Source organism: Streptomyces sp. SAS_281 (genome assembly GCF_052542855.1).
This window is the reverse complement of the sequence record NZ_JBMNDO010000048.1, coordinates 1-54,889: the sequence shown is the minus strand read 5'-3', so window position 1 is coordinate 54,889 and position 54,889 is coordinate 1. Positions and strand designations below refer to the sequence as shown.

At 72.0% G+C, this 54,889-nt stretch carries 53 protein-coding genes, 1 tRNA gene, 2 pseudogenes, 3 CRISPR repeat arrays and 1 riboswitch (1 of these 60 cut by a window edge); of the genes and pseudogenes, 23 read left to right on the top strand and 33 right to left on the bottom strand.

All coding sequences use genetic code 11. The features are described 5' to 3' along the window. The 3 genes from ACN6LM_RS19720 to ACN6LM_RS19710 all read right to left on the bottom strand — a co-directional run. Positions 1-61, bottom strand: partial view of an HAD-IIA family hydrolase gene (locus ACN6LM_RS19720; protein WP_445066702.1) — the beginning only. Its footprint begins 728 nt before the window's first position; only the first 61 of its 789 coding nucleotides appear in the window; the start codon lies at positions 59-61; its stop codon lies beyond the left edge, outside the window. 122 nt (positions 62-183) lie between these two features. Next, a complete protein-coding gene (locus ACN6LM_RS19715) occupies positions 184-1,242 on the bottom strand; it encodes a hypothetical protein (protein WP_445066701.1) in 1,059 nt (352 codons plus the stop codon). A 526-nt stretch (positions 1,243-1,768) separates the two neighbouring features. Continuing rightward, the gene (locus ACN6LM_RS19710; protein ID WP_445066700.1) at positions 1,769-2,887 is read right to left on the bottom strand and encodes an ROK family transcriptional regulator; all 1,119 of its coding nucleotides are present in this window, start codon (positions 2,885-2,887) and stop codon (positions 1,769-1,771) included. Positions 2,888-2,942: 55 nt separating this feature from the next. Between ACN6LM_RS19710 and ACN6LM_RS19705 the strand changes: the two genes are divergently transcribed. Next, a complete protein-coding gene (locus ACN6LM_RS19705; RefSeq protein ID WP_445066699.1) occupies positions 2,943-4,073 on the top strand; it encodes a Gfo/Idh/MocA family oxidoreductase in 1,131 nt (376 codons plus the stop codon). Further along, entirely contained in the window at positions 4,070-4,549 is a 480-nt protein-coding gene (locus ACN6LM_RS19700) for a heme-degrading domain-containing protein (RefSeq protein ID WP_445066698.1), read from the top strand. The genes ACN6LM_RS19705 and ACN6LM_RS19700 overlap by 4 nt, the downstream gene beginning before the upstream one ends. An 82-nt stretch (positions 4,550-4,631) precedes the next feature. Here ACN6LM_RS19700 and ACN6LM_RS19695 read toward each other — a convergent pair whose 3' ends face one another. The 5 genes from ACN6LM_RS19695 to ACN6LM_RS19675 form a co-directional block, all read right to left on the bottom strand. Next, on the bottom strand, positions 4,632-5,489 hold the full coding sequence (locus ACN6LM_RS19695; RefSeq protein ID WP_445066697.1) for a fumarylacetoacetate hydrolase family protein: 858 nt from the start codon (positions 5,487-5,489) through the stop codon (positions 4,632-4,634). 133 nt (positions 5,490-5,622) lie between these two features. Further along, positions 5,623-6,393, bottom strand: coding sequence for a YidC/Oxa1 family membrane protein insertase (locus tag ACN6LM_RS19690; RefSeq protein WP_445066696.1), 771 nt, complete (start codon positions 6,391-6,393; stop codon positions 5,623-5,625). Between the two features lie 91 nt (positions 6,394-6,484). Next, entirely contained in the window at positions 6,485-6,820 is a 336-nt protein-coding gene (locus tag ACN6LM_RS19685) for a DUF6412 domain-containing protein (protein ID WP_445066695.1), read from the bottom strand. A gap of 66 nt (positions 6,821-6,886) precedes the next feature. Then, entirely contained in the window at positions 6,887-8,389 is a 1,503-nt protein-coding gene (locus ACN6LM_RS19680) for a sodium:solute symporter family protein (protein WP_445066694.1), read from the bottom strand. Further along, on the bottom strand, positions 8,386-8,544 hold the full coding sequence (locus ACN6LM_RS19675) for a DUF3311 domain-containing protein (RefSeq protein WP_018105675.1): 159 nt from the start codon (positions 8,542-8,544) through the stop codon (positions 8,386-8,388). The genes ACN6LM_RS19680 and ACN6LM_RS19675 overlap by 4 nt, the downstream gene beginning before the upstream one ends. A 156-nt stretch (positions 8,545-8,700) precedes the next feature. Between ACN6LM_RS19675 and ACN6LM_RS19670 the strand changes: the two genes are divergently transcribed. Then, positions 8,701-9,705, top strand: coding sequence for a hypothetical protein (locus ACN6LM_RS19670; protein ID WP_445066693.1), 1,005 nt, complete (start codon positions 8,701-8,703; stop codon positions 9,703-9,705). A 208-nt stretch (positions 9,706-9,913) separates the two neighbouring features. Then, the gene (locus ACN6LM_RS19665) at positions 9,914-10,414 is read left to right on the top strand and encodes a GNAT family N-acetyltransferase (protein WP_445066692.1); all 501 of its coding nucleotides are present in this window, start codon (positions 9,914-9,916) and stop codon (positions 10,412-10,414) included. On the opposite strand, the gene ACN6LM_RS19660 is transcribed toward ACN6LM_RS19665, so the two are convergent. Beyond that, on the bottom strand, positions 10,411-11,340 hold the full coding sequence (locus ACN6LM_RS19660; protein WP_445066691.1) for a YDG/SRA domain-containing protein: 930 nt from the start codon (positions 11,338-11,340) through the stop codon (positions 10,411-10,413). The two genes, ACN6LM_RS19665 and ACN6LM_RS19660, sit on opposite strands and share 4 nt — an antisense overlap. 374 nt (positions 11,341-11,714) lie before the next feature. Further along, positions 11,715-11,843 carry a hypothetical protein gene (locus tag ACN6LM_RS19655; protein ID WP_445066690.1) on the bottom strand — a complete coding sequence of 43 codons (129 nt, stop codon included), beginning with the start codon at positions 11,841-11,843 and terminating at the stop codon, positions 11,715-11,717. 101 nt (positions 11,844-11,944) lie between these two features. Here ACN6LM_RS19655 and ACN6LM_RS19650 point away from each other — a divergent pair, with 101 nt between their 5' ends. Then, positions 11,945-12,493, top strand: a complete 549-nt coding sequence (locus ACN6LM_RS19650) for a hypothetical protein (RefSeq protein WP_445066689.1) — start codon at positions 11,945-11,947, stop codon at positions 12,491-12,493. 90 nt (positions 12,494-12,583) lie between these two features. After that, positions 12,584-12,802 carry a hypothetical protein gene (locus tag ACN6LM_RS19645; RefSeq protein ID WP_445066688.1) on the top strand — a complete coding sequence of 73 codons (219 nt, stop codon included), beginning with the start codon at positions 12,584-12,586 and terminating at the stop codon, positions 12,800-12,802. 760 nt (positions 12,803-13,562) lie between these two features. On the opposite strand, the gene ACN6LM_RS19640 is transcribed toward ACN6LM_RS19645, so the two are convergent. The 3 genes from ACN6LM_RS19640 to ACN6LM_RS19630 form a co-directional block, all read right to left on the bottom strand. Then, on the bottom strand, positions 13,563-14,492 hold the full coding sequence (locus tag ACN6LM_RS19640; RefSeq protein ID WP_445066687.1) for an aminoglycoside phosphotransferase family protein: 930 nt from the start codon (positions 14,490-14,492) through the stop codon (positions 13,563-13,565). A 28-nt stretch (positions 14,493-14,520) separates the two neighbouring features. Further along, positions 14,521-15,036 (bottom strand): hypothetical protein, encoded by a 516-nt coding sequence (locus ACN6LM_RS19635; protein ID WP_445066686.1) that lies wholly within the window; start codon positions 15,034-15,036, stop codon positions 14,521-14,523. 470 nt (positions 15,037-15,506) lie between these two features. Beyond that, a CRISPR array of direct repeats spans positions 15,507-16,268; the repeat unit is 29 nt; unit sequence GGGGCCATCCCCGCGCGTGCGGGGAGCAG. A 209-nt stretch (positions 16,269-16,477) separates the two neighbouring features. Beyond that, positions 16,478-17,050: a hypothetical protein gene (locus tag ACN6LM_RS19630; RefSeq protein WP_445066685.1), complete on the bottom strand. Its 573-nt coding sequence runs from the start codon at positions 17,048-17,050 to the stop codon at positions 16,478-16,480. Positions 17,051-17,275: 225 nt separating this feature from the next. Next, positions 17,276-17,976: direct repeats of the CRISPR family, unit length 29 nt; unit sequence GGGGCCATCCCCGCGCGTGCGGGGAGCAG. Between the two features lie 371 nt (positions 17,977-18,347). On the opposite strand from ACN6LM_RS19630, the gene ACN6LM_RS19625 reads away from it, so the two are divergent. Further along, entirely contained in the window at positions 18,348-19,235 is an 888-nt protein-coding gene (locus ACN6LM_RS19625; protein WP_445066684.1) for a hypothetical protein, read from the top strand. Positions 19,236-19,273: 38 nt separating this feature from the next. After that, positions 19,274-20,094: a CRISPR direct-repeat array (repeat unit 29 nt; unit sequence GGGACCATCCCCGCGTGCGCGGGGAGCGG). Between the two features lie 157 nt (positions 20,095-20,251). Here the strand turns inward: ACN6LM_RS19625 and ACN6LM_RS19620 are convergent. Next, positions 20,252-21,430, bottom strand: coding sequence for a methyltransferase domain-containing protein (locus ACN6LM_RS19620; RefSeq protein WP_445066683.1), 1,179 nt, complete (start codon positions 21,428-21,430; stop codon positions 20,252-20,254). Between the two features lie 511 nt (positions 21,431-21,941). On the opposite strand from ACN6LM_RS19620, the gene ACN6LM_RS19615 reads away from it, so the two are divergent. Continuing rightward, positions 21,942-22,781, top strand: a complete 840-nt coding sequence (locus ACN6LM_RS19615; RefSeq protein ID WP_445066682.1) for a helix-turn-helix domain-containing protein — start codon at positions 21,942-21,944, stop codon at positions 22,779-22,781. 40 nt (positions 22,782-22,821) lie between these two features. Beyond that, on the top strand, positions 22,822-23,097 hold the full coding sequence (locus ACN6LM_RS19610; protein ID WP_445066681.1) for a DUF397 domain-containing protein: 276 nt from the start codon (positions 22,822-22,824) through the stop codon (positions 23,095-23,097). On the opposite strand, the gene ACN6LM_RS19605 is transcribed toward ACN6LM_RS19610, so the two are convergent. After that, positions 23,075-23,599, bottom strand: a complete 525-nt coding sequence (locus ACN6LM_RS19605; RefSeq protein ID WP_445066680.1) for a GNAT family N-acetyltransferase — start codon at positions 23,597-23,599, stop codon at positions 23,075-23,077. The two genes, ACN6LM_RS19610 and ACN6LM_RS19605, sit on opposite strands and share 23 nt — an antisense overlap. A gap of 1,351 nt (positions 23,600-24,950) precedes the next feature. Further along, complete coding sequence (locus tag ACN6LM_RS19600; RefSeq protein WP_445066679.1) at positions 24,951-25,433, bottom strand: GNAT family N-acetyltransferase; 483 nt, start codon at positions 25,431-25,433, stop codon at positions 24,951-24,953. A gap of 70 nt (positions 25,434-25,503) precedes the next feature. On the opposite strand from ACN6LM_RS19600, the gene ACN6LM_RS19595 reads away from it, so the two are divergent. Beyond that, positions 25,504-26,418 carry a hypothetical protein gene (locus ACN6LM_RS19595; protein WP_445066678.1) on the top strand — a complete coding sequence of 305 codons (915 nt, stop codon included), beginning with the start codon at positions 25,504-25,506 and terminating at the stop codon, positions 26,416-26,418. 22 nt (positions 26,419-26,440) lie between these two features. After that, positions 26,441-27,481: an aminoglycoside phosphotransferase family protein gene (locus ACN6LM_RS19590; RefSeq protein WP_445066677.1), complete on the top strand. Its 1,041-nt coding sequence runs from the start codon at positions 26,441-26,443 to the stop codon at positions 27,479-27,481. 111 nt (positions 27,482-27,592) lie between these two features. Here the strand turns inward: ACN6LM_RS19590 and ACN6LM_RS19585 are convergent, their stop codons facing one another. The 3 genes from ACN6LM_RS19585 to ACN6LM_RS19575 are packed head-to-tail and all read right to left on the bottom strand — an operon-like array spanning position 27,593 to position 30,151. Next, complete coding sequence (locus ACN6LM_RS19585; RefSeq protein ID WP_445066676.1) at positions 27,593-28,186, bottom strand: sugar O-acetyltransferase; 594 nt, start codon at positions 28,184-28,186, stop codon at positions 27,593-27,595. After that, entirely contained in the window at positions 28,179-29,453 is a 1,275-nt protein-coding gene (locus ACN6LM_RS19580) for an RNA polymerase sigma factor (protein WP_445066675.1), read from the bottom strand. The genes ACN6LM_RS19585 and ACN6LM_RS19580 overlap by 8 nt, the downstream gene beginning before the upstream one ends. Beyond that, entirely contained in the window at positions 29,450-30,151 is a 702-nt protein-coding gene (locus tag ACN6LM_RS19575) for a YciI family protein (RefSeq protein ID WP_445066674.1), read from the bottom strand. The genes ACN6LM_RS19580 and ACN6LM_RS19575 overlap by 4 nt, the downstream gene beginning before the upstream one ends. A gap of 221 nt (positions 30,152-30,372) precedes the next feature. Between ACN6LM_RS19575 and ACN6LM_RS19570 the strand changes: the two genes are divergently transcribed. Continuing rightward, positions 30,373-32,028 (top strand): cellulase family glycosylhydrolase, encoded by a 1,656-nt coding sequence (locus ACN6LM_RS19570; RefSeq protein ID WP_445066673.1) that lies wholly within the window; start codon positions 30,373-30,375, stop codon positions 32,026-32,028. A 51-nt stretch (positions 32,029-32,079) separates the two neighbouring features. Here the strand turns inward: ACN6LM_RS19570 and ACN6LM_RS19565 are convergent, their stop codons facing one another. Then, positions 32,080-32,682 (bottom strand): dihydrofolate reductase family protein, encoded by a 603-nt coding sequence (locus ACN6LM_RS19565; protein WP_445066672.1) that lies wholly within the window; start codon positions 32,680-32,682, stop codon positions 32,080-32,082. A gap of 53 nt (positions 32,683-32,735) precedes the next feature. Then, positions 32,736-33,074 (bottom strand): annotated as a pseudogene (locus tag ACN6LM_RS19560) (acyl-CoA-like ligand-binding transcription factor); the annotation flags it as partial. On the opposite strand from ACN6LM_RS19560, the pseudogene ACN6LM_RS19555 reads away from it, so the two are divergent. Both ACN6LM_RS19555 and ACN6LM_RS19550 read left to right on the top strand, forming a co-directional pair. Continuing rightward, a pseudogene (locus ACN6LM_RS19555) lies at positions 33,074-33,318 on the top strand (short-chain dehydrogenase); the annotation flags it as partial. The pseudogenes ACN6LM_RS19560 and ACN6LM_RS19555 sit on opposite strands and share 1 nt — an antisense overlap. An 89-nt stretch (positions 33,319-33,407) precedes the next feature. Next, a complete protein-coding gene (locus ACN6LM_RS19550; protein ID WP_445066671.1) occupies positions 33,408-35,285 on the top strand; it encodes a protein kinase domain-containing protein in 1,878 nt (625 codons plus the stop codon). 65 nt (positions 35,286-35,350) lie between these two features. On the opposite strand, the gene ACN6LM_RS19545 is transcribed toward ACN6LM_RS19550, so the two are convergent. Beyond that, complete coding sequence (locus tag ACN6LM_RS19545) at positions 35,351-35,932, bottom strand: TetR/AcrR family transcriptional regulator (RefSeq protein WP_445066670.1); 582 nt, start codon at positions 35,930-35,932, stop codon at positions 35,351-35,353. After that, positions 35,929-37,440: an MFS transporter gene (locus ACN6LM_RS19540; protein ID WP_445066669.1), complete on the bottom strand. Its 1,512-nt coding sequence runs from the start codon at positions 37,438-37,440 to the stop codon at positions 35,929-35,931. The genes ACN6LM_RS19545 and ACN6LM_RS19540 overlap by 4 nt, the downstream gene beginning before the upstream one ends. Before the next feature lie 173 nt (positions 37,441-37,613). Between ACN6LM_RS19540 and ACN6LM_RS19535 the strand changes: the two genes are divergently transcribed. Beyond that, positions 37,614-37,946: a hypothetical protein gene (locus ACN6LM_RS19535; protein ID WP_445066668.1), complete on the top strand. Its 333-nt coding sequence runs from the start codon at positions 37,614-37,616 to the stop codon at positions 37,944-37,946. 93 nt (positions 37,947-38,039) lie between these two features. On the opposite strand, the gene ACN6LM_RS19530 is transcribed toward ACN6LM_RS19535, so the two are convergent. Beyond that, positions 38,040-39,389, bottom strand: coding sequence for a DUF445 domain-containing protein (locus ACN6LM_RS19530; RefSeq protein WP_445066667.1), 1,350 nt, complete (start codon positions 39,387-39,389; stop codon positions 38,040-38,042). Between the two features lie 161 nt (positions 39,390-39,550). Between ACN6LM_RS19530 and ACN6LM_RS19525 the strand changes: the two genes are divergently transcribed. Further along, positions 39,551-40,801, top strand: a complete 1,251-nt coding sequence (locus ACN6LM_RS19525) for an SGNH/GDSL hydrolase family protein (protein WP_445066666.1) — start codon at positions 39,551-39,553, stop codon at positions 40,799-40,801. A 15-nt stretch (positions 40,802-40,816) separates the two neighbouring features. Here ACN6LM_RS19525 and ACN6LM_RS19520 read toward each other — a convergent pair whose 3' ends face one another. From ACN6LM_RS19520 to ACN6LM_RS19505, 4 genes are read right to left on the bottom strand one after another with little or no spacing between them, the layout of a single operon-like run. After that, positions 40,817-41,476, bottom strand: a complete 660-nt coding sequence (locus ACN6LM_RS19520) for a DUF1707 SHOCT-like domain-containing protein (protein ID WP_445066705.1) — start codon at positions 41,474-41,476, stop codon at positions 40,817-40,819. A 48-nt stretch (positions 41,477-41,524) separates the two neighbouring features. Further along, complete coding sequence (locus tag ACN6LM_RS19515; protein WP_445066665.1) at positions 41,525-42,529, bottom strand: ABC transporter ATP-binding protein; 1,005 nt, start codon at positions 42,527-42,529, stop codon at positions 41,525-41,527. Between the two features lie 28 nt (positions 42,530-42,557). After that, entirely contained in the window at positions 42,558-43,427 is an 870-nt protein-coding gene (locus tag ACN6LM_RS19510) for an ABC transporter permease (RefSeq protein ID WP_445066664.1), read from the bottom strand. Continuing rightward, positions 43,420-44,220, bottom strand: coding sequence for an ABC transporter permease (locus tag ACN6LM_RS19505; protein WP_361024217.1), 801 nt, complete (start codon positions 44,218-44,220; stop codon positions 43,420-43,422). The genes ACN6LM_RS19510 and ACN6LM_RS19505 overlap by 8 nt, the downstream gene beginning before the upstream one ends. A gap of 172 nt (positions 44,221-44,392) precedes the next feature. Here ACN6LM_RS19505 and ACN6LM_RS19500 point away from each other — a divergent pair, with 172 nt between their 5' ends. Then, entirely contained in the window at positions 44,393-46,765 is a 2,373-nt protein-coding gene (locus ACN6LM_RS19500) for a transglycosylase domain-containing protein (RefSeq protein ID WP_445066663.1), read from the top strand. 19 nt (positions 46,766-46,784) lie between these two features. On the opposite strand, the gene ACN6LM_RS19495 is transcribed toward ACN6LM_RS19500, so the two are convergent. The 3 genes from ACN6LM_RS19495 to ACN6LM_RS19485 form a co-directional block, all read right to left on the bottom strand. Next, entirely contained in the window at positions 46,785-47,105 is a 321-nt protein-coding gene (locus ACN6LM_RS19495; RefSeq protein ID WP_018105629.1) for a DMT family transporter, read from the bottom strand. A 39-nt stretch (positions 47,106-47,144) separates the two neighbouring features. Next, positions 47,145-47,213, bottom strand: a riboswitch (guanidine-III (ykkC-III) riboswitch). 54 nt (positions 47,214-47,267) lie between these two features. Continuing rightward, entirely contained in the window at positions 47,268-47,606 is a 339-nt protein-coding gene (locus ACN6LM_RS19490; protein WP_164399948.1) for a co-chaperone GroES, read from the bottom strand. A 43-nt stretch (positions 47,607-47,649) separates the two neighbouring features. Continuing rightward, positions 47,650-47,970, bottom strand: coding sequence for a DUF3618 domain-containing protein (locus ACN6LM_RS19485; protein ID WP_164399947.1), 321 nt, complete (start codon positions 47,968-47,970; stop codon positions 47,650-47,652). A 127-nt stretch (positions 47,971-48,097) separates the two neighbouring features. Here ACN6LM_RS19485 and bcp point away from each other — a divergent pair, with 127 nt between their 5' ends. From bcp to ACN6LM_RS19460, 5 genes are all read left to right on the top strand, one after another. After that, positions 48,098-48,565 carry a thioredoxin-dependent thiol peroxidase gene (bcp, locus tag ACN6LM_RS19480; RefSeq protein WP_073863676.1) on the top strand — a complete coding sequence of 156 codons (468 nt, stop codon included), beginning with the start codon at positions 48,098-48,100 and terminating at the stop codon, positions 48,563-48,565. A 174-nt stretch (positions 48,566-48,739) separates the two neighbouring features. After that, positions 48,740-50,236 (top strand): glycine betaine/L-proline transporter ProP, encoded by a 1,497-nt coding sequence (proP, locus tag ACN6LM_RS19475; RefSeq protein WP_445066662.1) that lies wholly within the window; start codon positions 48,740-48,742, stop codon positions 50,234-50,236. A 155-nt stretch (positions 50,237-50,391) separates the two neighbouring features. After that, positions 50,392-51,051 (top strand): HNH endonuclease signature motif containing protein, encoded by a 660-nt coding sequence (locus tag ACN6LM_RS19470; protein ID WP_445066661.1) that lies wholly within the window; start codon positions 50,392-50,394, stop codon positions 51,049-51,051. Further along, positions 51,048-51,710 carry an HNH endonuclease gene (locus ACN6LM_RS19465; protein ID WP_445066660.1) on the top strand — a complete coding sequence of 221 codons (663 nt, stop codon included), beginning with the start codon at positions 51,048-51,050 and terminating at the stop codon, positions 51,708-51,710. Before ACN6LM_RS19470 ends, ACN6LM_RS19465 begins: the two co-directional genes overlap by 4 nt. A gap of 59 nt (positions 51,711-51,769) precedes the next feature. After that, positions 51,770-51,853 (top strand) — tRNA-Leu (locus tag ACN6LM_RS19460). 40 nt (positions 51,854-51,893) lie between these two features. Here ACN6LM_RS19460 and rdgB read toward each other — a convergent pair. Beyond that, the gene (gene rdgB / locus ACN6LM_RS19455) at positions 51,894-52,496 is read right to left on the bottom strand and encodes an RdgB/HAM1 family non-canonical purine NTP pyrophosphatase (protein ID WP_445066659.1); all 603 of its coding nucleotides are present in this window, start codon (positions 52,494-52,496) and stop codon (positions 51,894-51,896) included. Positions 52,497-52,521: 25 nt separating this feature from the next. Beyond that, positions 52,522-53,088: a TetR/AcrR family transcriptional regulator gene (locus tag ACN6LM_RS19450; RefSeq protein ID WP_445066658.1), complete on the bottom strand. Its 567-nt coding sequence runs from the start codon at positions 53,086-53,088 to the stop codon at positions 52,522-52,524. A 156-nt stretch (positions 53,089-53,244) separates the two neighbouring features. On the opposite strand from ACN6LM_RS19450, the gene ACN6LM_RS19445 reads away from it, so the two are divergent. After that, positions 53,245-54,831 (top strand): carboxylesterase/lipase family protein, encoded by a 1,587-nt coding sequence (locus ACN6LM_RS19445; RefSeq protein WP_445066657.1) that lies wholly within the window; start codon positions 53,245-53,247, stop codon positions 54,829-54,831. Positions 54,832-54,889 lie beyond the last annotated feature (58 nt).

Below are 54,889 nucleotides of genomic sequence, written 5' to 3'. Positions count from 1 at the left end.
CGTGGATGAGGACCCCGTCCATGTCGGTCAGCCAGGACGAGATCGGCTTGCGCTCTGCCATGTGGGACTCCAGTTGCCGTACGCCAGGTGCGGGGACGCCGGCGGCACCGCGTTGTGCAGCGCCGACGCCCCAGAGTTTAGGCCGACTGTTCGACGTGGAGGTACTGGCTGACCGTTTGGTGATCAGTGGTTCGCGCGGCGGGTCCGGCGGGTCGCGAGCACCATCGCGCCGCCGCCGATCAGGAATCCGGACACGGTGAGCGCGGGCAGGGGTACGGGGACGGAGATGCCGGTGCTGGCGAGCTGCGGGACCCCCGCCGGGTCGGTGCCGGGCGGGACGGGCCGCCGGGTGGTGCCGGTCCTGCCGGGGTCCGCGTACCCCTCGTCGCCCTTGCCCTTCACCGTGCCGCTCCCCTCTTCTTCCTCGTCCTCGCCGGTGCCGCCCACGTGCTCCCGGCCCGTCCCGTCCGCGCTCTCGCGGTCGCCGTCCGTCTCACCGGTGCGGGTGCCGTCCTCGTCGGGCTCGACCACGGAGAACGGGTAGTCCTCGGACTCGCCGACCCACTCCCCGTCGCCGCCCGTGCCGCTCCCGCCGCCCCGCCGCTGGACGACCGCGGCGTTCGCGGTGATCCGGCCGGGGCTCGTGTCGGAGGTGAAGGCCAGCCGGACCTGGACGGTGACGGTGCGTCCGGCGGGCACGGTGAACCCGGGAAAGGCGTCGCCGTCCTCGCCGCCGAAGACCCCGATGTGCTCGTCCCGGTCCGTCGTCTCCCAGGTCACACGGTGCTCGACCCCGGGGTGGGCGCGCTCCGAGAACTGCAGCTGGATCTGGTCCGAGGTCAGCACCCGCTCGTCGTCGGTGAGGACGAGCACGGGGTGGATCGCCCGGCAGGACTCGGTCGTCGTGTTCGTCAGGTCCAGGAACCAGGTGCCGTAGCCGCCGCCGGACGCGTAGGTGTCGGGGCCGCCGTGGATGCGGGTGTCGATGGGGAAGCCGGCCGACGCGGGGCCGCCGCAGGCGGGCTGCTGGTCGGCGGTGGCCGAGCCGGGCGCGGCGGCCGGGGTCAGCCGGCCGGCCGGACCCGCGACCGGGCTGCGCTGCGGGGCGGCGGTCGCGGTCGCCCCGCCGAGGACCACGGGCATCACGCTCGCGGCGGCGAGCCCGAGCGCGAGGCCGTGCCGGGTGCGGCCGGCCCCGGGGGGATCGGTGGTCTCGGTGGGCTCGGCGGGTTCGGGGGGCATGGCGGGGCGGCCTCCACTTCGTGCGGCAACGGCCGGTCGGGGCGCGGGGCGCCGCGGGCGGCGCGGCGCCGGACACCCCTCGGGGTGGCCGACCCTGCCACGCGCGCGCGAGCGCCCGGCGCAGGCGTGCCGGAGGGCCGCCCGGATGGCGGCGGGGGTCCGCGCGCACGGCGGAAGCGAGGGGGCATGCGCACGGCGGAAGCGAGGGGCGTACCCACGGCGGAAGCGAGGGAGCGTGCGCACGGTGGAAGCGAGGGAGCGTGCCCACGGCGGAAGCGAGGGAGCGTGCGCACGAATCGGCCCGAATCCGGGCGGGACGTGGCCATGAATCGGCCCGAATCCGGGCGGGACGCGCCCGCGAATCGGCCCGAATCCGGGCGGGACGCGCCCGTAAATCGGCCCGAATCCGGCGGAGCGTGCCCATGAATCGGCCGAATCCGGCGGAGCGTGCGCCCGGAACAGCAGCCCGTCCCGCGCCGAGCACGTGCGCCCCGGCCGGTCCGCCTCCGCGGGGCTCGCCCCCGGGTCAGCCCGCCGCGGGGGCCCCGTCCGCCTCTCCCACCCGTCCGAACAGCGGAGCCAGCACCAGCTGCGCCGCGCCCTCCGCGACCGGGCGGTCGCCCGCGCGGTGGGCGGTGACCGGGACCGGGGTGCCGCGCGCCCCGTCGCGGCGGGAGCGCTCGTCCAGGACCGCGCGCACTCCGCGTACGTACGTGTCGGGGTCGGCGGCGACCGTGCGGCCGCCCAGGACCACGCGGTCGATGTCGAGCAGCCCGACGAGATTGGCGGCGCCGGTCCCGAGCACCCGCGCCGCCTCGGCCGCGTCGCCCCGGCGGACGGCGGCCAGGCACAGCGCCTCCAGGCAGCCGCGTCCGCCGCAGCCGCACCGGAGGCCGTCCAGCTGCACGGTCTGGTGCCCGAACTCGCCCGCCCCCGTCCGCTCCCCCCGGTGCACCGCCCCGCCGAGGACGAGCCCCGCGCCGAGGCCGGTGCCGAGGTGGAGGTACGCGAAGTCGGCGGGGCCCTCCGCGCCGAGCGCGAGGCCGAGCGCGGCGGCGTTGGTGTCCTTGTCGAGGAGCACGGGCAGCCCGGTCCGGGCGGCGAGCGCCTCGCGCAGCGGGTAGCCGTCCCACTGCGGGAACCCCGTCACGCGGTGCAGCACCCCGCCCCGGTGGTCCAGCGGCCCCGGCGCCGCGACGCCCACCCCGAGCACCGGCAGCGCCCCGTCCCCCCGCACGGCGGCGACCGCCCGCGCGGCGGCCGTCAGCACCTCGTCCGCCGGGGCACCGAAGTCCAGCGGAGCCGTGCGGCTTTCGGCGACCGTGCCCGCGAGGTCGACCAGGACCACCGCCAGCCCGTCGCGGTCCAGGTGCAGCCCCACCGCGTGCCCGGCCTCGGGGACGAGCCGCAGCACGGTCCGGGGCTTGCCGCCCGTGGAGGCGCGGCGACCCGCCTCGGCGGCCAGGCCCTCGGCGCGCAGCCGGGCGGTGATCTTGCTGACGGCCTGCGGGGTGAGCCCGGTGCGCTCGGCGAGTTCGAGCCGGCTGATGCCGCGCTCGCCGGCCACCCGCAGCAGGTCGAGGACGAGGGCCGCGTTGTGGCTGCGCAGGGCGGGGAGGTTCGCGCCGGTGTTGCTCCTGTTCACGGAACCATTGTGGCCCGCGCTTGCACTTTGGCAACAGCGTTGCGAAAGTGGAGCCATGACCTCCTTGCGCGTCGGACTCGTCGGCTACGGCCTGGCGGGGTCCGTCTTCCACGCCCCGCTGATCACGGCCACCGAAGGACTGGTGCTCGACACGGTCGTCACCCGCGACGAGGAGCGCCGCGCCCAGGCGCGCGCCGCCCACCCCGACGTGCGGTTCGCCGAGGCGCCCGACGAGCTGTGGCAGCGGGCGGACGAGCTGGACCTGATCGTGATCGCGTCGCCGAACAGGACGCACGTACCGCTCGCGCGGGCGGCGCTGGAGGCCGGGCTCCCGGTGGTCGTGGACAAGCCGGTCGCGGGCACGGCGGCCGAGGCGCGCGAGCTGGCGGCGCTGGCCGATGAGCGCGGGCTGCTGCTCTCGGTCTTCCAGAACCGCCGCTGGGACAACGACTTCCTCACCCTGCGCGCGCTCCTCGCGGACGGCGCCCTGGGCGAGGTCCAGCGCTTCGAGTCCCGCTTCGAGCGGTGGCGCCCTCGGCTGAAGGGCGGCTGGCGCGAGTCGGGCGACCCGCGCGAGATCGGCGGGCTGCTGTACGACCTGGGCAGCCATGTGGTCGACCAGGCGCTGACCCTGTTCGGCCCGGCGGCCCAGGTGTACGCCGAGTCGGATCTGCGGCGCCCGGGCGCGGCGGCCGACGACGACACGTTCGTGGCGATCACGCACACCTCGGGCGTCCGCTCGCACCTGTACGTGAGCGTGACGACGGCCCAGCTCGGCCCGCGTTTCCGGGTGCTCGGGTCGAGCGCCGGCTTCGTGAAGTACGGCCTCGACCCCCAGGAGGCCGCTCTGCGCGAGGGCGCCCGGCCGGTCCCGGGCGAGCCGTGGGGCGAGGAGGGCGAGGAGCAGTGGGGCCGGCTCGGCGCGGGCGAGTCCCCGGTCACGGGCGGCGGCACCCCGGTCCGTACGCTCCCGGGCGACTACCCGGCGTACTACGCGGCGGTCACGGACGCGCTGCGCGGGACGGGCGACAATCCGGTGACCGCCCTTCAGGCCGCCGAGGCCCTGGACGTCCTGGAGGCGGCCCGCCGCTCGGCCCGCGAGGGGGTCACCGTGACCCTGCGGCCCGCCGGCGCCGGCACCTCCGTACCCTCGCCCGCCCACGCCCCCGAGGAGCAGCCCGTATGAACCCCACCGCTCCGACCATCTCCGAGCTGATCGCCCAGGAGCGCCGGCTGACGCTGCCGCACTTCGGCTACGACGACGCCTACGCGCTCGGCGGGCTGCTGGTCTCGCTGGCCCGGGAGCGGCACGCCCCGGTCGCGATCGACATCCGGCGCGGGGCGCAGCAGCTGTTCCACGCGGCGCTGCCCGGTTCGAGCGCGGACAACGACGCGTGGATCGACCGCAAGCGCCGGGTGGTCGAGCGGTACGGGGAGAGCTCGTACCTGGTGGGGACGCGGTTCCGGGCGAAGGGGACGACGTTCGACGAGGCGTCCCGGCTGGACCCGGACGTGTACGCGGCGCACGGCGGATCGTTCCCGATCGCGGTCGAGGGCGCGGGCGTCATCGGCTCGGTGACGGTCTCGGGGCTGCCGCAGGCGGAGGACCACGCGCTGGTGGTGGAAGCGCTGGAGCAGTTCGTGACGCGGATCGACGGCTGACGTACGCGGAGGGTGGGGTCCGTACGCGACGGACCCCACCCCTCCGATGTATCGGGGCGCTCTGGAGCGCGTTGGGAACGCCTCAGGCGTCCTTCAGCTCCTGGCGCTGCCGGCCCAGGCCCTCGATCTCCAGCTCCACGACATCGCCCGCCCGCAGGTACGGCTTGGGCTCGGGCTGCCCCATGGCGACGCCGGCCGGGGTGCCGGTGTTGATGACGTCGCCCGGGTAGAGCGTCATGAACCGGCTCAGATAGCGGACGACCTCGCCGACCGGGAAGATCTGGTCGGCGGTCGTGCCGTCCTGCTTCAGCTCGCCGTTGACCCAGAGCTTCAGCGGGAGGGCCTGCGGGTCGGCGACCTCGTCGGCGGTGACCAGCCAGGGGCCCAGCGGGTTGAACGTCTCGCAGTTCTTGCCCTTGTCCCAGGTGCCGCCGCGCTCGATCTGGAACTCGCGCTCGGAGACGTCGTGCGCGACCGCGTACCCGGCGACGTGGGCGAGCCCCTCCTCGGCCGTCTCCAGGTAGCGCGCGGTGCGCCCGATGACGACGGCGAGCTCGACCTCCCAGTCGGTCTTCACGCTGCCGCGCGGCACGAGCACGGTGTCCTCGGGTCCGACGACGGTGTCCGGGGCCTTGAAGAACAGGATCGGCTCGCCGGGGATCGACGCCCCGGTCTCCGTGGCGTGGTCGTGGTAGTTCAGCCCGATGCACACGATCTTGCCGATGCGGGCGAGCGGCGGGCCCACCCGCAGCCCCCCGGCGTCGAGCGCCGGCAGCCCGCCGGACGCGGCGGCGGCACGCACCCGGGCGAGCGCGTCCTCGTCGGCCAGCAGGGCGCCGTCGATGTCGGGGACGACGCCCGACAGGTCGCGCAGGGTTCCGTCCTCGTCCAGCAGCGCCGGTCGTTCCGCGCCCGCCGTACCCACACGAAGCAGCTTCAAGAGTCGTTCTCCTCGGTCGGGATCAGGCCCGTCGGATGGGTGGCGGCCATCGCAGGCTTGTCCGATCCTCCAAGACATCCGATCACTCCGCAAGACCCTGTTCACCAACTGGACCGGGACCGGTCCGGACCGGTTACGCGGCCGTGGCGACCGCGGCGCCCGGCGCGGTCATGTCGCGGTACAGGAAGGCCCGCTCGATCGCGGTCCAGGTGGTGCTGGTGACCACGTAGAGCGCGGCGGCCAGCGGCACGAAGGCGACGGTGAAGAGGGTGAAGAAGGACATCAGCGGCATGAGCTGGTTCATCGCCCCCATGCCGGGCACCGGCTGCCCGTCGGGGCCGGCGGGCGGGGTGACCGGGTTGGCGGCCATCTGACGCTTCGTACGCCCGTAGTTGAAGGTGGCGACGGCGGCCACGATCACGAAGAGGCCCAGGTAGACGAGGCCCTGCGCGCCGAACATCCCGCCGTTCCCGAGCGCGTCGTGCCAGCGCTCGCCGAGCGGCGCGTCGAAGAGCTGGTGGCCGAGGAGCGAGTTCGCCTCGCCGCCGATCCTCTGGCTGGAGAAGAGGTGGTAGAGCAGGAAGAACGCCGGCATCTGGAGGAGGCTCGGCAGGCAGCCGGAGAGCGGCGAGACCTTCTCCTCGCGGTGCAGCTCCATGAGCGCCTTCTGCATCCGCTCACGGTCCTTGCCGTGCTTCTTGCGCAGCTCGGCGATCTGCGGCTGGAGCCGGCGCTGGGCCTTCTGCCCGCGTGCGGCGGCCCGCGAGAGCGGGTGCACGGCGAGCCGGACGAGCGCGGTGAACAGGACGATCGCGGCGGCGGTGGACGCGCTCTGGAAGAGCGGGTGGAGCAGGTCGGCGAGGGCGCCGACCAGGCTGGCGAAAGCGGACATGAAGGCGGACATGGGTGAGCCCTCCGGGGGTCTCGTCGTGCCGGAAGTGTGGTTTCGGCGTGACGGGTCCGCGGGAGGGCTTCCTTCGGGAAGGGCGGTGCCCCTACGCGGCCGTCAGGAGGGCACGGCCCGGCGCTCGGGGGCGCCGGCGCCCCTGGGCGTCCGGGTCCCGTTGCGGAAGGAACGCGGTGCGCTTCTCCCGGTCGCGCATGGCCGTACGCACCCGGGTGCGGGGCACCGGGGCGGCGCAGCGGGCGCTGATGACCGAGCAGGCGACGAGCGCGGTGCCGGCGGCCGCGGTCGCGGCGAGCGCGACGGCGGCGGAGAGGCTGCCGCCCTCGGCGAGAAGCACCTCGGTGAGGAGGAAGAGGAGCAGCCCCGCGGGGCGCAGGACGCGGGAGAGACCGCGGCGTGCGCGGCTCATGGCGCCGGTGTCCATGGGCGGTGCCTCCCTTCCGTATCCGCTTCTGTCGGTCCATCCGTTATACACGACCGGCCGAGTGGGTCAACGTACGTTGACGACCATCCGGTCCGCCTCCAGCTCGTCCCGGGCCAGCACCTCGTCGTCCGGCCGTTCGTCGCGCTCGCGCGGCCCGGCGTACGTCACCACGAGCGCGACCGCCAGGTTGGCGGCGAGCGCGACGATGCCCGCGTTCACGCCCCACACCGGATCGTGCTCCGTGAACACGAACCCGCACACCACGCCGACCCCGACGACGAGCCCGGACAACGCCCCGAGCATCGTCAGCCGCCGCCACATCAGACCCAGCAGCACCATGGGGAGCAGCTGCGCCATCCCCTCGTACGAGATGAGCGAGAGGCGTACGAGGGTGTTCGGGGCGGTGTACGTGAGGAGCAGCGCCAGAGAGCCCGCGACCACGACGACCAGCTGCGCGGCGCCCTTCTGCCGGCGCTCCCAGCGGGGCACGAGCGAGAGCACGCTGCGGCCCCACATCGTGCCGATGACCAGCATGAACACCGCCATGGGCACGATCGAGCTGAGCGCGGCGGCCACCCCGATGACCCCGACGGACCAGGCGGGCAGCGAGTCCGTGACCAGCTTGAAGAGGGCGAGGTTGGACTCGGCGCCGACCAGCCCCGGCACCACGAACAGCGCCGCCATGCCGAGCAGCATCGGGACGAAGAGCAGGACGTTGTAGGCGGGGAGCCACATCGCGTTGCGGCGGAGCACGTCGGCGTTCTTGGCGCCGAGGTAGCCGGCGACGGTGGTCGGGAAGATCACGACGGTGAGCGAGTTCAGGAACGACGTGGTGATGAACCACGCCTGCCCGAGGCCGCTGTCCCCGTGGCCGGGGAAGGTCAGCCACTCGCTCTTCTCGCTGACGAGCCGGTCGAGGAAGGGCCCGTAGCCGTCGAAGTAGTGCACGGGCACGTAGACCGCCAGGAAGCCGAGCGTGACGATCACCAGCAGGTCCTTCAGCACGGAGACCCACGCGCTGCCGCGCAGCCCGCTGACGACGACGAACCCGGTGGTGACGGCGAAGGCGATGAAGTACGCCCAGTTCAGGCTGATGGCCCCGTACGAGATCGTCGAGACGACGACGCCCATGCCGGTGATCTGGAGCTGGATGTACGGAAGCAGGAACACGGTCGCCAGAACGGCGACGAGCGCGCCGAGCCAGGGCCGCCCGAAACGGTGCGCCACCATGTCGGTGATCCCGACGAGACCGTGCTTGCGCGCGTACGCCCACAGCATCGGCCCGACGACGTAGCCGACGGCGTAGCCGCAGGACATGTACGCGACGACGTAGAGGACGGGCGCCCCGTAGTTGTAGCCCCAGCCGGCGGCGCCGAGGTAGCTGAAACTGGTGTAGCCCTCGCCGGCCATCAGCACCCAGATGAAGACGGTGCCGAGGCTGCGCCCGCCCACCGACCACTCGGCGAGCCCGCCTCCCCCGCCGCGTCTGCCGCGTACGGCGAGCAGCCCCAGGGCGACGGTGGCGACCATGAAGACCCCGAAGACGGAGGTCGCGACGGCGGCGTTCACCGGCGGTCACCCCGCCGGGTCAGCCACACGGCGACGGGGGTCAGCAGGGTCGCCCCGAGCAGCCAGAAGAAGAGGAACGGCAGCCCGAGAACGACGGGCCGGACCCGGTTCACGAACGGCAGCGCCCCGAGGTAGAGCACGTAGGGGACCAGCAACCACAACAACTGCGGACGTCGTCTGAGCACGTGGAGACACGTTAGAGGGTCGGCGGCATGCCCGGGCCATTGCCCGGGGCGTTGCCCGGACTGGCCCGGGGCGTTGCCCGGGGAGTAGCCCCCGCCGCGCGCCCGCACAGCAGTACGGTGTGGTGCATGCGCCCCGACACCCCTGCCGACCACATCTCCGAAGCCGAGCGTCTGCTCCGCACCGCGGCGCAGTACCCCGAGGACCACGAACCGCTGCTCCTCCAGGCCGCGGCCCACCTGGAACTCGGCGGCGACCGCGCCCGCGCCGCGACGCTCTACGACGACCTGCTCGGCGACCCCCGCACCGAGCACCCGCACCTGGTGAAGGCGCTCAGCGCCGCGAACCTGTGGGAGTACGGCCACGAGGCGGAGGCCCGCGCGCTGATCGACGGCGTCCGGGTGGCGGCCCCGCAGGAGGCCGCCCCGTGGGAGATCGCGGCCGAGACGCTGGAGGCCCACGACGAGCTGGAAGCGGCGCACGACCTCTTCTCCACGGCCCTGCGCCTGCTGATCGCCCCGGGCGAGGAGGTCCCGTACGCGACCCAGTCGCTGCTGACCGGCCGCCACCGGGTGCGCCGCCTGATGGGCGTCGGGCACGACGCCTGGGACGAGCTGGCGGACACGCTGCACACGGCGGCGGTCCCGCTGGACGAGCTCCACGACCCGAAGCGCCTGTGGTCCCTGGGATCGTCGGACCCGGGTGAGCTGCGTGCCGAGATCACCCGCCTCCGCGCCGAACTGGGCACGTACCGCACGGCGTTGTCCCGCCCCTTCCCGGTGGCGGTGCTGCACTGGCCGGCGGCGGAGTTCCGCGAACTCCTCACGGCGTACCCGAGCCTGGGCAGCGAGTACGCCTCCCACCCGGACCACCTGGCCCGCCTGGAGACGGCCCTGCGCGACCTCCAGGCGGCGGGCACCCCGAACCTCGGCATCGTCCGGGGCACGGTCCCCTCCTACGAAGCCTTCGCCGCCTCCGAATCCGCCTCCCCGGCCGACCCGGACCTCCTCCCCCAGTACGCGACGACCCTGGCCGCGCGAGGCCGAGCGGTGCCGTGGCCCCCGGCGAAGAGCGCGGAGTGCTGGTGCGGGTCGGGGGAGTCCTATCGGGGATGCCACGGGGGGCGGGTGTAGGGGCGGGCACAGGAGCGGGTCCGAGGCTTCGGGGTCTCCGTGTGAGGCGGCCGGGTTGAGGCGGTGGGAATGCGGGTGCCGGAGTGAGGCGGCCGGAACGCGGCGGGCGGACTGACGCGGTGGGAATGCGGCGGCCAGGGTGACGCGGCCGGTTGAAGCGGCCGGAATGCGGGTGCCGGGGCGCGCCCCGGCTCCGTACCCTTCGCCCATGCCCGGACTCCAGCGCCTGCGCCCCGACCACGCCCCGGCCGTCCTCGCGTTCGAGAAGGCCAACCGCGCGTTCTTCGCCGCGTCGGTCCCGGACCGCGGCGACGCCTACTTCGCCGACTACCCGCCCCGCCACGAGGCTCTGCTCGCCGAACAGGCCGCGGGCATCTGCCACTTCCACGTCCTGGTGGCGGAGGACACGGGCGAGGTCCTGGGCCGCTTCAACCTGATGGACGTCTCCGCCGGCACGGCCGAACTCGGCTTCCGCCTCGCGGAGAAGGCCACGGGCAGGGGCCTGGCGACGACCGCCGTGCACGACCTCTTCGCGCTGTGCCGCACGACGTACGGCCTGACGGTGCTCAGGGCGAGGGCGGCGTCGCGGAATGCGGCGTCGCGGGCGGTGCTGAGGAGGACGGGCTTCGTGGAGACGGGCGAGGCGGTGGTGCCGGCGGGGGAACGGGGGGTGGGGTTCGTGCGGGTGCTGGGGGCGGGCTCCGCCTAGATCCCCTGCGCCCGAGCCGCCCAGCGGCTGCGGTGCTGCTGGACACAAGTGGGGTCTATGCGGTGCTCAGGCAGCACGTGCAGTTCGCCCAGCACCTTCTGAGTGAAGGCGTCGACGACCTTGAGGTCATCGGTAATGAGCCGCATGCCACTATCGAAGAGAACGTGACAGTTCGGGCAGAGACAGAGGATGTTACTGCGCACGTCCTCGCCGTTGTGCGGCCTTCCCAGCGCGTGGATATGCGCACCCTCGCTGTACCGTCCACCATCTGCGTCCACGACCAAGGGAATGCTGCACATCTGACAAACATTCCTGTACAGATTCTTGACAGCCCGAGCCTCAGCGGTGTTCCGTACACGCCGCTGAACACTCACGTATTTCGCGGCCGCCTTCTCAAGCGGCGTGACCGGTCGAATCTCTGCAGCATCGCCACTCTTCGACGGCTCCCAGGGCTCCACGGCCGACGACTTAGTCAAACGAAACTGCCACATGAGAAAGCCACGGTCGGTGCGCACGCTCCAGTAGTCCTCAACGAGGTAGAGCCCGCGGTATTCGTACCCCTTGGTCGCCTTGCGTCGCTTGATGCCCAGTCCGCGCACATACCGGATGGGCAGACCTTCCCGATAGTTGACCAGCATTCCTTCGTTAACATCTGTCAACTGCTGGTCTGCCGTGATGTGTCCGTCCTGGTCAGGCGACCCACCCTGGGCCGTGTAAATGATGACGTCGCCATAGTCCTCGTCGGCAGCGTAACCACCGCTCGCCACAATCGAGTCAACGCCCTGATGCGACGTTCCAGAGATCCCCTGCCCGCGAAACCGGTGTACATCAGCAGCGTAAAGGTCATCATGCCTGCTGAACCACGCCCCTTCCATCACGTTCGGAGGGGGGCCAAAGTAGATGGGCTTCGACTTCGAGGGCGACATGCGATCATTCTGTCCATGGCGCACACCTTCTATCAATACCTTTTGACGATCGGCGCCGACATGGCAGGTTCAGATCAACTCTTTCGGTAGGTCGCCTGCTCACCCCTCTCCGGCAGCTACCCCCATGCCACCGGCGCCTCCTCCACCATCCACACCGCCCTGCACCCCGATCCGGCTCACCCGCCATCCCTCGTCCGTACGCCGGAACCGGTCCTCATGCACCCCGCCCACCGTGAAGAGCGGGTGGGCCCCCTTGCCGCGTGAGGACGTCCGAGGAGGTGTGGAGCGTGGCGGCGACGCGGTTGACGGCCTCTCCCGTGAGGCGGATCGCGTCGGCGCCGGTTGCCACACCGACCGGGGTCGTCACGTGCAGGTCATCGGGAAGTAGGCGCCGGATCGCCCTCTTCGAAGCGGCGTTCGTTCAGCGCACGGCAGAAGCCGCTGAGGAAGGCGGCGATCTCGAAGTGGTCCCTGGGGTCCGGGGCGGTGTCGTTCTCGTTCATGGGCCCGAGCGTGCGGCCTCGACCGGACGGGGGGTCAAGAGGTCCCGCACGCGGCGGTACGCTCACGCCACGCACCGCTCGCGCGCATCCGAGGGAGTCCCATGGCGGCCCGGCCCCTTCTCTTCCTGGACGTCGACGGACCGCTGAACCCGTACGCCGCACAGCCCGAACGACGCCCCGCGGGCTACACCACCATCCGCGTGCCCCGGAGCGGCCTCGGCGCTACGGGGCACGGCCTGCTCCGCTCCTCCGCGAAGCCGTTGCGGGTGTGGCTCAACCCGGCCCACGGCGAGGCGCTGTCGGCGCTCGGGTACGAGTTGTGCTGGGCCACCACCTGGATGAACGACGCGAACACCTGGTTCGGGCCCGTCCTGGGCCTGCCCGAGCTGCCGTTCGTCGACTTCGGGGACGGTCTGTTCGGTGAGCGCCCCGACGGGGTGCACTGGAAGTGCGAGGCGTTGCTCGCGTACGCCGGCGGGCGGCCGTTCGCCTGGGTGGACGACGAACAGAGCGACGCCGACCACGCCCACGTCAGCGCCCACCACCCGGCCCCGGCGCTGCTCCACCACGTCGATCCGCGGATCGGGCTGCGGGACGACGATTTCGCCGCCCTGGCGTCCTTCGCCGCCACCCTCGCCGGACCCGCCTGAGCGGGCAGCCCGCCCGATCCGGGCGCGATCCCGCTTCCCCTCGAACGCCCAACAAGCAACGATGGGTACAAGCAGCGAGGGGCGCAGTCCGTGGCCCTTCCGTCGGAGTGGGGGGAACTCATGGTGCTGTTCATCAGTCTCGTGGTCGGTTTTGGCGTGATCGTCGCCGCGTGCCTCGTAGCCCTGCGGATGCGCGGCGGCTCCGGCGAGCGCGGGGCCCGCGAGCGGGGGGCGGCCGAGCAGGGGCAGGCGCAGGCCCTGGCGCACAGGCACGTGCAGAACCAGAACATGGGTCCGTACGGGGGCTGAGCGCGGGCCGGCGGTTCACCGACACGACGAGGTACGCGCACGCGAAGACCGCTACCAGGCACGCCCCCGGCGACCACCACCGCGGCGCAGCCCAGCGTCGCCGGCGTGCCGGTAATCGCCGTCCAGCCGCCCCGCGTCGCACGCCGCACGCGCTGGACGGCGTCGTCGTAGACGGTGGCATCGTAGGCGGTGGCGTCGTAGACAGTGGCGTCGTAGGCGGTGGCGTCGTTCCAGTCGTCCTCGGTCATGCTGCCCGGCCCTCGTTCCGCCAGGCCGCGTCGTGCGTGGGCGGGCCTGGGAGCCGAGTAGCGTTGCCGCGACACGCTACTCGGCGCCGCCCGCCGTAGGCCGGCCGCATGCCTCCGCGCCAGTCGTGGGCGACGAACCGCGAGCGATACCCGGGGGCGACGGAGACGCGCCCGGGACAACGCTCGACGGGGAGTTCGTGCGTTTCGGGAGCGCAACATCGACGCGGCCCTGCCCCTGATCGTGTTCGACAACTCGGCGAGCCCACGCCCGTAGCGGCGCTCACCGAACGACCCAGGGACGTAGTGGTCGTCGGGGGGGCGGAATCCGCAGACGAGCATGTCGTCGACGTCGACCTGATCCGCCGCCACGCGCGGCCCCGGACGGCGCTCGCGTTCAAGGCCCTCGGGCGGGGACGGCATGGAGGCGGCACAGACGCGGCTGCCGCACGGAGACGCGGGCGAACCCCCAACTCACGGATCTTTTACGGGCTCCGCGGCGCAAGCCGGTCGCATCACTGCCCCAGGGACGCGACCAGCCGCTCCAGTGACCTCCGAGCGGGCGGCCCCCACGTCGACTTGCCGTTGGGGAGCCCCCGGTCACCGTCGTCCGCGATGAGCAGGCCACTCAGCGCGCGCAGGACCGCCCACCCCCGGGCACGGCGAAGAGTTGCCACGTCCGGGGCGGGCCGGCAGGCGGCGTGGAAGCGGTCGGCGGCGCCGTCCGGGAGCAGGATCCAGGCGGCGGCGAGGTCACAGGCCGGGTCACCCGCGAAGAGGTCACCGAAGTCGATGACCCCGCAGAACGTGCCGTTGGCGGTCAGCACGTTGGCGGGATGCAGATCGCCGTGGAGCCACAGCGCGGGCCCGTCCCAGTCGGGAGCTGCGACCGCGTCCTCCCAGACGCGGCGGACCGGGTCGGGATCGGCGACCAGCCCCTTCTCGGTGACGGCGGCGAGCGCGTGCCCGAAGTGCTCCCCGTACGGCCCCAACGGCCCGCCGCGCCCCCGCCCGGAGGGCGCCTCGGGCGGGGCCGGCCGGTGCAGAGCGCCGAGGAACCGGGCCAAGGTGTCGGCCGCGTCCTCGGCCCGGGTCGCCGGAACCCGGTCGGCAGGCTCACCGGACACCCACGTGGTGACCAGCCAGGGCCGCGGGAATCGTTCGGACGGTACGCCGAGGCGCTGCGGCACGGGCACGGGCAGCGGGAGGCCCGGGGCCAGCACGGGCACCCAGGCGTGCTCCTTGAGCAACAACTCGTCTGCGGACTCGGTTGCCCACGGCAACCGCACGGCGAGCTCGTCCCCCAGCCGCCACACCTGGTTGTCCCACCCACGTGCGCCCAGCTCCAGGGGGAGATCGGCGAGATCGGGGTGCTGGTCGCGAAGGAGGGCGCGAATCAGGTCGGGGGTCAGGTCGGCTCGGGCGTCGGCGTCGGCGTCGGTCATGCGGGCCACCGTAGTCGGCCGAACTCCGTTACGGGGCGGGCGATTTCTTCGCTGTGCGCGTCAGCACGTACGTGTTGCCGATGTCGGGGTCCCCGTAGAAGAAGAACAGTTTCAACTCGTGCTTCCGTTCGGAACGGTCCACGTGGAGCGACCAGTTGTACGCGGACGGAGACTGCGCGTCCGCAGACGGGGACGAGTTCCCGGCGGCTTGCGGGGCACGCCTGTCCACCCGTGACGGCGCCTTCAGCGCGAGCCGGACGACCTGCCCGCCGTCGGTGTCGGCCAACCGCCAGGCCCCCGTACCGGAGAGGCGCCACCCCTCGTCGTAGTCGAAGTCCTGCCCATCGAGCTTCTTGAGCAACGCCGTCCCGTCCTCGTGCAACTCGACCCGGGTCCCCTCGACGTTCGCCCAGTCGCCGGCGATCTCGGTGGCGGTGGCGTCGTGGATGCCGGTCCCGCCGTAGTACTGAGCGGGCCCGGCGCACGCCACCAGAAGCCAGCTGCACGCAGCTATCCCGGCGCGCGCGTAACACCTGCTTGCCATTGGACCTCCCCGGCTGCCGACTGCGTTGGGCGTTGCACGCGTTCGACCATATGGCCGCGATCCTTCCCTGGGGGCTGCGGGGCTTGTTCTGGGGCCGGCCCATGCGCGCAGGGGCGAGGAGCAGGTGAGGCCACTCGCGGCGGTCGATGTATGTGCGGGGCGGGGCCATTTGCTGTCCCCGCGGGTGCGGGGAGTAGGCACACCGGGCCGCGACAACCCAGCCCTCGCCGGGGCCATCCCCGCGCATGCAGGGAGCAGAACGGGCCCTTGATCGGCTTGTTCGTCGTGTCGGGGCCATCCCTGCGTGTCCGGGGAGCAGTGGTCGGTCTCGTCGCGCTCCGGGTCGCGCTGGGGACCATCCCCGCGTGTGCGGGGAGCAGGTCTTGCACCCCAACAGTGGGTAGTACTTCTAGGGGCCATCCCCGCGTGCGGGGAGCAGATCGCGTTCTCCAGCGGCGGGATCGTGGTCACGGGGCCATCCCCGCGCGTGCGGGGAGCGGGCGATCGTGTTCCACGTTGGCACAATCCCGGCGGGGCCATCCCCGCGCGTGCGGGGAGCAGCGCGCCATGGTGACGCTGCCCGGTTTGCGGATGGGGCCATCCCCGCGCGTGCGGGGAGCAGCCTCCCGGCAGGAGCACAACCCCCGTGACTTGGGGGCCATCCCCGCGCATGCGGGGAGCAGGTCGGCGGCGCCGCGTTCATGCTCCTGGCCGCGGGGCCATCCCCGCGCGTGCGGGGAGCAGGATCAGCAGGCCCGGGATACGGTCATCGTCGGGGGGCCATCCCCGCGCGTGCGGGGAGCAGGGCCTCTTCCCTGGCAACCCCACCGAAGTGCTGGGGCCATCCCCGCGCGTGCGGGGAGCAGGGACTGCGTCGTTCCGAGGTACTGGTCCCGGAGGGGCCATCCCCGCGCGTGCGGGGAGCAGACGACCCGCAGCGTGCCCTTGCCGCTCATGCGGGGGCCATCCCCGCGCGTGCGGGGAGCAGCATGATCCGGATCGCGTTAGGCGTCATGTGGAGGGGCCATCCCCGCGCGTGCGGGGAGCAGCCGGTGACGTCGTCGACGTAGGTGGTGGAGTGGGGGCCATCCCCGCGCGTGCGGGGAGCAGATGAGCTGTATCGCCGTGGTCTTTCCTGCACCGGGGCCATCCCCGCGCGTGCGGGGAGCAGGCGCCGCGTCCGCTGCCAGGACGAAAGCGAGCGGGGCCATCCCCGCGCGTGCGGGGAGCAGCCTTCGTGACCTGCGACGTTATCCCGCGCGGGCACGGTTTTTGACCACTTTCACACATTCCGACATAGCTGCCCTATCGCCCCATTGCGGCAAAGTCAAAGATCGATAGCCCCGTCCGATGAATTCGCACGGTTTCGCAAGCTTCTTAAGCCGAACGACATCACATCGGCTGCGCCGCCTGCACGGTTTACCGACGCCCTACGCAGCCGTCAAAGCCGCTCAGCGAGCAGCCGCTTGCGGTGGTCTCTGCGGCGTACGGCCGTGACGATCACGATGACAGTACCGAGGCTGACTCCGACGACAGGTAGAACGACGGCCAGAATCGACCCACCCAGAAACGTGACGATGCCGCCGGATTTCCCGATGGCGTACTGGGACGGCCCTTCGGATGAGCAGGTGATCTTGTAGTTGCCCGTTCGAGACGCTTCGATGTCGTACAGGGGATTCCAGGTCTCGTCGCGTGTGAGGAACACGTCGATTCCCGGGCCCCCAAGGCGCGGGTTGCCTGGCCCGGTGATGTTGCAATCCTGGGCGGCCGACGGGCCCCTGTCCTTGATCCAGATCGTCCGCTCGCTCTCCGGGCCGAGCCGGAGGGAGAAGATGTCGCCGTTGGCGAACTGGTGGTCGGTGTCGACCGCGTCGACCATGTTGTTGAAGCGATAGACCCCGAGGACCACGCCCAGCACGATCAGTGCGACCGTGGTCACGGCCGCTACCGCGTACCAGAGGCGGCCGGGACTGAGTTCGTTCGCCGGTATCTGCGGCGGAGCGAAGGGCAGCATCGACGCATCTTAGACCGCTTGTTCGGGATGAGCGGTGGGCCTCAAGTGCCGTTGTTCCTGGGGGACTGGGCAAGCGGCCCAGCTTCTGCCATCTGCTCCATCGACGCCCCGCTGCGGCCTGCTGGCTCTCGTTCAAGCAAGTGAGAACACGGGGTCGGCGACAGAGCTGTCATCCCTGCGCATGCGGGGAACAGTCCGATCGGTACGCCGGTCGTCGCCTACCCCGGAGACCATACCCGCGCGTGCGGGGAGCAGCTGGTCCGGGGGGACGAGCTCCACACCGGCCTGGGGTCATCCCCGCGCGTGCGGGGAGCAGACCGGCGACGTCCTCGGCCTGGTCCTCATCGAGGGGCCATCCCCGCGTGTGCGGGGAGCAGCAGTCCGGGGTGAGTCCAGCGTGGACGATCGCGGGGCCATCCCCGCGCGTGCGGGGAGCAGACTGGCAGCAAGGATTCGCCACGATTCGCCAGGGGGCCATCCCCGCGCGTGCGGGGAGCAGGGTGCCTTCCTGGTTCCGTTGGTTTCACCGCTGGGGCCATCCCCGCGCGTGCGGGGAGCAGGTCATGGGCGTAACCGGCGCCGGGAAGTCGGAGGGGCCATCCCCGCGCGTGCGGGGAGCAGGGTGCAGGCGCGTCCGGATGCAGGAGCGTGTCGGGGCCATCCCCGCGCGTGCGGGGAGCAGATCTTTCGGATGGTGGACCGGCCCCACTGTTCGGGGCCATCCCCGCGCGTGCGGGGAGCAGCGACACCGGTCCGCTGAGTCGACCAGAGGGCGGGGGCCATCCCCGCGCGTGCGGGGAGCAGGATCGGCGCGAACGGCCCCTGTGTCTGCAGGAGGGGCCATCCCCGCGCGTGCGGGGAGCAGAACCAGAACGATCAGGACATCACCGGCAGTCAGGGGCCATCCCCGCGCGTGCGGGGAGCAGACTCCCTGACCTGCGGATCTATTGGGCGGGAGCACCGTTTCTGACCACTTTCACAGAGTCCGGCATAACCACCTCAACGATCACACGTCAGGCATACGCGGCAAGGGTACGCCAACGCTCCTGGCCTCTGTGCCCCTTCGCCGCCGCACGCGCCGTCTCGCCCTACCAACCTCACCACGCCCCAGCGCCCCGCAATATCCCTTCATCCGAGAGCCGGCCACAAGCGGGAACAGTTCACGCATCCGGGAAGCCCGCCTGGACGGAAACTACTGCGGCTGGCGTAGAACAGGCGACGCTTCGCATGCGGGTCCACCTCCAGGGCACCGGGCGCATACCTGACGTAACGGTTCTTATTTGGGGAGGCTGCTGTGATGGCGAATGTGAAGTCCCGGAAGTCCAAGGCGGCGGCGTACGGGGTGGCGGGCTTACTGGCCGTTGCCGCGCTCGCCGGGTGCGGGTCGGACGACAAGGGCGACTCCGCGAACGACTCGAAGCCCTCCAGGGCGGGCAAGACTGCCGACACGTCGCCCTCGCAGGTCGTGCAGGCGACCAACAAGAACACCACCGAGGCCGGGTCCGCGCGCGTGAAGATCACGACCTCGGTCAGCGCCGAAGGTCAGAGCCAGACGATCACCGGCTCCGGCGTCATGGACTTCGAGGATGGGGAGAGCAAGCTGACCATGGAGCAGTCGGGTCAGCGGCTGGAGCAGCGGGTGGTGGACAAGATGATCTACCAGAAGCCGCCGAAGGGCGAGGGCGGCCTGCCCGGGGGCAAGAGCTGGATGAAGATCGACATGGAGAAGCTGCGTACCTCCGGGGCCGCCGGAAGCAGCCAGGTGAGCGATCCGACCAACTCGTTCGCCTACTCCAAGGCACTGTCCGAGAAGGACGTGAAGAAGGTCGGCACGGAGAGCCTGGGTGGTGTCGAGACGACGCACTACAAGGTCAGCCTGGACATCGACAAGCTCGCCAAGGGCGACGCCGCACAGGCTCGGAAACTGCGCGAACAACTCGGCAAGACGGTGCCGGTGGACCTGTGGGTCGACGGCAAGGGGCTGATGCGCCGCCAGCAAATCGAGATGACCGCGCAGCCGGCCGGGGGCGCGAAGGACTCCGGTTCAGCGAACCGGGGCAAGGCGAAGGTCGTCATGGACTTCAGCGACTTCGGAACCGATGTCGATGTCGACGCACCCGCCGCCGGGGACACGGTCGACGTGACGGACAAGGTCGTCAAGCAGGCGGGCGGCCAGCAGTCCTGACCGACGCGCCGCGGCCCGGCGGGAGGCGTGGCCGTCGTCGGGCCATCCCCGCGGGCGCGGGGAGCAGGCTCGCGTGGCGGTAAGCCGTTCCAGGAGGTCGGGACCATCCCAGCGTGCGCGGGGAGCAGGACTGGGCTCTGGAAGAGAACCGCGTGATGCGGGAACCATCCCCGCGTGCGCGGGGAGCAGAACATGTACTTGAGCGCCGCGGAGATCGCCTTGGGACCATCCCCGCATGCGCGGGGAGCAGTGCGTGGTGCCCATGGCCGGGGGCTGCGTCGCGGGGCCATCCCCGCGTGCGCGGGGAGCGGGATGTGACCTGACCGGACCCCAGGATGGTGGCGGGACCATCCCCGCGTGCGCGGGGAGCGGAGCTTGCAGCGCAGGATCGCGACCGGGCCGGTGGGACCATCCCCGCGTGCGCGGGGAGCGGATCAGCCACAGGTTCTCCGGCAGCACCGTGGGGGGACCATCCCCGCGTGCGCGGGGAGCGGGGACTCACGGGCTGAAGGAACAGGCTCGGCAGGGGACCATCCCCGCGTGCGCGGGGAGCGATCCGTCGGGCGATGACCCACTCGGGGAGGGGGGGACCATCCCCGCGTGCGCGGGGAGCGGTTGACCAGCCCGGTCGTCTTGGGCAGCAGCCCGGGACCATCCCCGCGTGCGCGGGGAGCGGGCGGCTTCTGCTTCTTCGTGGCCGGCTGCCCCGGGACCATCCCCGCGTGCGCGGGGAGCGGACCTGAGCGCCCCCGATGCGGCCCGAGCGCACGGGACCATCCCCGCGTGCGCGGGGAGCGGATGTTGTTCGAGGTCGACGGGGTGTGGCACGAGGGACCATCCCCGCGTGCGCGGGGAGCGGACTGCGTGACCTGCGGGTTTGTCTCGGGTGAGTGGCGTTTCTGACTACTTTCGCGCACTCCGGCATAACCGCCTCAATGACCCCACAGCTGGCATACACACCACACCCTAGGCCAACTGCCCGACACCGTAGGCCCGTTCTCGCCGAGCGCCGACCCTCATACCCACTCCCCCACCTCATCCAGCCAAACCCTCTCCCCCTCCCCCCGCGCCGTCACCCCGAACCGCCCCCACCCCGGCCTCCCCCGCTCCGCCCACCACGCGTACGCCCCCTCCACCTCGTCCCACAACCGCCGCCGCCCCCACTGCCACACGCGGCTCACCGTCTCCCCATCGTCCACCAGCACACACGCCCAGGACCGGTCCTTCCTGCCGTAGAACCAGTGGGGCTGTGTGCCGCGCACCTTCTCGGCGGCGATGTACGTGCAGGCGGGGACGCGGAGGCCCAGCGCGAAGATCAGCGGGCTGAAGCGGTCGGTCGTGGCCAGGGCCTTCGCGGCGTCGGATGTGGTCGTCGCTGCCGGAGCGGACGGGAGTCCCGACGCGTACGACTCGTGGTCGATCGGGGCCGACCGGTGCGCCCTCAGCTTCATGAACTCCACCGGGCCCGTGAACCTGCCCGTTGCGCTCTTCCCCGTCGCGTCCACCGTCAACCGCAGCACCGCGTCGGCATGGGTGAAGCCCGTACTCCAGGGCGCCACGATCACACCCCCGGGTCGCGTCTGCTCCACCCACGCATACGGGATCTCGCGGACTCCGCACGTGGCGATCACTCTGTCGAACACGCCCCGTCCCGGCGCACCCGCGCGCCCGTCGCCGTGGACCACCTCCACCGGGGCGCCGAAAAAGTGGTCCAGGGCCTCGCGCGCCCGGTTCGCCACCGCCTCGTCCACCTCCACGCTGACGACGTTCTCCTCGCCCACCTTGTGGGCCAGCAGCGCCGCGTTCCAGCCCGTCCCCGTACCGATTTCGAGGACGCGGCAATAGTCGTCCACCGCGAGCTCGTCCAGCATCCGGAAGACGACGCTCGGCATCGAGGCCGACGACGTCGGCAGCCGGCCCGGTACGCGGCCGGCGTGCTCCCCGTCGTCCCACTGCGTCACGATCGGCACATCCGCGTTCGCGTACCCGCGCCACGCCTGCGCGTTCTCCGTCCGCGACACGTGGGCCGTCCTCCCGGTCGCCATGTCGTACGGCCAGATCGTGTCCGGCAGGAACGCCTGCCTGGGCACCCGCGCATACGCGTCCACCCAGTGCGCCTTCAGCACGCCGTCTGTCGTGAGCGCGTACGCCACGTCCTCGCGCGTTGCGTGCACGCTCACCGTCTGCTCGCTCATGCTGCTGCCACGCCCTTCGGCGCATTCGGGAGCCCGGACAGGCCGCCCCGCTCGCCCGGCCGTGCCGCCACGCCGTTCGTCGTTCCGTTCATGGCCTCGTTCACCCTGTTCCGCCTCTCTCGCGTTACGTGTCGTCGTCCTTGCGCCCGCGCCGTCACAGGCGGTACTTCGCGTGCATCGCGTTCGTCTCCCGTACGCGTACGCGGATGTCGACCGGCGATGCCCCGGGCCTCTGCGAGCTGTCCGGGCAGATGGGCGCCCCGCACCGGCAGGGCGGGAACGCCGCGAGCGACGCGTAACGCGAGATGTCCGGGTCCCGCCGCAGCTCGCGGCTCGGGGGGCCTTCGTCGTCGGTCCGGGTGGGGAGAGGGCCGGGGGCCGGCGCGGTTCGATGCTCTTCGATAGGCACGTTTACGTGTCCCTTCGTAGCGCTTTCACTACCAGGAGCGCCCAGAGTGGCTTAGCCTCGCCGGAACAGCAACGTGGCAACGTAGCGTCAAGGGAGGGCACGTTGGCCAACATCAAAGAGCTGAATCCGAACGCCTCACCACAGGCCGCTTACGGCGCGCGTCTACGAAAAATGCGCGAGTCGCGCGGCTGGATTCAGGATCACTTTGCCTCGGTAGTCGGATGCAGCGGACGCCATGTCTCGGCAATCGAAACCGGCCGCAAACCTGCAACTCTGATGTTTTCGCGTAAGGCTGATGCTGTGTTTGGCCTGGCAGGCACGTCCGAGTCCTTCGAGCGTGAATGGCGCAAGCTCAAGCGCGGCAGCATGCTGGAGGGCTTCCCCGAATACGTGGGATACGAGGGCCGGGCCGTGGAGATTCGGCTCTTCCAGGTCTCCCTCATCCCCGGCCTGATGCAAACCCCGGAGTACGCACGCGCCTTGAACCACAGTTACGTACAGCGCGGTTCCGTCACCGCGGAACAGGCCGAAGAGCGCGTGTCACTGGTGTTGAAGCGGCAGGCCACACTGGTGAGGCAGCGACCGCCAGTGCTCTTCGTCATCGTGGACGAGAGTTGCCTCCTCCAAGCGGTTGGTGGCCCGCAGGTCATGAACAGGCAGCTGGAACGGCTGGAAGAACTGGCAACGCTCCCCAACTGGTTCATTCATGTGGCGCCGTTCTCCCTGGGGGAAAGACGGGCATTTCACCTGCCCGTCAACCTGCTCACTCTCCCTGATCGATCCGTCGTCGCGTACGCCGAATCCGAAGCACAGGGACACGTGGAACGCGAAACATCACTCGTGGTGCCCATGCTTACCGCTTACCATCAACTTCAGGGGGAGTCGCTGTCACAGGCAGCGTCAGTGGCTTTGATCAACCGGTTACGTAAGGGTGCCCCGTGATTTCCGACTCTCCGTACGAGTGAGAACTTGGTGGGCTCGAATGGCGGCGGGCACATCGGGGTCGCCGTCGTCCCTGCCCTCTACGACCGGGGCCGTTCCGATCCGTGACTCCAAGCGTGCCGCCGACGGCCCGAGGCTGCCGGTCCGCACCGAGGCTTTCTCGTCGTTCGTGGAAGGTGTAGGGACCGGAGAGTCGAGACGGTCCGGGCGACCTACCCGCCCCTGTTACGAGGCCGCGCCACCGCTGCCACGCGGCGGTGGGCGGCGTACGAGGACGACAAAGGCGCTCCCGCTCAGGCCAGGCCCTTGTGCATGACAATGCACGGCCGGCCGTGGGCCAGGTCCTGGCGCCGGTCGATCTCCCGCCAACCGAGGAAGCCCCAGAAGGCCTGGGCGTCCGGGTTGTTCTCGAGTACGGCGAGCCGGACGCCGCTCCTCCCCTCGGCCCGGAACCGCTCCTCGACCAGCCCGGCGAGGCGCCGCCCCAGCCCCGCACGGCGGCTGTGGCCATCCACCATGAGCAGCCCGATCCAGGGCAGGCCGTCCTTCGGATGCCGGTCGAGCAGACAGACGATCCCCGCGAGACGCCCTTCCCCATCCCGCGCAAGCAACACCTCGCCGCCCTCCGTGCCGGCTTCCCCTCTGAGATCAGCCTCAACATTCGCCGCCTGGATGTCGTCGGGGTCGTACTCACCCGCCGCGCGCCAGTACGCCGGGTTGCTTGCGTAGAGGGCGACGACCTCGCGGATCTCCTCGGCCGTGAAGGCGAGGGGGCGGAGGACGAGGGGTGCGGGGTGGGCCCCTGAACGGGCAGACATGGGGGCCAGGCTACGTGGCGGCGGCTGCCCTGTGGCGTGGCCTCGGGGGGCTTACGAATCGCTGCGCGCTTCCCCGCAGGCGCGGGAAGCAGCAGGTGAAGCGGCGCAGCAGGCCGGGCAGTGGGGGACATCCCCAACGCGCGGGGAGCAGAATCGCCGTGCCGGTCGCCGCGAGGATCGCGCGGGACCATCCCCGTACGCGCGGGGAGCAAGGTGCTGGTCACCTCGTGCCCGTGGAAGGGCGCAGGACCATCCCCACACACACGGGGAGCAGGGCTGGAAAGACGGTCCGTCGCCACGACGCTGGGGGCCATTCCCGCACGCGCGGGGAGCAGCCCTTGAGCCAGCTGCCCATACCCTTGATGCCAGGACCATCCCCGCACGCGCGGGGAGCACCGGGCCCGGGTGACCGCGAACACGTCCGGCTTGGGACCATCCCCGCACGCGCAGGGAGCACGAGGCCAACCGGCTGTTGGAGAAGGGAGCCCCGGGACCATCCCCGCACGCGCGGGGAGCACGTCCGGGGACAGCGACCCCGCCATCCCTGACCGGCACCGTCCCCGCACGCGCGAGGAGCACCGAGCACGTTCGGCGCTGGCCGTGTGAAGCAGGGACCATCCCCGCACGCGCGGGGAGCACTCCTGGCGACGATCTCGCACCAGACGAACGGCGGGACCATCCCCGCACGCGCGGGGAGCACTTGCTGGCGCGGGACTTCGCGATGGCTGCCCCGGGACCATCCCCGCACGCGCGGGGAGCACAGCGGCCGGTGTCGGGGCCCCTGCCCCGGGGCGGGACCATCCCCTCACGCGCGGGGAGCACGCGCCGTGGCCGTTGGCGACGCTCACCGATCCGGGACCATCCCCGCACGCGCGGGGAGCACGGGGCCAGACTGGCGGCATGAATCACCCCATGGGGACCTTCCCCGCACGCGCGGGGAGCACTTCCCGACAGTGGGGTCTACCCAGCCTCCAACGGGACCATCCCCGCACGCGCGGGGAGCACGTAGAGATCGGGCCAAAGGTCAGCGTCGCCGAGGGACCATCCCCGCACGCGCGGGGAGCACCCGTCAAGGGGTCCTCGCCTCGGATGCGGGGCGGGACCATCCCCGCACGCGCGGGGAGCACGTCAAGCGGCCCCTCGCCAAGGGCATTGCCCAGGGACCATCCCCGCACGCGCGGGGAGCACTCTTCGTGACCTGCGGCGTTGTCTCGCGTCGGCGTGGTTTCCGACCACTTTCGCTCACTCCGGCATAACCGCCTCAACGTCCACACAGTCCGCATACGCCGCAAGCGTAGGCCAACACCCGCGCCCACACCCCCCGTTCACAGGACCCCGCCACCTCGCCCCCTCACCCCTCCACCCCCACCCGGTACACCACCTTCCCCTCCACCACCTGGAAGCCCAGCGCCCCGTAGAACCCCAGCGCCCGCGCGTTGTCCGTGTCCCCCATCCACTCCATCCGGCTGCACCCCGGGCGGGCCGACGCCACCGCGCGGAGTTCTGCCATCAGGTGGGCGCCCACGCCCCCTCCCCGCCACGGTTCACTCACGTACAGCTCCTTCAGGAACAGCGCATGGGTCGTCCCCCTCGCCGGCCAGAGGAACGAGTACGCGGCCATCCCCGCGAGGGTGCCGTCGCCCGGGTCCGCGAGCAGCACCTGCGCGAGCGGGACCGGGGCGAACAGGGACTCCTCGATCTGGGCGCGGCGTTCCGCCAGGGGCTGGATGTCCGTGGCCCCGTAGAAGCGTTCGATCTCCTCGATCAGGGTCGCGAGGGACGGGACGTCATCGCGGCGGGCGGGGCGGACCGTCATCGGCATCGGCATCGGCATCGGGCGTCTCCCTCGGCATCGTCACACGCGGCGCACGCATGTCCGCGCGCCGCGTGTGACGATGCCGCCCATGGGCTTCCACCTCAACTGCGTACTCACGCTCGACGCGCACGCGTTGCCGCTCTACGACCTGGTGATCCCCGGTGGGTCCGCCTACGCGCCCCGCACCGGCGACCCCGCCCTGCCGGAGGGCTGGGTGCTGCCCGCCCCCTGGGAGCTGGCGCACGCCGTCAGCGGGCTCGGATACGACCCGCGGGGGCTCACGCCGCCCGCGCTGGACGCCTGGCGCGAGGCGGCGGGCGTGCCCGCGATGCCCGATCCGCTGGACGCGTTCGACGACACCGAACTCCTGCTGGGGTCGTTCCTCAGCCTCGCCGCGCCCGTCGTCGTCATCAGCGACAGCACCTTCGGCGGGGAGCTTCTCCACGAGTACGCGGCCGCCTTCCGCGAGGGCCGGCTCGTCGCGGCCTGTGGCACCGACCCGGACGAGGGCCAGGCGTTCCGGCTGGACGGCGGGGTCTTCCGGGCCGCCGACCCCACCTCGGTCTCGCCCGTCACCGAGTGCGCCGGGCAGCTCCACGACGGGCTGCGCGGCGCCGACTTCTTCCGCGGGTACCTCCCCCGCAACGCCAACCACGAGGGGCGGCGCCACCGCGAGCCGTGGGCCGGGCCGGTGCCGTACGTCCGTCCCGGCTGGCGGCCCCACTTCCCGGTGCTGAGCCGGGCCTGGCCGCCCGGTGCGATGGCCCCCGGCACTCGGGTCGTCGTCGTACGCGACGAGGGGTGGGACGGGCCGTGGCAGGCCGTCGAGTTCGCCGGGACCGTCGACGCCCTGGACGTGCCCGAACCCAACGGCCATCCCCAGGCGCACGAAGGGGAGTTCGTGTACTGGGTCGCCTTCGACTCGTCGCAGCACACCAGCGACGGGGACGGGCCGTTCCGCAAGGCCCAGGTCTGGGGGCGGCATTTGAGGGTCGAGCCGTGATCCGCCCGCGTAAGGTGCCCGGATGATCGTGATTCCGGAGGAGTTCGCGCGGACCACCGTCGCACGCGAAGGCGACGCCGGGGCGCGTTGGATCGCGGAACTGCCCGCCCTTGTCGCCGACTTGGCCGATGCCTGGGCCTGCGCACCCGACGGCGACGTCAGGCACGGCGGCGTCGGGGTCATCGTCCCCGTACGCCGCGACGGCACGCCTCCCGCCGTGCTCAAGGTCTCCTTCCCGCACCCCGGCAACGACCACGAGCCCGACGCGTTCGTCGCCTGGGGCGGGCGCGGGGCCGTCGCGCTGTACGAGCGGGACGACGCCCGGTACGCGATGCTGCTGGAGCGGGTCTCGCCGGTGACGCTCGCCGAGGCGGCCGACGGGGACGAGGTGGTGGCCGTCGCCGCGGGGCTCGGGCGGCGGCTCGCCGTGCCCGCGCCCGAGGGGCTGCCCCGGCTCAGTGAGCGGGCCGGGGAGTGGGAGGACGGGCTGCGCAGGGACGACGCCGAGCTCGCGCACGCCCTGCCGCGCCCCGTGCTGGACGCCGCCCTCGCCACCGTGCGGGAGTTGGGGCGTCAGCAGCCCGACACGCTCGTCCACGGCGACCTCCACGGGCGGAACATCCTGCGGGCCGAGCGTGAGCCTTGGCTCGCCGTCGATCCCAAGGGATACGCGGGTGATCCGGCGTACGACGTCGGGGCACTGATGAAGTCGCACGCGTACGCCCTCGCGGGAGCGGGAGCGGGAGCGGGAGCGGGACCGGGACCGGGCACGGGACCAGGCACGGGACCAGGCACGGGACCAGGCACGGGCGCGGGGCCGGCCGCCCCCGACCTCCGCAGCGCCGTGCACCGCATCGTGGACGTGTACGCCGACGCCGCCGGGCTGGAACGTGAACGGGTGCGGCGGTGGGCGCAGTTGCACGCCGTGCAGGCGGCGTTCTGGGCGCGGCGGCACGGGTTCCGGGTCGCCCGCGGCGGGCCCGAGCTGGAGTGGATCACCGCTTTCGCGGACCGGCTGGCGGAGTTGCTGACCGAGCGGCCCGGAGGGCCTTCGGTGCGCTGAGCCGGTCACCACCTCCGGGAACCCGGTCACCACCTCGCGGAACAGGGCCGTCGATCGCCGGGCTCGATGAGCGGGCCGCCCCCACCTCGGGGGGCCTCGGGAGCCGGCCGCCTACATGCGCGTGGCGAGGTCCTCGTCCGTGATCGGCCGGACCACCCGGCACGGCGTGCCCACCGCGACGGTCATCGGAGGAATGTCGCGGCTCACGACGCTGCCCGCGCCGATGACCGAGCCGTAGCCGATGCGGACGCCCGGCAGGACGACCACGTTGCTGCCGATCCACACCTTGTCCTCGATGACGATCGGCTCCGAGAAGCGGCCGAAATCCGCCCGGCGCGCGGGGTGCACCGGGTGGCCCGTCGTCGTCAGGGTCACGCTGGGGGCGATCATGACGTCGTCGCCGATGCGGATCTCCACGTCGTCCACGAACGTCAGGTTCACGTTGCCGAAGAAGTCGTCCCCGATGCGCACGTTGCTGCCGAACGCGGCGTGGAACGGCGCCTGGAGGACCGTGCGTTCGCCCACCGAGGCGAAGATCTCGGTCAGCAGCGCACGCCGCCCCGCCGTGTCGCCCGGGGGCGTCCGGTTGTATGCGAAGATCTCGTCCGCGCGGCGGGCCGGGGCCAGGAAGGCCGCCTCGGTCTCCGTGTAGACGAGCCCCTTGGCGATCCGGGCCCGTATCTCGTTCCGGTCGGTTTCAGCCATCGTGCGGTGTCCCCTTCGTCGGGTGCCCCAGCCCGGTGAGCCGGAGCGTGTATTCCGCGGCGATCGCCGTATTCGGCGCCGCCGCCCTCGCGGCCTCGTACATCCGCGCCGCCTCCTCCGTACGGCCGAGGCGGCGCAGCGCGTCCGCCCGCACGGCGGGGAAGGCGTGGTGGCCGGCGAGTTCCTTGGGCGTTCCCAGCGCGTCGACGGCCTCCAGCTGGGCCTGCGGTCCGTCCCGCATGCCCACGGCCACCGCGCGGTTGAGGGCCACGACCGGGTTGGCGCGCAGGGCGAGGAGGCGGTCGTACAGGGCGACGACGGCCGCCCAGTCGGTGGCGGCGGCGTCCGGTGCCAGGGCGTGCTGGGCGGCGATCGCCGCCTGGAGCGCGTAGGGGCCGCCCGCCGCAAGCGCCTCGCCGGCCAGCGCGGCGCCCTCGGTGATCAGCGCGCGGTCCCACAGCGAGCGGTCCTGGTGCTCCATCCTGATCAGGCCGCCGTCCGCGCCGAGCCGGGCGGCGCGGCGGGAATGCTGGAGCAGGAGCAGGGCCAGCAGGCCGCGTGCCTCCGGCTCGTCCGGGGCCTCGGCCACGACGAGGCGGGCCAGGCGGATGGCCTCCTCGGCCGGCTGGTCGCGGATGACGCTGCCGTCGCTGGGCGTGTACCCCTCGGTGAAGATCAGGTAGAGCACGGCAAGGACCCCGCCGAGGCGTTCGGCGCGTGCACCGGGTGGCGGCACCCGGTACGGGATGCCCGCGGCGGCGATCTTCCGCTTGGCGCGCAGGACGCGCTGCGACACGGTGTCCTCAGCCACCAGGAACGCGCGGGCGATCTCACGCGTGGTGAGGCCGCCGACCGCGCGCAGGGTGAGGGCCACCCGGGCTTCGAGCGGGAGCGCGGGGTGGCAGCAGGTGAAGATCAGCCTCAGCCGCTCGTCGCCGGGCGGCGCCGGTTCGTAGCCCTCCTCCAGCGCCGCCGCCTCGGCGACCTTGTCGCGCTCCGTCGTACGGCGGCGCAGTACGTCCACGGCGCGGCGCCGGGCGGCGGTCACCAGCCACGCCCCCGGGCTGCGCGGCACTCCGTCGCGCTCCCAGGCCGGCAGGGCGCGGGCGAAGGCGTCCTGCGCGCAGTCCTCGGCCAGCTCCCAGTCACCGGTGAGACGGACGAGCGTGCCGAACACGACGCCCCACTCGGCGCGGTGGGAGGCCGCCAGCGCCGCGCGGACGGCCGCAGGCGCGGTCTCGCCGGCGGCCCCCTCCCCCGCACTCACCCGAAGTCCCGCCAGAACTCGCGCAGTTCCACGAGCCCCGACCGGGCCATCGGGCACCGCCCCACGTACTCCAGCGCCTGCTCCCGGTCCCCGTCGACGAAGACGATGCCCGTGACCCACTCCGCCGTGTCCGTGTACCCCTCGTCCGTGATGAGGAGTTCGCCCCCGCGCCGCCGTACGAGCGTGGCGTCCTCGACCGGGCTCAGGTGCTCGCCGCCCAGGTAGCGGCCGGACGCCAGGCCGTCCTGAATCCACGCGGCCACCGCGGCCGGGTCCACGGGGTACGGCGGCGCGGCCGGGTCGGTGCGCATGATGGCGAGGAAACGGCAGGCGGGGGCGTCGCCCTCGTGCGGGACGTTGTCCGTGCCCGTGCCGTGGTCGAGCGGTTCGACGGGGCGGATCTCGATGCGGCCGGCGGTCGCCATCGGATGCGAGGCGGCCACCTCGATCGCCTCGTCCAGGTCGGCGGCCTCCAGCAGGTCGTACCCGGCGATCCACTCGGCCGTCTCGGCGAACGGGCCGTCGGTGACCAGGACCTCGCTCCCGCGGGCCCGGACCGTACTCGTCTCCTCGACGGGCTTGAGCGGCATGCCCTCCAGCCGGACGCCGCGCCCGTTCCACTTCTCGACCCACGCCTCCGGGTTCTCGTCGGTGCGCTCCCCGGCGGGGTCCGTGGCGATGAACAACACGTACTTCATGAGCATTCTCCCAGCTGCCGTGCCGAACGATTCATGAAGACGACGAACGGTGTCCACCGGATCCGACAGCCCGACGAGAAAAAAAATCGAAGCCGGCACCGGCCAAGCGGAGTCGTCCGATCTATTGACGTGCTCCTGACCGAATGGCTTCATGGGTCCACTCGGGTGTGGGAGCGCTCCCACACCCGTGGTCCGCCCCCTTCTCCCCCTCTGGAGCCGCAGTGAGAACAGCGAGACATCCGGCTGAGCGTCCCGCCGCCGTCATCCTCACCGTCCTGGCCACCCTGCTCGGATTCCTCTCCCTCGGCGCCCTCGCCCCCGCGCAGGCCGCGACCGCCGCCGGTACCGGGCTGCACATCAGCGACGGCCGGCTGGTCGAGGGCAACGGCAACGACTTCATCATGCGCGGCGTCAACCACGCGCACACCTGGTACCCCGGCGAAACCCAGTCGCTGGCCGACATCAAGGCGACCGGCGCCAACACCGTCCGCGTCGTACTGTCCGACGGCTACCGCTGGAGCAGGAACGGGCCGGACGACGTCGCCGCCGTCATCGCCCAGTGCAAGGCGAACCGGCTCATCTGCGTCCTGGAGGTGCACGACACCACCGGATACGGCGAGGACTCCGCCGCCGGCACGCTGGACCACGCGGCCGACTACTGGATCTCCCTGAAGGACGTCCTCCAGGGCCAGGAGGACTACGTCGTCATCAACATCGGCAACGAGCCCTGGGGCAACACCGACCCGGCCGGCTGGACCGCCCCCACCACTGCCGCGATCAAGAAACTGCGCGCCGCCGGCTTCGCGCACACGATCATGGTGGACGCGCCCAACTGGGGCCAGGACTGGCAGAACGTCATGCGGGACAACGCCCAGGCGGTGTACGACGCCGACACCACCGGGAACCTGCTCTTCTCGATCCACATGTACAGCGTCTACAACACCGCCCAGAAGGTCACCGACTACCTGAACACCTTCGTGGACGCCGGACTGCCCCTGGTCATCGGTGAGTTCGGCGGTCCCGCCGACCAGTACGGCGACCCGGACGAGGACACGATGATGTCCGAGGCGCAGCGGCTCGGACTCGGCTGGATCGCCTGGTCGTGGAGCGGCAACACCGACCCGGTCCTCGACCTGACCATCGGCTTCGACCCGGCACAGCTCAGCCCCTGGGGCGAGCGCATCTTCCACGGCGCGAACGGCATCGCGCAGACCTCCCACGAGGCCACGGTCTACGGCGGCGCCACCGAGGAGGACACCGAGGCGCCGACCGCCCCGGGCACCCCGGCCGCCTCCGCCGTAACCGACACCTCCGCCACGCTGACCTGGGCCGCGTCCTCCGACAACGTTGCCGTCGCGGGCTACGACGTCGTGCGCGTCAGCGGCGGTACGGAGACCGGGGTCGCCTCGTCGGCCACGACGGGCGTCACCGTGACGGGGCTCGCCGCCGACACCGCGTACTCCTTCGCGGTCTACGCCCGGGACGCGGCCGGCAACCGTTCGGCGCGGTCGGCCGCGGTGAGCGTGACCACGGACAAGGGCGCGACCACGCCGGCGGGCAGCTGCTCGGTCGGCTACAAGGTGGTCGGCCAGTGGCCGGGCGGCTTCCAGGGCGAGATCACCATCCGCAACACGGGCACCGCCGCGATCGAGGGCTGGAAGCTCGGGTTCAGCTTCGCCAACGGGCAGACCGTCACCAACATGTGGGGCGGTACGCCCACGCAGTCCGGCGGTGCGGTGAGCGTCGCGCCGGCCTCGTACACCTCCACGATCGCCCCGAACTCCTCGGTGACCGTGGGCTTCACGGGCAGCCAGAGCGGCACGAACGCCGCCCCGGCCGCCTTCACCCTCAGCGGCGCGGCCTGCGCCGCCGTGTGATCCGGCGCCGGCCGGCGGGGGCCCGCGCCCCGGCCGCCCGGTCCCGGCGACTCAGCCGGTGACCCCGGCACGCCGGTACGTCAGATAGGCCGCTCCGCTCCCCAGGACCGTGTGGTCCGTGAGCGTCCAGGCGGCCGGTTCGAACGCCGCCTGCCGGCCGAACAGCGGGATGCCCGCGCCGATCGTCGTCGGGCTGAGCTTCAGGATCAGCGCGTCGATCTCCGCGTAGAGCGAGGCGGCCAGCTCGCCGCCGCCGACGAGCCAGATGTCCTTGCCGTCCTCCCGCTTCAACTCCCGTACGCGCGCGACCGGATCGCCCGCGACGAGCTCCACGGCCGGGTCGGGGCTCTCGCCCAGGGTGCGGGAGAACACCAGGTGCCGCAGATGCGGGTAGGCGTCCGTGAGCCCGGCGTCGAGGCCGATCTCGTACGAGCGCCTGCCCTCCACCACCGTGTCGAAGCGGGTGCCCTCCGCCGTCACCCCGAGCGCGGCGCGCGCCGGGCCGGGCAGGGTCTCCGGGTACTCCGCGATCAGGTGCTTCAGGTAGTCCTCCGGGATGGGCCAGAAACCGTCCGGACCGCTGGGGTCGGAGCCGTCGGGGCCGGCGATGAAGCCGTCGAGGGTGGCGGCGATGAAGTACACCAGCTTGCGCACGTGGAGCCTTTCGTCCGGGGGCGGCCGTCCGGTACGCGGGGGCCGTCGGCCGTTCATGATCGGACGGGCGCCCCTGGCAGGCAACGGGAATGACGGCTTCCGGGCACGGCTCGGGAACCGTCCAGCGCCGGGGCGATCACCGCGAACGCCCGGTCCGTGAGGTCCGCCGGGCTCTCCGCGGAGCCGTCGGCGCTCCACCGGCGCAGGAGGGCGTCGAAGGCGTTCAGCGCCATGCCCGCCGCCTGCCTCGGGTAGAGGTCCGCCTCGGCGTCCCGCCCCAGCCGCTCGGCCGGCTCCCGCGCGAGGCCGTCGCACCACCGCGCCCGGCGCTCCGGGAAGCAGGCCGGCAGCGCGGGTGTGCGCAGGATCAGCCGCACGACGCGCAACGCGCGGCCGCGCACTCAGGCCACTCGCCCAGACGCCCGGCCGGGGGCACTGCCCCAGCTGTTCGCAGCGACCGAACCGGGCGTGGCGGGAGGCGAGTTCATCGGGCCGGACGGAAGGGGCGAGCTGCGCGGCGCACCCACCCGGGTGGAGCTGTCAGCCGGGGCGGCCGACGCCGCCACGGGACGGCGGCTGTGGGAGGTGTCGGAGGCGGCCACGGGCGTGCGGTCCGCGTTTCCCCCGTCCGGCTGAACCCACGTGGTCCCACGACTCCGCAGGGGCCCGGGATTTGGATAGGGTGCCGTGTCTACAGCAGGGCTCTCCGGGGGAGTTACGAGTACATGAGCGGTCAGCAGCCACCCAGAGGCGGCGCCTCACAGGTCTTCCAGCCCCTCGCGGCTGACGACCCCACCACCATCGCCGGTTACCGACTGGCCGCCAAGCTCGGCGCGGGCGGCATGGGCAAGGTCTACCTGTCGTACACGCCCGGCGGGCGGCCCGTCGCGATCAAGGTGATCCGGCCGGAGTTCGGCGAGGACGCGGAGTTCCGGCGGCGGTTCGCGCAGGAGGTGCAGTCCGCGCAGCGGGTGCAGGGGCTGTTCACCGCGCCCGTCATCGACGCCGACACCCAGGGCGCGCAGCCGTGGCTCGCCACCGCCTACGTGCCGGGCCCCTCGCTCGCCGACGCGGTCGTGGAGCACGGCGCGCTGCCCGTCGAGGCGGTGCTGCTGCTGATCGCGGGCATGGCCGAGGCGCTGCACGTCATCCACGGGGCGGGCATCGTCCACCGCGACCTCAAGCCGTCGAACGTGCTGCTCGCGGCGGACGGGCCGCGCGTCATCGACTTCGGTATCGCGTACGCGGCCGACGCGACGTCGCTCACGGGGAGCGGGGTCACGATCGGCACCCCGTCGTTCATGGCGCCGGAGCAGGCCGCCGGGCGCAAGGTCACCGCCGCGACGGACATCTTCGCGCTCGGCCAGGTCGCGGTGTTCGCGGCGGCCGGGACACCCGCGTTCGGCGAGGGGACCTCGCACGGGGTGCTCTACCGGATCGTGCACGAGGAGCCGGACCTCACGGGCGTGCCGGAGCGGCTGACGGAGCTCGTGGGACGCTGCCTGGCGAAGGACCCGCAGGACCGGCCTTCGGTCGCCGAGGTGATCCGGCTCTGCCAGACCGCGAACGCGGAGACGGTGCTGCGGCGGCCCGAGGACTGGCTGCCCAAGCCGGTCGCCGCCGACATCACCGTACGGGCCGCCGCGCCGGCGCCCGTGCAGACGCCGCCGCCGCCGTCGGCCGCCCCGGCCACGCCGCCGGTGGCCGCCGCGCCCGCCGCCTACTCGCCCACGACGCCGGCGCCGAGCACCCCGCCGCCGGGGTACGGACCGCCGGTCACGCCCGCGCCCGGTCAGGGGCCGGCGCCGGTGGGGCAGGGGGCGTACGGTGCGCCCTCGGCGCCTTCCGGGCCGACCCCGGCGTACGGGTACCCGGCCGCCCAGCAGCCTTCGTACGGGTACCCGGGGCCGGGGCCCGCGTACCCCGGCGCGCCGCAGCCGCACGTCACGCAGCCGGTGCCGCAGACGCCCGCGCCCAGGAAGCGGCGGGGACGGGTGGCCGCCCTGGCGGTCGCCGCCGTGCTGCTGTTCGCCCTCGGTGGCGGGGGTACGGCGTATTTCCTGCTGAAGGACAACGGCAAGGACGAGAAGGGCGGTACGGCGGCCCAGGACAAGAATCCGCCGGTGCCGCAGGTGAGTGCGAAGCCCAGCACGGATCCCACCGAGGGAGGCGTCGAGGAGGGCACGGAGAAGCCGGAGGGGCAGACCCCGACCTCCGACCCGACGCCGGAGGACTTCACCGGGATCAACCTCACCCAGGGGTACCACCTCACATTCGGCGACGCCGAGGTGCGGCCGCAGGAGGGTGAGGACGAGGGGTACGAGCTGACGTACGACTCCGGCGGGTACCTGGAGGCGGAGAGCGAGGGCGGCAAGCTGATCCTGCTCGACCCGGGGCAGGCCGGGTCGCTGGACGTGTGCCGGGCGGAGACGCGGTTCGCGAACGACATCGGGATCAGCAAGCTGTCCAAGGGGCGGCAGCTGTGCGTGACCACGGGGACCGGGCACATGGGGCTGGTGACGTATCAGGGGCACTCGCCGGAGGATTCGCCGAGTGACTACGTCACGATCGATGTGACGGTCTGGCGGAACGCGATGCGGTAGGGGCGCCTGCGGCGGGGTGGGCTCGGGGCTCTGCCCCGGCCCCCCGCCCTCAGGCGCCGGCGGGGCTACCTCGCGCCCGTGATCAGCCGCTGGAGCGCCGGGGCGTACAGGTCCGCGATGCGCTCCGGGGTCGCCGCCGCACCGGCACCCTCCCGGTGCAGGCTGAGCGTCGCGCCCAGGCCCAGCAGATGGCCCGCCAGGAGCTCGGCGCGCAGGGCGCGGTCCTCGCCGGGGAGACGGGCGGTGAGCGCGTCCGTGACCTGTTCGTGGAAGCGGTCGCGGAGCAGGGAGCGTTCGTCCTGGTTGCCCAGGGAGAAGACGACGCGGAGCAGCGGGTCCGACTGGAGCGCGCGGCGGCGGGTGACCAGGGTGACCACCATGTGGCGGCCCAGCACGTCGAGCGGGGCGTCGAAGAGCTCCGCGGCGGCCGGCCCGAAGTCGGCCACCGTGTTGAACAGCTCCTCCTTGCGGCCGAAGTGCTTGACCACCAGGGACGGGCTCACCCCGGCGTCCGCCGCGATCCCCCTGATCGTCACCTCCGCGTACGGGCGCTGCGTGAACGCCCGCCGGGCGGCGCGCAGGATGGCGTCCCGGCCCGTGCCGGTGTCCGTGGCCGGGGTCGCGGCGATGGCCTGCCCGCCGGTCATGCGCCCTCCTGGATTCCCGCCGGCCGCGCACCCCCCGTCGGGGTGACCGGCGCCGTGCGGCTCTCCTCGACCGTACCCGCCCCGGCGGGCTTGCGGCCCGGCAGCATGAGCGTGACCAGCAGGGCCAGCAGCGCCGCGCCCGCCGCGATGACGAAGACCAGCTGGTACGCGTGCAGGGTCGGCGCGGTCCGGCCCCCCGCCCGGAAGGTGAGGTTGGCCAGGACGGCGGCCACCGTGGCGCTGCAGAACGCCTGGCCGATCGAGCGCATCAGGGTGTTCAGGCCGTTCGCCGCGCCGGTCTCGCTGACCGGGACCCCGCGCATGACGAGGGCGGGCAGCGCCGAGTACGCGATCGCCGTGCCGGAGGCGACGACGGTGGCGCCCGCGACGATGAGCCACAGGCTGTGGCTGGTGAAGTACCGCACCCCGTAGCCGGCCGCGATGATCCCCGCCGCCAGGGCCAGGCTGACCTTGGGGCCGTGCTTGGCGGAGATCCGGGCGGACACCGGCGAGAGCGCCACCATCGCGACCCCGCCCGGCAGCAGGCACAGACCGCTGACGACGAGCGAGGCGCCGAGCCCGTAACCGGTCGCCTTCGGCTCCTGCACCATCTGGGCGGTGACCAGGGAGTTGGCGTAGAAGGCGAAGCCGATGAGCAGGGCCGCGACGTTGGTGAGCAGGACGGCCGGGCGGGCGGAGATCCGCAGGTCGACCATCGGCGACGCGACGCGGAGCTCGTACGCCCCCCAGACCAGCGCCACCACGACGGCCGCCCCGAGCAGGCCGATCGTCCGGCCGGAGGTCCAGCCCCAGTCGCCGCCCTGCGTCACCGCGAGCAGCAGGCAGACCAGCGCGCCGGACAGGCCGAGGGCGCCGAGCGCGTCGAAGCGGCCGCGGCTGCGGAGCGGCGACTCGGGTACGAAGGCGAGGACGAGCGCGATGTCGATCAGGCCGATGACGCCGGAGACCCAGAACATCGTGTGCCAGTCGAAGTTCTCCACCACGAGCGCGGCGATCGGCAGGCCCACCGCGGCGCCGATGCCGAGGGTGGAGCTCATCAGCGCGACGGCCGACAGCACGCGCTCGGGCGGCAGTTCGTCGCGCAGGATGCTGATGCCCAGCGGTACGACGGCGATCGCGGCGCCCTGGAGCGCGCGGCCGGTGATCAGCACGCCGATGTGGGAGCTGATCCCGCAGAGCACCGAGCCCACCACGAGCACCGCGAGCGAGGCGACGAGCACCCGCCGCTTGCCGTACATGTCGCCGACCCGGCCGAGCACGGGCGTGAACACCGCGCCGGTGAGCAGCGTGACGGTGACCAGCCAGCTCGCGGCGGCCGGGGTGGCGCCGGTCAGCTCGGGGATGTGCGGGAGCAGGGGCACGACGATCGTCTGCATGACCGCGACGACGACCCCGCAGAAGGCCAGCACGCCCACCGCGAAGCGCGGATGCGGGGCCTGGGCCGCGGCGGCCGTGGGGTCGGCGGGGGCGGGTATGTCCGCGGGCATGGCTCTCCGTTGTCGGCTCGGCGGCGAGTGAGGGGTGTACGCGTGTTCACCTCCAGGGTAAACGCCTGTGCACCCCCTCGTCGCCGGGAGGGCGGAAGCGCGGGTTAGCCTCGGTTCGGGCGCCGGTGCGGCGCCGGGCGCGGGGCGCGTACGAGCGCGCCGGGCGCACACCCATGACGTGGACGAAGGCGGAGGTGACCGCGATGGCGAAGGTGCCGGCAGCGGCGGTGGCGGCGGGCGGACTGGTCGGCGGTTACGCCGTCGCGCGGTGGACCCGCAAGCGTGCGCTGGGCGGGGTCGCGCTCGCGGCGGCGGGCGGCGTCGCCGCGTACGACTGGAACCGGCAGGCGGGCCCGCGCGCGGCCGTCGCGCTGACCACCGCGTACGTGGCCGCGTTCGCGGGTTCGCACCCGCTGGCCAAGAAGGTCGGCGCCTGGCCCGCCGTGTTCACCGTGGCGGGCACGGTCGCCGCCGCGTCCTGGGCGGTCACCCGCCGGGCGTCCTGAGGCGGGGCGCGGCGACGGGCCGGACCGGGCCCGCACGGCCCGCCCGCCCACGCCCCGGGGCCCCGCCTCACGCGGCCCCGCCCCGGGGTCCCCTCACCCCCACAGCGCCCACGACACCGTGTGGATCGCCAGCCCCGCCAGCGCCCCCACCACCGTGCCGTTGATGCGGATGAACTGCAGGTCGCGGCCGATGTGGGCCTCGATCTTGCGGGACGTCTGGTCCGCGTCCCAGCCGGCCACCGTGTCGCTGATCAGCGACGTGATCTCCGTCCGGTACGTCGTCACGACGTACGCCGCCGCGTCCTCCAGCCACCCCTCCAGCTTCCCCTGGAGCCGTTCGTCCGTGGCCAGCCGGGCGCCCAGCGACATCAGTGAGGCCCGGGCGCGCAGCCGCAGCTCGCTCTGCTCGTCCTCCGCAGCCGCGATCACCATCGCGCGCACCGACGCCCAGGCGGAGGCGATGACGTCCTGGACCTCACCGCGCCCCAGGATCTCCGCCTTCAGACGTTCCACCCGGTCCCGGGTCTCCGAATCGGTCTGGAGGTCGGCCGCGAAGTCCGCGAGGAACGTGTCGATGGAGCCGCGCGCCGGGTGCCCCGGCATGTCCCGCATCTCCGTGACGAAGCGCAGGAGCTCCTTGTAGACCCGCTCCCCCACCCGCTTGTCCACGAACCGGGGCGTCCAGCCCGGCGCCCCGCCCTGCACCGCGTCCATCACCGAGTCGCCGTGCAGCACGAGCCAGTCGTGGGCGCGGGTGCAGACCAGGTCGACCAGCTTGCGGTGGCCGCCGTCCGCGACGACCTTCTCCAGCATCCGGCCGAGACCGGGACCGACCTCCACCGCGTTCGCCCGCCGGGTGATCGCCTCGCCGACCACGGCCTGGACGTCCGCGTCCCGCAGGACCGTGAGCGCCCCGCGCAGCGCGGTCGCCAGCTCGGCCGTGACCCGGTCCGCGTGGGCCGGCTCCGCGAGCCACGCCCCGACCCGGCCACCGATGCCCAGCGAGTGAATCCGGTCACGTACGACGTCCCCGGAGAGAAAGTTCTCGCCCACGAAGGAACCGAGGGAGGCCCCGAGCTGGTCCTTCTTGTTGGGAATGATGGCGGTGTGCGGAATCGGCAGACCGAGCGGACGCTTGAAGAGGGCCGTGACGGCGAACCAGTCCGCCAGCGCACCCACCATGCCCGCCTCGGCGGCCGCCGCGACGAAGCCCGGCCAGCCGCTCACCCCCTCGCTCTTCGCCCAGGTGGCGAGGACGTACACCAGCGCGACCAGCAGAAGGAGGCCGGTGGCCGTGGTCTTCATTCGGCGTACGCCACGACGCTTCTCCTCGTCCGCCGCGGTGTACGCGAACGAGGCGAGCCCCCCGGGCCGCGCCCTGCCACCGGGCCCCGGAGGCAGCTCTCCCCGCTCGGTCCGCCCGGTTCCGTCGATCCGTTCCATCCGCTCCACCCGTCCACGTACGCACAGCCCCAAGCGTCCGCTACGCATTGTGCCTACCTGACCTACTCCCGGACCGCACGTCGAGTTCCCCGCGCCCTGCCGCATCATGGGAACCGGTCCACTCCCCGCTTTCCTCATTTCCGCAAGGAGACACACCGCCCATGCCCAGGCGCCAGGGGTACGCCCCGCTCATAGCCCTCGTGGCGGGTACCGCCGCGCTCGCCGCAGCCGTGGCGTTCGCCGGTTCCCTGCTGTTCAACGGGGACAGGGCGACGGCAGCCGCCGCCGCGGCCCCGCCGGGCACGACCCACAGCCCGGCCGCCCCGGCGCACTCCTCCGGGCACTGGCTCGCCACCTGGGCGGCGGCTCCCGTGGGGGGCGTGGCCGACCCGGCGCAGGCGCAGGACCAGAGCCGGCGCGTCATCCGCAACGTGGTGCACACCAGCATCGGCGGCACCGAGGCCCGCGTCACGCTGTCCAACCTGTTCGGTACGCAGCCCCTGTTCATCGACCGCGTCACCGTGAACACCCGCCCCGTGACCTTCCGGGGGGCCTCCTCCGTCACGGTCGCCGCCGGCCGGCAGACCGTCAGCGACGCCGTCGCCGTCCCGGTCGCCGCCGACGCCGACCTCGTGGTCACCCTGCGCACCCCGACCGCCCACGGGCCGGTCACCACGCACCCCAACAGCCACCAGACCTCGTACACCGAGGACGAGCGGGGCACCTGGGCCACCACGCAGTGGCGCTACCTCACCGCCGTCGACGTGCGGGGCGGCGGCACGAAGGCGACCGGGACGCTCGTCGCGTTCGGCGACTCGCTCACCGCCGGTTCCGGCACCACCACCGACGCCAACACCCGCTGGCCGGACGTCCTCGCCGACCGGCTGCACGGCGCGTACGCGGTGGCCAACCAGGGCATCGGCGGCAACCGCCTCCTGCGCGACGGCATCGGCCCGCGCGCCCTCGACCGCTTCGAGCGCGACGCCCTCGGCGTCTCCGGCGCGAAGACCGTCGTCATCGCACTCGGCATCAACGACATCCAGGCGCTGCCGAGGGAGACCGACCCCGAACGGATCACCGACGCCCTGCGCGACCTCACCCGGCGGGCCCACGCGCGCGGGCTGAAGGTCATCGGCGCGACCCTCATGCCGTACCGGGGCTCGGCGGCCTGGACGGCCGGCGGGGAGCAGGTACGGCAGCACGTCAACGCGGAGATCCGGGCGGGCGGGGTCTTCGACGAGGTCCTCGACTTCGACCTGTCCCTGCGCGACCCGGCCCACCCCCGGCAGCTCCGCGCCCCGTACGACTCCGGCGACCACCTGCACCTCAACGACGCCGGATACGCCCGCCTGGCGGGGCTGCTGGACGTGGACGCCCTGACCGGGGACAGGACGACGGTCGACGCGCTCTGAGCCGGAGCCGACGGCCTACCGGTCGCCCTTCTCCAGCCGGCCGCGGTCGCGCTCGGCCTCCCGCAGCCGCTGCTTCTCCGCCTTGCCGCGCTTGTGCTCCACCCCGACGCCGCCCATGAGCGCGAAGCCGGTGATCCGGACCCGGGGCGCGTCGGGCGCGGGGGCCGACTCGTCCTTGGCGTGCTCCCCGAAGCCGCCCATGATGCCGATGCCCCGGACGTCCACATTGAGGTCCGGCGGGACCGTCACATGGAGACCGCCCATGATCGTGAAGCAGCGGATCACGGTCTCGCGGGACTCGAAGTTCGCCTCGCGAAGGTCGATGTCGCCGCCGCCCCACATCGAGAACGCGGTGAACACCTTGCCGACCGTCCAATTGCCCCGGCGGCGGAAACCGCCCCAGAACGCGAAGCCGCCGGTCGACGTCGCCGGCCGCCCGATCCGCTCCGACCAGCGGGCCGCCGAGCCCGACCGGGGCCGCACGGCGGCGGGCGCCGACGAGCCGGAGCCGACGGCCGGCAGATCGCGGACGAGCGGTTCCAGCTCACCGTGCGTCCGCGCCTTGTAGGCCGTGTCGAGGCGCTGCTCGAACTCCTCCATCTCAAGACGCCCTTCGGCGACCGCCTCACGCAGGATCTCGGCAACACGTTCACGCTCGGCGTCGGAGGCGCGCATATCGGGGAGTTCGCTCGTCATGGCGCTCAGCCTATTGAACCGGCGCGCTCACGTCACCGGCTCCCCGGGCCGCTCGCGCGCGTACATCTTCGCGATCACCGCCTCGATGTCCGGCTCCCGTACCGAAAGGTCCGCCAACGGGTACTCCGCGGCGATCCGCGCCACCAGCGGAGCCGCCGACGCGGACGCCGGGAAGGCCAGCCACTGGCGCGGCCCCTCCACCTTCACCGTCCGCACAGCGGGCTCGGACTCCAGCCGGATCGGCGGGAGTTCGCGCTCCAGGTCGACCACGAGCGTCCGCTCGCTCTCCCCCACCTCGTGGAGCCCGGCCAGCGCGCCGTCGTACATCAGCCGGCCGTGGTCGATCACCATCACGCGGCTGCACAGCTGCTCGATGTCCGTGAGGTCATGGGTCGTCAGCAGCACCGTCGTCCCGCGCTCCGCGTTCAGGTCCCGCAGGAACTGCCGCACCTTGGCCTTGGACACCACGTCGAGGCCGATCGTCGGCTCGTCGAGGTACAGCACCTCCGGATCGTGCAGCAGCGCCGCCGCGATGTCGCCGCGCATCCGCTGCCCCAGCGACAGCTGACGCACCGGTACGTCCAACAGCTCCCCCAGGTCCAGGAGTTCGACGCACCGGTCCAGATTGGCCCGGAAGCGCGCGTCCGGCACCCGGTACATGCGGTGCATCAGCCGGTACGAGTCGCGCAACGGCAGGTCCCACCACAGCGTCGTCCGCTGCCCGAAGACCACACCGATCCGGTGCGCCAGCCGCGTACGCTCCCGCGAGGGATCGATGCCCGCGACGCGCAGGGAGCCGCCGCTCGGCGTGAGGATGCCCGTCAGCATCTTGATCGTGGTCGACTTCCCGGCCCCGTTCGGCCCGATGTAGCCGACCATCTCGCCGCGCTCCACCCGGAAGCTGATCCCGTCGACCGCCCGTACCTGGCGCCGCTCGGCGCGCAGGAAGCCCGTCCGGCGGCGGACGTCGAAGACCTTCTCCAAGCGGTCCAGCTCGATGAAGGCCGCCCCGCCGCCCGTGTCCGTACCCATGCCGTTTCCCCTTCTCACCCGTCCCGCCTCAACTTCCCGTACTCCGGTACGCCCGCAGCCCCGCCCGCCACGCCAGGCCCGCCCCGGTCGCGCAGACGGCGGCCACCACCGGCGGCAGGAACGCCACCCAGGACGGCAGCCCCAACGGCAGCTCCCGGCCCAGTACGTACAGCGCCGGCAGCCAGTTCACGAAGGCCAGCGGCACCACGAACGTCACCCCGCGCACCAGGTCCTTCGCGAAGATCGTCGGCGGGTACTGGAGCAGCGTGTTCCCGCCGTACGTGAACGAGTTCTGCACCTGCGAGGCGTCCTGGGCGATGAACTGGAACGCCCCGCCCGCCACGAACACCGCCCCGAAGATCACCGACCCGCTCAGCAGCATCAGCGGCAGCACGACCGCCTTCGCCGGGGTCCAGTCGATGTCCGCCGCCACCAGCCCGTAGCCGAGCACCAGCAGCCCCTGGGTGATCCGCCCCAGCCTGCGCAGCGCGAAGCGGTCGGCCGCCACCTGCGCGAGGACCGGGACCGGCCGCACCAGCAACGTGTCCAGCGTGCCGTCACGCACCCGGCGGCCCAGCCGGTCCATCGACCCCATCAGCAGGTCCGCCAGCCCGAACGCCGTCCCCGAAGCCCCGTACAACAGTGCGATCTCCGGCAGCGTGTAACCGCCCAGCGCGTCGACGTGCGCGAACATCAGCATGATCGTCACGAAGTCGAACGCCGTCGCCGCGAAGTTGCCGACCGCCGTCATCAGGAACGACGCCCGGTACGCCATCGTGGAGCGCAGCCACATCGACACGATCAGCCCGTACGCCCGCACCCCCTCGGCCAGCCGCGGGCGCGGGGCGAACACCTCCCCCGGCGCCTCCGGCACGACCGCCTCCGCCACCTCAGCCACCCTGGACCACCACCCTCCGCGTCGCCACCGACTGCACCATCCGCCCCACCAGCAGCAACACCACGGCCCAGGACGCCTGGAACACGTACACCCGCACCAGACCCCAGCCCGTGTGCTTGCCCAGGAACACATCCGCCGGCACCTGGAGCAGCGCCGACCACGGCAGCAGCCGCGCCACCTCACCCAGCAGCCCCGGGAACAGGCTCAGCGGCAGCAGCATCCCCGAGAAGAACAGCCCGGCCAGGAAGGCGATCTGCGCCGCACCCGCCCCGTCCATCAGCCAGAAGGCGGACAGCGCCACCAGATAGCGGATCGCGAAGCTCACCACCACCCCCAGCGCCACCGAGACGAGGAACGCCAGCCACGGGCCCGCCGACCCCGGCAGCGCCAGGTCGAACGCCAGCCCGCCGAGCACCATCGGCACGATGCCGCGCCCCAGCAGATGGAAGGCCGCCCGCCCCAAGTCCTGCGCCAGCCACCACAGCTGGAGGTCGACCGGGCGGTACAGGTCCACCGCGATGTCGCCCGTGCGGATGCGCTCGATCAGCTCGTCCTCGAAACCGCCGCCCATCATCACGCAGGTCATCAGCAGCGCCTGGCCCAGCCAGACGAACGTGAGCGCCTGGGGCATGTCGTAGCCGCCGAGCCGGGGCCGCTCGTCCCACAACGCCATGTACGTGTAGGCGAGGATGAAGCCGAAGACGGTGTTGGTGAACACCCCCGCCGCCGTCTCGATCCGATAGGTGGCGTAGCGGCGGAAACCGCCCGCCGCCACCACCGCGTAGACCCGCACAGCGACCGCCTCCCCGACCACGGGTGCCGCACCGTGCGTGGACACCAAAGCGCAGAACCCTAGTCCAGCCGGGACAGCCGCCGCGAGCGCTTTTCGGCCGTCGATCCGAGGGATATGCGCCAGAAAAGGGCACTATGGGGGAACTGACCGCGGCCGAGGAGTCTGCACCGACATGAGCGACGAGCCACAGCAGCAGAACGGAGACACCGACCCCCCGGGCTGGGCCCCCAGGGACCTGCCTGCCGACGCCGCCGCCCCCGCCGGTGAAGGCCCGCCGGCGGGCGGGCACACCGGCGCGAAGAAGCCCGGCAAGGCCAAGCGCCCCAAGCGCACCGGCTGGCGGCGGCTCATCCCCACCTGGCGCATGGTCCTCGGCGGCGTACTCCTCATCGCCCTGATCCTCATCGGCGGCTTCATCGCCGGCTACCAACTGGTCGACATCCCCGCCGCCAACGCCAGAGCCACCGCCCAGTCCAACGTCTACCTGTACGCCGACGGCACCGTCATCGCCCGCGACGGCGACGTCAACCGCGAGAACATCAGGCTCGCCCAAGTTCCCCGCACCGTCCGGCACGCGGTCCTCGCCGCCGAGGACCGCGACTTCTACTCCGAACGCGCCGTCGACGTCAAAGCCATGTTCCGGGCCGGCTGGAACACCCTCACCGGCAAGGGCAAACAGGGCGGTTCGACCATCACCCAGCAGTACGTCAAGAACTACTACCTGGGCCAGGAACAGACCGTCGTCCGCAAGATCAAGGAATTCTTCATCTCGATCAAGCTCAACCGGGAACAGTCCAAGGACCAGATCCTGGAGGGCTACCTCAACACCAGCTACTTCGGCCGCAACGCCTACGGCATCCAGGCCGCCGCCCAGGCGTACTACGGCAAGGACATCGGCGACGTCACCACCGCCCAGGGCGCCTACCTGGCCTCCCTGCTCAACGCCCCCAGCGCCTACGACGTCGTCGCCTATCCCGAGAACAAGCCCGCCGCCGTCGCCCGCTGGAACTACGTACTGGACGGCATGGTCAAGGAGAAGTGGCTCGGCCCCGCCGAGCGCGCCGCGATGACCTTCCCCGTCCCCGGCCCCGTCAAGCCCGCCAACAGCCTCTCCGGCCAGCGCGGCTACATCGTCAAGGCCGTCGAGGACTACCTCGTCGGCAACGACATCCTGGACGAGAAGACCCTCGCCACCCGCGGCTACCGCATCACCACCACGCTCCAGCGCGAGAAGCAGAACGCCCTCGTCGAAGCCGTCGAGGACAAGGTCATGTCCAAGACCGACGACGACCGCGCACCCGACCGCAACGTCCGCGTCGGCGGCGCCTCCATCGACCCCGCCGACGGCCACGTCGTCGCCATGTACGGCGGCATCGACTACACCCGCCAGTACGTCAACAACGCGACCCGCCGCGACTACCAGGTCGGCTCCACCTTCAAACCCTTCGTCTTCACCTCCGCCGTCGCCAACGACTCCACCACCCAGGACGGCCGCCGCATCACCCCCGGCACCATCTACGACGGCACCAACAAACGCATGGTCGAGGGCCCCGACGGACCCACCGGCTACGACCCCGCCAACGAGGACGACCGGAGCTACGGCCCCATCACCGTCTCCACCGCCACCGACAAGTCCGTCAACGCCGTCTACGCCCAGATGGCCGAGGACGTCGGCCCCGAGAAGGTCCGGCAGACCGCCATCGACCTCGGCATCCCCGAGGACACCTCCGACCTCACCCCCACCCCCTCCATCGCGCTCGGCGTCGCCACCGCCAGCGTCCTCGACATGACCGAGGCGTACGCGACCCTCGCCGCCCACGGCAAGCACGGCGCCCACGTCCTGGTCAGCAAGGTCACCAAGGACGGCGAGAGCGTCACCCTGCCCGGCCGCACGGTGAAGCAGGCCGTCAGCCGCGAGGCCGCCGACACCACCACGTCGATCCTCCGAAGCGTCGTCGAGGGCGGCACCGGTACCGCCGCCCGGGGCGCGGGCCGCCCCGCCGCCGGAAAGACCGGAACCGCCGAGGAGGACCGGGCCGCCTGGTTCGCCGGCTACACCCCCGACCTCGCCACCGTCATCGCCGTCATGGGCCAGGACCCCGACACCGGCGCCCAGAAGTCCCTCTACGGCGCACTCGGACTCCCCCGCATCAACGGCGGCGGCGCCCCCGCCGAAACCTGGGCCCAGTACACCGGGGCCGCCCTGAAGGGCACCCCCGCCCGGGGCTTCGACCTCGACGTGGAGGCGGGCACCGACGACACCGCGCTGCCCACCGCCGAGTCCACCGCTCCCGGCGACACCGGCCGCCGCACCCCCTCGGCCACCCCCCGCCGCACCAGGTCCACCACCCCGTCCCGGACCCCCTCCGCCCCGCGCACCACCCCCGGCACCACGGACAACCCGGCCGGAGGCACCGGCGACGGCGGCACGGACACCGGAGGCGGGGACGGCGGCGACACCGGGGGCGACGGCGGGGACGGCGGAGACATCGGCGGCTTCCTCGACGGCCCCAAGGGCACGCGGGCCCCCAGCCCCCGCCCCTGAACCGGGCCCGGCACGGACCTCAGTGCCCCGAGGTGGCCTTCAGCCCGACCACCGCCACCAGCAGCAGGCACACGAAGAAGATCCGGGCCGCCGTCACCGGCTCGTGCAGCACCACCATGCCCAGGACCGCGGCACCCGCCGCGCCGATCCCGACCCACACTCCGTACGCCGTACCGATCGGCAGCGTCCGGGCCGCGTGCGACAGCAGCATCATGCTCGCCACGATCCCCAGACCCGTGAACACGCTCGGCCACAGCCGGGTGAACCCCTCGGTGTACTTCATCCCGATCGACCAGGCCACTTCCAGCAGACCCGCGACCACCAGCAGAACCCACGCCACGACAGCACCTCCGACGAGACAGAACACGCGAACAACACGGGTGCGTCGTCTTTGCGAAACCCGGTACGGCGCGTCTCGTCGGGTGCCTCCACCGTAGCAAAGGACAGGCAAAGGGCCCGGTGACAACCGTCACCGGGCCCTCACACGCCTTCCGGCCGCCGACTACAGATACAGCCCGGTCGAATCCTCCGAACCCTCGAACCGGTCCGCGGCCACCGCGTGCAGGTCGCGCTCGCGCATCAGCACGTACGCCACACCCCGCACCTCGACCTCCGCCCGGTCCTCCGGGTCGAACAGCACCCGGTCACCCGGCTCCACCGTCCGCACGTTCTGCCCCACCGCCACCACCACGGCCCACGCCAGCCGACGGCCGACCGCGGCCGTCGCGGGAATCAGAATGCCGCCGCCGGAACGCCGCTCGCCCTCGGGCGACTCGGACCGGACCAGCACTCGGTCGTGCAGCATCCGGATGGGCAGCTTGTCGTCGCTGTTCTCGCTCACGCCCCGCAACCTACCGGGCACCGGGCCGCGCACGCGCGACGGGTCAGCGCTTGCCGCGCCGCGAGGACACGACCACCAGGCCGACCACGCCCACCGCGAGCAGCGCCGCCGGGATCACGCGCTCCAGCCGGGGGGCGCCCGTCTCCGACACGAACTGGGCCCTCACGTCCGACACCGCCCGGTTCACCGCCACGTACGCCCGGCCGGCCGTACGGTCCACGGTCCCGGCGACCTTCGCCTTCGCGTCGCCCATGATCGTCTTCGGGTGCACCCGCACCCCGATCTCATCGAGTACCACCGCAAGCCGCTCGCGCCTGCTGATGATGTCCGCCTCGATCTGCGCAGGGGTCCTGGCATCCGACACCGCGCCGCCTCCGTGGTCCTCGTCCGGTAAACCTTCATCGACAGTCTGTCAGTTCCGCCGCATCCGCACCCGGCGGCACCCCCATTACGCTCGGTCCCTTAGACCCCACGCACCAACGAGGAGAACCATGAGCGAGCGCCTCACTCCCGGCGACACCGCCCCCGCCTTCACCCTCCCCGACGCCGACGGCAACGACGTCTCGCTCGCGGACCACAAGGGCCGCAAGGTCATCGTCTACTTCTACCCCGCGGCGCTCACCCCGGGCTGCACCAAGCAGGCGTGCGACTTCACGGACAACCTCGACCTGCTCGCCGAGGCCGGCTACGACGTCATCGGGGTCTCCCCGGACAAGCCGGAGAAGCTCGCGAAGTTCCGCGAGAAGGAGAACCTCAAGGTCACACTGGTGGGCGATCCGGCCAAGGAGACCCTTGAGGCGTACGGCGCGTACGGCGAGAAGAAGCTCTACGGCAAAACGGTGACGGGCGTCATCCGGTCCACGGTCGTGGTGGATGAGGAGGGCAAGGTCGCCCACGCCTTCTACAACGTGAAGGCCACCGGCCACGTCGCCAAGATCATCAAGGACCTCAAGATCTGAGGGCCCGCGGGGGTGGCCCACTGGCCGCACGGAACGGTCCGAAACGGGCCATTCACTGAGCCGAATGGCCGAAATCATGTGATGGACATCCCATTCCTTCGCTGAACCGGTTTGCGGCCGCCATGTCCGCGCAGAAGCCTTTCCTGTAACAGTTGCCGAGGAAAGGAACCGGCCATGGCGGCCTCCGACCCCCACCAGGTGGCCGACCCGGAAGCGGTCAAACGCCACCCCGCGCTGTTCCGTGCCATCCGGAAGCGCCGGAACCCCAAGCTGCGGCGCACGGACATCACGGTCACGGACGACCAGGCGGTCAAGCGCGCGGTCAAGGCGGCCTCCCTCGGCAACGCCATGGAGTGGTTCGACTTCGGCATCTACTCCTACCTCGCCGCGACCCTGGGCCACGTGTTCTTCCCGTCCGGGAACGACACCACCCAGCTCCTCTCCTCCTTCGCCACCTTCGCGGTCGCCTTCCTCGTACGCCCCCTCGGCGGCATGTTCTTCGGGCCGATGGGCGACAAGATCGGCCGCAAGAAGGTCCTCGCCCTCACGATGATCCTGATGGCGACCGGCACCTTCGCGATCGGCCTGATCCCCTCCCACACCACGATCGGCGTCTGGGCCGCGGTCCTGCTGATCTTCTTCCGCATGCTCCAGGGCTTCTCGACGGGCGGCGAGTACGGCGGCGCCTCGACCTTCATCGCGGAGTACGCCCCCGACAAGCGGCGCGGCTTCTTCGGCAGCTTCCTGGAGTTCGGCACGCTCGCCGGCTACGTGGGCGCCGCGGGGCTCGTGACGCTGCTGTACGCGCTCCTCAACGACGCCCAGATGGAGTCCTGGGGCTGGCGGATCCCCTTCCTCGTCGCCGGCCCGCTCGGCCTCGTCGGCCTCTACCTGCGACTGCGCCTGGACGAGACGCCGGCCTTCCAGAAGCTGGAGGGCGGCACGGCGCACGCCACGGAGGCGGCGGACAACGTCGAGACCACGGCCAAGGGCGACCTCGCGAAGATCTTCCGCGACTACTGGCCGACGCTGATCCTCTGCATCTGCTTGGTCGGCGCGTACAACATCACCGACTACATGCTGCTGTCGTACATGCCGACGTACCTCTCCGACGAACTCGGCTACAGCGAGACGCACGGCCTGCTGATCCTGCTCGGCGTGATGGTCGTCCTGATGCTGATCATCAGCCAGGTCGGCAAGCTCTCCGACCGCTTCGGCCGCAAGCCGCTCCTGATGGCGGGCATGCTCGGCTTCCTGGTCCTGTCGCTGCCCGCCTTCCTCCTCATCCGCCAGGGCAGCATCCCCGCGATCATCATCGGCATGGCGATGCTGGGCCTCTCCCTGGTCTGCATGCTCGGCACGATGTCGGCGGCGCTCCCGGCCCTGTTCCCGACGAACGTCCGCTACGGCTCGCTCTCGGTGGGCTACAACCTCTCGGCGTCGATCTTCGGCGGTACGACCCCGCTGGTGATCACGGCCCTGATCAGCGTCTCCGGTACCAACCTGATGCCGGCGTACTACTCGATGGCGGCGGCCCTGGTCGGCGTGATCGCGGTGGCCTGCATGAAGGAGACCGCGAACAAGCCGCTGGACGGCTCCCCGCCGTCGGTGGAGACGAGCGAGGAGGCGGCGGAGCTGGTCGCGGCCCAGACCCCCGACCCGAAGTTCTGACCCACGACCCAGCACCCCTGTCACGGCCCGTACGGCTTCCCCTCGAAGCGGTACGGGCCGTTCCGCATCTTGTCGGATATCGGACGTGACGCTCCGATAGTCGGTTCGTTACTCCGTACGAGGCCGCGAACGGGCGGCCGGATGCGGAGGGGAACGTGGGGATCAGTCCGTACACACGCGAGCGGCTCTCGGAGGCCGTCTCATCGTCGCGAACTCTCTCCGAAGCATTGACGAAACTCGAGGTCGATCCGAAGAGCAGTACCCGGGGCTACCTCCGCGAACGGATTCGGAAGATGGGGCTGGACACCAAGCACTTCGAGCGCGAGGGGGCTCGCTGGACCAAGGAAGTCCTCGAGCCCGTGGTCGCTACATCAAAGAGCGTGCGCGAGGTACTGCGTCGCCTCGGGCTCGACCTGGTCGGCGGACACCACACGCACATCAGTCGGAGGATCAAGGCGTACGGCCTCGACACATCGCACTTCGCGGCACCGTCAAGGAAAGGCGAGACACACCGTCGGCGCCCGGAGGAACTACTCGTCGACCGGACGCAGACACTCGCTCACCGCATCCCCGGCGAGCGACTCAAGCGGGCCATGGTCGCCATGGGTGTCCCCGAATGCTGCACCCAGTGCGGCACTGAACCCGTCTGGCGGCACCAGCCTCTGCCCCTCGAGGTCGATCACATCGATGGCAACTGGCGAAACAACCAGCCTCGGAATCTGAGACTGCTCTGCCCCAACTGTCACTCGACAACCGACACATACCGAGGTCGCGGCAAGAAGAGGCCCACACCGACGCGGAGTGAGGGCTTTTGAGTTCGGGAAGCCACTACACACGGGAACTGCTGGCCGAGGCTGCGGAGAAGTGCGCCAACATCCAGGAAGTCATCGACTTTCTGGGCACCCGTCCCTACGGCCAACTCGGACGCCATATCTTTCGCCGCTTCGAGCATTTCGGGATCGACGTGTCCCACTTTCCACGCCGCGCCTGCCGCAGAGCTGGGAAACGCCCCTCGCCATCGGACCTGGCAGCTGCCGTGGCGTCTGCCGTTTCCATCGCCGACACACTCAGACGACTGGGCCGCACGGACAACGCGAGCCAGCGGAAGCAGTTGCGCGCGTGGCTTGCAGAGGACAGGCTCACCATCACCCACTTTCTGGGGCAAGGACATCAACGGGGGCGGGCCGGAACCACCCCGCTGAAGCCCGCTGACCGCATCTTGGTACAGCACGACGGCCGACACCGCACCAAAACCGCGCTGTTGCGACGCGCCCTCCGCGAAGTCGGCGTCCCCGAAGAGTGTGCCGAGTGCGGAATCGGCGCGGTCTGGCTGGGCAAGCCGATGACGTTGGAGGTTGATCACATCAACGGGGACTGGAGAGACGATCGCAGAGAGAATCTGCGGCTCCTGTGCCCGAACTGTCATGCGGTGACCAGCACGTGGTGCAGAGGCGGCACCCGCACGCGGCGTTGAAAGAGAGCTGATACCCGCTGCACTCTCTCCGCAGAGGGCAGTAAGCTGAGACCAGCTGCGCGGCCGTAGCCAAACTGGTATCGGCGGGTGTTTTAGGGGCATCTGGGAGAAATCCTGTGTGGGTTCGAATCCCACCGGCCGCACACCGTGATGGGCCGCCCTCCGGGGCGGCCCATCGACGTGTCACCCCACCAGCTCCCGCACCACCGGCACCAGCGCCCGGAACGCCTTGCCGCGGTGGCTGATCGCGTTCTTTTCCGCCGGGGTCAGTTCCGCGCACGTGCGCGTCTCGCCGTCCGGCTGGAGGATCGGGTCGTAGCCGAAGCCGTGGTCGCCGGCGGGGGTGTGGCGGAGGGTGCCCGTCAGGCGGCCCTCGACCACGCGTTCCGTGCCGTCCGGGAGGGCCAGCGCGGCCGCGCAGGCGAAGTGGGCCCCGCGATGGGGGTCGGAGATGTCACCGAGCTGGGCGAGGAGCAGGTCCAGGTTGGCGAGGTCGTCGCCGTGGGTGCCGGACCAGCGGGCCGAGAAGATGCCGGGGGCGCCGCCGAGGACGTCCACGCAGAGGCCGGAGTCGTCGGCGATCGCGGGGTGGCCGGTGGCCCGGGCGAGGGCGTGGGCCTTGAGCAGGGCGTTCTCGGCGAAGGTGACGCCGGTCTCCTTGACGTCGGGCACCTCCGGATACGCGTCGGCGCCGACGAGCTCGTGCGTGAGGCCCGCGTCGGCGAGGATCGCGTGGAGTTCGGTGATCTTCCCGGCGCTGCGGGTGGCGAGGATGAGGCGGGTCATGCGCCCAGTATCGCCCGGCCCGGCGTCACGCCTCGTCGGGCAGGCGGGCGGCCAGCGCGCGGATGCCGGCCAGCACCTCGTCGGCGGTGGGGGCCGACTCCGGGTCGGTGATGTGCTGCATCATCAGGCCGCCGACGAGCGCGAGCTGTACGGACCCGAGGGTGCGTACCGTCTCCTCGGAGAGTTCGCCCTCGGGCGTCCCCGTGACCTCGTGGGCCATGCCGCTGCGCCCCTGCCGCAGTCCTGAGGCGACCTGCTCGCGGAGCTCCGGGTCGCGCTGGGCGCGCAGGATCGTCTCCAGGTTGGCCAGCCAGAAGGTCTTGTCGGCCGAGAACGCCTCGATGAGGTGGGTCCACAGTGCTCCGAGGCCGTCGTCCCGCGTCGAGGGCCCGAATGCCTGCCCGCCCGAGTCGAGCGCTTCGAAGAGCGCCTGGTTGAGCAGGGCCTCCTTGGAGCCGAAGTGGTAGCCGATGGCCGCCATGCTGACGCCCGCAGCCGAGGCGAGGTCGCGGACGGTGGTGCGTTCGTACCCCTTCTCGAAGAGGCATTTCCTGGCCGCTTCCAGCAGCTTCTCGCGGTTTCCCGTTCCCATGCGCCGCATCCTAGGGCGGCCCGGGAGCGTGAGGCGAACGCCTGACGCAAGCGTTTTGCGCGTTCGCCCCATACAAGCGTCTTGCGCGATCGCCCAACTACTCGCTACGTTGGTCCCGTTGGCGCACCGAAGACCACGTCGAGCTCTGGAGTCCGCATGAGTCCCCTGAAGTCCCGTGTCACCGCCCTCGCCGCAGCCGTCGTCGGCGCGGCGCTCACCACAGCGGTCCTGGCTCCGGTGGCCGACGCCTCGGAGCGCCCGCTTCCGTCGCGGGTGGTGACCGCCGAAGGCCCAGTGCGGGGGGCGGTCACCGGCGCGGTGCGCACGTTCCAGGGCATCCCGTACGCGGCTCCGCCGACCGGTGAGCGCCGGTGGAGGAAGCCGCAGCCGGTCCGGCCGTGGTCGGCCACGCTGGATGCCCGGACGCCGGGGAGCGCGTGCGCGCAGCCGACGGATCAGCCCATCGCGATCGCGGGCGGGGGCAGTGAGGACTGCCTGTACCTGAACGTCACGACGCCGGCCGGCCGGTCGGCGCGGCTCCGTCCGGTGATCGTGTGGATCCACGGCGGGAGCTTCGCGTACGGGGACGGGGCGAGCTATGGCGCGGCGAAGCTGGCGGCCGCGCGGCAGGGTGCGGTGGTGGTGACGGTGAATTACCGGCTGGGGGCGTTCGGGTTCCTGTCGGCGCCGGGTCTGCGCGCTCCGGCGAATCTGGGCCTGCTCGACCAGCAGGCCGCGATGCGGTGGGTGGCGCGCAACGCGGGTGCGTTCGGCGGGGATCCGGGCGATGTGACGCTCATGGGCCAGTCGGGTGGGGCCTACAGCGTGTGCGCCCAGATGGTGTCGCCGGGGGCGCGGGGGCTGTTCCACAAGGCGATCCTGCAGAGCGCGGGGTGCGTCGGGCCGGACGGTTCGTTCACGCGGGCGCAGGCGGAGGAGCAGGGTGAGGCGGTCGTCGCGGCGGCTCTGGGCGACGGCGCGCAGGATGTCGACTCCCGTCTGCGGGCCCTGCCTACGGCCGACCTGGTCGAGGCGTCCGCGTCCGGGCACGACGGGTTCCGGCCGGTGGTGGACGGTGAGGTGGTGCCGGAGGCGCCGGCGCGCGCGATAGCGGCGGGGCGGTTCGCGCGGGTTCCGGTGCTGCACGGTTCGACGCGCGACGAGATGAGCGGGCTGGCCGGCCTGGACGAGGTGATGACGGGGAAGCCGCTGACCGCCGAGGGGTACGCGGAGAAGGTGGCGGACCGGTTCGGGGCGGACGCCCCGGCGGTGCTGGCCGAGTACCCGGTGGGGCGGTATCCGGCTCCGGCGGCGGCGCTGTCGGCGGTGCTCACGGACGCGGACTGGTCGACGGCGGCGCTGGACACGCAGCGGGCGCTGGCGCGGCACACATCGGTGTACGCGTACGAGTTCGCCGAGGTGTCGGCCCCGTACTTCCGGGGCGTGCCGCGTCCGGCGAGCTTTTCCCTGGGTACGGGTCACATGACGGATCTGGCATACGTGTTCGAGAACGAGCTCTTCGAGCCGCTCGACGCGGCGCAGGCGGAGTTGTCGGACACGGTGGTCGGCTACTGGAGCCGGTTCGCGAGCACGGGCCGGATGGACGGTCCGGGGCTGCCGTCGTGGCAGCGGTTCGCGGACGACGACCTGTACGTTCAGCGCCTCGCGTCCGGGAACGTCGGCCGGACGGACTTCGCGGCGGACCACCACTACGTGTTCTGGAAGGGTCTCGCCTCGTCGTGAGCCGGGCCGGGCCGGGGTGCCCCCGGCGGTCAGGTCGGAAGAGACACGTCTGAACTCC

Bases quoted from the DNA above. Each gene is read 5' to 3' on its own strand.
- ACN6LM_RS19545 (WP_445066670.1), bottom strand. From the start codon at position 35,932: ATGACCGGCGGGCAGGCCATCGCCGCGACCCCGGCCACGGACACCGGC.
- ACN6LM_RS19520 (WP_445066705.1), bottom strand. From the start codon at position 41,476: ATGCGCGCCTCCGACGCCGAGCGTGAACGTGTTGCCGAGATCCTGCGT.
- ACN6LM_RS19620 (WP_445066683.1), bottom strand. From the start codon at position 21,430: ATGAGCGAGCAGACGGTGAGCGTGCACGCAACGCGCGAGGACGTGGCG.
- ACN6LM_RS19535 (WP_445066668.1), top strand. From the start codon at position 37,614: ATGACGTGGACGAAGGCGGAGGTGACCGCGATGGCGAAGGTGCCGGCA.
- proP (WP_445066662.1), top strand. From the start codon at position 48,740: ATGGCGGCCTCCGACCCCCACCAGGTGGCCGACCCGGAAGCGGTCAAA.
- ACN6LM_RS19600 (WP_445066679.1), bottom strand. From the start codon at position 25,433: ATGCCGATGCCGATGCCGATGACGGTCCGCCCCGCCCGCCGCGATGAC.
- ACN6LM_RS19665 (WP_445066692.1), top strand. From the start codon at position 9,914: ATGCCCGGACTCCAGCGCCTGCGCCCCGACCACGCCCCGGCCGTCCTC.
- ACN6LM_RS19585 (WP_445066676.1), bottom strand. From the start codon at position 28,186: ATGGCTGAAACCGACCGGAACGAGATACGGGCCCGGATCGCCAAGGGG.
- ACN6LM_RS19630 (WP_445066685.1), bottom strand. From the start codon at position 17,050: ATGCTGCCCTTCGCTCCGCCGCAGATACCGGCGAACGAACTCAGTCCC.
- ACN6LM_RS19670 (WP_445066693.1), top strand. From the start codon at position 8,701: ATGCGCCCCGACACCCCTGCCGACCACATCTCCGAAGCCGAGCGTCTG.
- ACN6LM_RS19650 (WP_445066689.1), top strand. From the start codon at position 11,945: ATGGCGGCCCGGCCCCTTCTCTTCCTGGACGTCGACGGACCGCTGAAC.
- ACN6LM_RS19450 (WP_445066658.1), bottom strand. From the start codon at position 53,088: ATGGGAACGGGAAACCGCGAGAAGCTGCTGGAAGCGGCCAGGAAATGC.
- ACN6LM_RS19605 (WP_445066680.1), bottom strand. From the start codon at position 23,599: ATGTCTGCCCGTTCAGGGGCCCACCCCGCACCCCTCGTCCTCCGCCCC.
- ACN6LM_RS19575 (WP_445066674.1), bottom strand. From the start codon at position 30,151: ATGAAGTACGTGTTGTTCATCGCCACGGACCCCGCCGGGGAGCGCACC.
- ACN6LM_RS19640 (WP_445066687.1), bottom strand. From the start codon at position 14,492: ATGACCGACGCCGACGCCGACGCCCGAGCCGACCTGACCCCCGACCTG.
- bcp (WP_073863676.1), top strand. From the start codon at position 48,098: ATGAGCGAGCGCCTCACTCCCGGCGACACCGCCCCCGCCTTCACCCTC.
- ACN6LM_RS19530 (WP_445066667.1), bottom strand. From the start codon at position 39,389: ATGGAACGGATCGACGGAACCGGGCGGACCGAGCGGGGAGAGCTGCCT.
- rdgB (WP_445066659.1), bottom strand. From the start codon at position 52,496: ATGACCCGCCTCATCCTCGCCACCCGCAGCGCCGGGAAGATCACCGAA.
- ACN6LM_RS19445 (WP_445066657.1), top strand. From the start codon at position 53,245: ATGAGTCCCCTGAAGTCCCGTGTCACCGCCCTCGCCGCAGCCGTCGTC.
- ACN6LM_RS19700 (WP_445066698.1), top strand. From the start codon at position 4,070: ATGAACCCCACCGCTCCGACCATCTCCGAGCTGATCGCCCAGGAGCGC.
- ACN6LM_RS19610 (WP_445066681.1), top strand. From the start codon at position 22,822: ATGGCGGCGGGCACATCGGGGTCGCCGTCGTCCCTGCCCTCTACGACC.
- ACN6LM_RS19655 (WP_445066690.1), bottom strand. From the start codon at position 11,843: ATGAACGAGAACGACACCGCCCCGGACCCCAGGGACCACTTCGAGATC.
- ACN6LM_RS19625 (WP_445066684.1), top strand. From the start codon at position 18,348: ATGGCGAATGTGAAGTCCCGGAAGTCCAAGGCGGCGGCGTACGGGGTG.
- ACN6LM_RS19690 (WP_445066696.1), bottom strand. From the start codon at position 6,393: ATGTCCGCCTTCATGTCCGCTTTCGCCAGCCTGGTCGGCGCCCTCGCC.
- ACN6LM_RS19540 (WP_445066669.1), bottom strand. From the start codon at position 37,440: ATGCCCGCGGACATACCCGCCCCCGCCGACCCCACGGCCGCCGCGGCC.
- ACN6LM_RS19705 (WP_445066699.1), top strand. From the start codon at position 2,943: ATGACCTCCTTGCGCGTCGGACTCGTCGGCTACGGCCTGGCGGGGTCC.
- ACN6LM_RS19595 (WP_445066678.1), top strand. From the start codon at position 25,504: ATGGGCTTCCACCTCAACTGCGTACTCACGCTCGACGCGCACGCGTTG.
- ACN6LM_RS19660 (WP_445066691.1), bottom strand. From the start codon at position 11,340: ATGTCGCCCTCGAAGTCGAAGCCCATCTACTTTGGCCCCCCTCCGAAC.
- ACN6LM_RS19525 (WP_445066666.1), top strand. From the start codon at position 39,551: ATGCCCAGGCGCCAGGGGTACGCCCCGCTCATAGCCCTCGTGGCGGGT.
- ACN6LM_RS19515 (WP_445066665.1), bottom strand. From the start codon at position 42,529: ATGGGTACGGACACGGGCGGCGGGGCGGCCTTCATCGAGCTGGACCGC.
- ACN6LM_RS19715 (WP_445066701.1), bottom strand. From the start codon at position 1,242: ATGCCCCCCGAACCCGCCGAGCCCACCGAGACCACCGATCCCCCCGGG.
- ACN6LM_RS19500 (WP_445066663.1), top strand. From the start codon at position 44,393: ATGAGCGACGAGCCACAGCAGCAGAACGGAGACACCGACCCCCCGGGC.
- ACN6LM_RS19590 (WP_445066677.1), top strand. From the start codon at position 26,441: ATGATCGTGATTCCGGAGGAGTTCGCGCGGACCACCGTCGCACGCGAA.
- ACN6LM_RS19635 (WP_445066686.1), bottom strand. From the start codon at position 15,036: ATGGCAAGCAGGTGTTACGCGCGCGCCGGGATAGCTGCGTGCAGCTGG.
- ACN6LM_RS19685 (WP_445066695.1), bottom strand. From the start codon at position 6,820: ATGGACACCGGCGCCATGAGCCGCGCACGCCGCGGTCTCTCCCGCGTC.
- ACN6LM_RS19550 (WP_445066671.1), top strand. From the start codon at position 33,408: ATGAGCGGTCAGCAGCCACCCAGAGGCGGCGCCTCACAGGTCTTCCAG.